The organism is Alloalcanivorax gelatiniphagus (assembly GCF_005938655.1).
GTDB classification, from domain to species: domain Bacteria; phylum Pseudomonadota; class Gammaproteobacteria; order Pseudomonadales; family Alcanivoracaceae; genus Alloalcanivorax; species Alloalcanivorax gelatiniphagus.
On record NZ_VCQT01000045.1, the window covers coordinates 1 to 55959 of the forward strand.

The window sequence follows — 55959 nt, forward strand, 5'->3', positions numbered from 1 at the left end:
AAGGGTTGTTCAACGGCCTGCTGGGCGGGCAAAAGATTGGCACAGGCCGCCGCCGGCGTCACCCCGGCGGCGTGACCGGTGCGTCGCGCCTTCAGTGGCCGGAAGGGCCGGTGAGCTTGAGCGGGTCGAGCAGCTTTTTCAGCTCGTCCCGGTCCAGATCGGTGTGCTCGGCGGCCACGTCGATCACCGCCCGCCCGCTGGCGAAGGCTTCCTTGGCGATGGCGGCCGCTTTTTCGTAGCCGATCACCGGGTTCAGGGCGGTGACCAGAATCGGGTTGCGGCCCACCCCTTCGGCCAGATGCTGCTCGTTCCAGGTCATGCCCTGGATCGCCTGGTCGGCCAGATTGCGGCAGCTGTTGGCCAGCCATTCGGTCATGTCGAGCAGATTGGTGGCCAGCAGCGGCAGCATCACGTTGAGTTGGAAATTGCCGCTCTGGGCGGCCACGGTGTTGGCCTGATCCAGACCGATAACCTGGGCCGCCACCATGGTGGCGGATTCGCAGATCACCGGATTGACCTTGCCGGGCATGATCGACGACCCCGGCTGGGTGGCCGGCAACTGCAATTCCCCCAGGCCGTGGATCGGGCCTGAGTTCATCCAGCGCAGATCGTTGCTGATTTTCATCAGCACCACCGCCAGGCCACGCAGGGCCGCGGACAGATGCAGCGGCGCGTCCACCGCGCTCTGCGCCAGCGCCGGATGTGGCAGCGCGGTGAACGGCCGGCCGGTATCGTCGGCCAGGGCCTCGGCGAAGCGCTCGCCAAAGTCGGGGTCCGCATTGATGCCGGTGCCCACGGCGGTGCCGCCCTGCGGCAAGGCGTACAGATCATCACGGGCCCTGGCCAGGCGCTCGCTGGCGCCCTGCAATTGAAGTACCCAGGTGCGCAGCTCCTGCTCCACGGTCACCGGCATGGCGTCCATCAAGTGGGTGCGACCGGTCTTCACCAGGGTTTTGCCTTCGCTGGCGCGCAGGCCCAGGGTGGCGATCAGATGTTCCAGCCCGGGCATCAATTGCTCGGTGACCGCCAGCACCGACGACAGATGCAGAGCGGAAGGGATGGTGTCGTTGCTGCTCTGGCCCAGATTAACGTCGTCATTGGGGTGAATCTCGGTGCCGGCTTCGCGGCACAGGTGGGCGATCACCTCGTTCACGTTCATGTTGGTGCTGGTGCCGGAACCGGTCTGGAACACGTCCACGGGGAACTGGTCCAGGTAATGACCGGCCAGCAGTTCATTGCAGGCGCCGACGATGGCGGCGCGCTTGTGTTCGTCGAGCAGTTCCAGGTCCGCGTTGGTCTGGGCGGCGCACCGTTTGATCCGCACCACCGCCTGAATGAAGCGGTCCGGCAGGCGCCGTCCGCTGATCGGAAAGTTGTCGACCGCGCGCTGGGTCTGGGCGCCCCAACGGGCCTCCACCGGCACCTCGATCTCGCCCAGGGAGTCTTTTTCCACCCGTGTCTCGCTCATTGCCGTTCTCCTGCGCCGCGAAGGGAAGCGCTCCAAGTATCGGCAAGGTCCGGGTGGGCGTCCAGGGAAGTACCGCCGGATCGGCGGCGGGCGGTGCAAAATAACGAAAAAGAGCGCCGTTCAGCCTTCCGAGATAACCCGGTTACGGCCCTGCTGTTTGGCGATGTACAGACGCCGGTCGGCGGCTTCAACCAGGTCGTCCATACTCTGGCCATCCACGCCCCATTCCGCCACGCCGATGCTGCACGACAGGGGCACGCTCAGGCGACCGGTCCGATAGGGCTGGCTGGCGATCAACTCACGGAGGTTTTCCGCCACCCACACCGCCTCGTCACGGTTGGTGTCCGGCAGCAGCATGGTGAACTCCTCCCCGCCCACCCGACAAGGCAGGTCCGTGGCGCGCAGACGTTGACGCAATTGCTTCGCCACGTGGATCAGAACCAGATCACCGATGCGATGGCCATAGCTGTCATTGACCGCCTTGAACAGATCCAGATCCAGAACCAGCACACTCAGTGGCGTAGCCAGGCGCTCCGCGCGGCTGCGTTCATGAATAAAGGCTTCACGAAAACGATACAGGTTGGGCAGGCGGGTAAGAGGATCGGTGGAGGCCATCACCACCAGGTCCGAGCGGGAACGATCGCTGCCGCGCTCATAGATATAGGCGAAGGCCAGGGTCACCCCCAGCGACAGGGTGATGTTGGCGATCTCCGCGAAGCCGCTGCGGAACAGATAATCCGGGTATTTGTGAAGAAACAAACCCAGCGCCACCAGAATGTAGAACACCGACACCGCCAGGCCCAGCCGCGGCCCCAGTAACAGGTGGCAAAGCACCGGGACGATGTAGATCCACAGGAACACCGTGGGTGATGCGCCGGGCAAATACAGCGCCATCATCATGATGTTGAGAAACGGGATCAGATAGATCAGTGTCCAGAGTCGCAGCCGTGGCGTGCGACGCACCACTACGTACAGCAACACCGAGGCGATGGCGGCGCCCAGTTCTATATACGCCAGGACCACCACCCCACGTCGGATGTTGATCACGTAGAACAGCGCGCCACAAAACGCGGTCAGAATCAGCAGCGCTTTCAGCAAAGCGCGGCGCTGGGACTGGCCGCTGTGGTCACCGACCTGTGGTTCCATATCCATTACGTATACACCGGATCGTTTTTAGTTTACTGATTTCCGGGAAGGTGCTAGCAAAGTGCTAGCAGGCACCATACCCGATTTCAGACGATTTACCGATACGTAGCGATGAAAAAGCCTGAGCGATGCTCTCCATGCTTGGATTGTGCCACCCGATAATAGCGCCGCCGGCGCGGCGATAACGATGGCGGCGCTGACCGGGGCGGCCGATCCCGCTACCACCCCAGATGCTGGTTGATGACTTCAAACGACATCGGCAGCCCCGGTGACCAGAACTGATGGCGCTGACTGTTACGCCCTTTGCGATGGCACTCCCGGTCAAAACAGTGACCACGGTCCAGCTCCTCATAGAGCGATTCGAAGTCGGTGACCACCCGGCCGGCCTCGGGCAGGTCCCGGCTGTAGTCATAGGTCCTGCGGCAAGCCTCGGCGTACCAGTGCTCATCGAAGCGATAGAAGAGAACCGGCACATCGAACAGCAGGCCATCGATATACAGGGACGAATAATCCGTGATCATCAGTGCCAGATCCGGCAGCAGATCATAGATATCTTCCCGGCTGCTGATGTCGACGATAAACGGGTACTTGGCCAGATCCCTGGCCATATCCCTTTCATTGGGGTGCAGGCGCACCAACAGTACGCTGTCGGTCTCCGACAGCCAGTCGGACAGACGCTCCCAGTCGATGGCATTCAGATAAGGGTTCTCCTCGGCACCGTCCCGCCAGGACGGCGCATAGAGAAAAGGCCGCCGCGCTACTCGGCATCAGCGCCTCCACCATCTACCGCAAGCGCCAGGGCTGGGAAGACGGTGACCCGGCGTAACCCGGCGTTTATGTACCGATACGGAATAACGAGAAAATCCGCCCGGGGTCCGACCACAAACAGCGGCGGTCAGGCCGGGCGCTTGAGAATCAGGTTCATGCCCTTGAAGCTGGCCACCACCTGGCCGTCCTGATTGACGCTTTCCATTAGCGCGAAGATCACGCCCCGGTCCGCCTTCGACCGGGACGGCCGCGCCTCCAGCACGGTGGCGCGCAGGGTCAGCCGGTCGCCGGGCCGTACCGGCCGCAGCCAGCGCACCTCATCGACCCCCGGCGAGGCCAGCCCGGCCACCTCGGACACATAGTGGTCCACCATCAGACGCATCATCAGGCTCAGGGTGTGCCAGCCGCTGGCGATCAACCCGCCGAACGGCCCCGCCGCCGCCGCCTCGGGATCGATGTGCATGGGCTGGGGATCGAAGCGCCGCGCGAACGACAGCAGTTCCTCTTCGTCCACCTCGATGGGGCCGAACTCATAGACCGCCCCCTCCGGATAATCCTCGAAGTAGCGGTCGCTTTGCGGCACCGCGAAGGTCGTCACCGCCATGGTCTCTCTCCGATCAGGTGAAAAGCCCGATGATAACGCCCTCCTCCATGGAATAACGAGAGCGGCCGGACTGCGCTATGCTGAACCCGGCGAGAACAAAGGAGCTGGCCCGAATGTTTTCAAAATGGCAGTGGTGGTTGATGCAGTTTTCCCGGGTCCTGTGGGTGCGCGCCACCGGCTTTGCGATTCTGGCCGTGGGCACTTCGCTGCTGGCCATCGTCGGCCAGCGCTGGCTGCCCGCCGATCTGCCGGTCACCGTGGGTGCCGACGCGGTGGACACCATTCTCAATGTGCTGGCCTCCAGCATGCTGGCGGTGACCACCTTCTCGCTGAGCGTGATGGTCAGTGCCTACGGCGCCGCCACCAGCAACGTGACGCCCCGGGCCACCAGGCTGTTGATGCAGGACAGCACCGCGCACAACGCCCTGGCCACCTTTATCGGCTCGTTTCTGTTCAGCCTGGTGGGGCTGGTGGCCCTCAGCACCGGCGCCTATGGCGAGGGCGGCCGGGTGATTCTGTTCCTGGCCACACTGCTGGTGATCGTACTGATCGTGGTCACCATTCTGCGCTGGATCGATCACCTCTCGCGGCTGGGCCGGGTGGGCGAAACCACCGACCGGGTGGAACAGGCCACCCGCGCCGCCCTGCGGCAGCGCGCCGCCCACCCCAACCTGGGCGGCCACCCCCGGGACCCGCGCCAACCGCCGCCGGCGGACGCCCGGCCGGTGTACCCGGATCGCATCGGCTATGTGCAGCACCTGGACGGCGACGCGCTGTCGGAATGGGCGGAGCGCCATGACGCCGATCTTTATCTGGCGGCGTTGCCCGGGCATTTCACCCATCCGCGCCAGCCCCTGGCCTGGGTGGTCGGCGGCGGCGCCGACATTGAGGCGCCGGTCCGCAAAGGCTTTACCGTGGACGACGAGCGCACCTTCGACGAGGACCCGCGCTTCGGCCTGGTGGTGCTCTCGGAAATCGCCTCCCGGGCCCTGTCTCCGGCGGTGAACGACCCGGGCACCGCCATCGACGTGATCGGCCGGTCGGTGCGCATCCTGGCCGAGTGGCGGCGGGTCGGCGAGCAGGCCGCCGCCGAGCGCGGCGGCGAGGCGGTGCGCCACCCGCGCCTGTGGGTCCCGCCGCTCAACGAGGCGGAGTTCTTCGACGACCTGTTCAACCCGATTGCCCGGGACGGAGCCTCGTTGGTGGAAGTACAGATCCGTCTGCAGAAGGCCCTGGCCGCCTTGGCGGAGCTGGGCTTTCCGGAGCCCGCCCGACGTCACGGCCGGCTGGCCCTGGCCCGGGCGGAAGCGGCGCTGGTGGCGGAGGAAGACAAGGCCAACCTGCGCCAACGGGCGGATTGGCTGGACTCTTAGCGGCGCGGGTCGGCGGCGCTATTTACCGATGCAGAAAGAAGAAAAAATGCGGCCGAGCAGATCGTCGGCGGTGAAGGCCCCGGTGATTTCCTCCAGGGCCTGCTGGGCGGCGCGCAGGTCCTCGGCCAGCAGTTCGCCGGCGGCATGCTGGTGGAGCTGGTCGCGGCCTTTGGCCAGGGCGGCCAGGGCCTGCTCCAGGGCGGTGATATGGCGGCGCCGGGCGGAGAACCGGCTCTGGCCGGTGCCCTGGTAGCCGGCCACGGCTTTCAGGTGCTCCCGCAGCGCCTCCAGGCCCTCGCCGGTGGCGGCGGACAGGGCGAAGGTATCCGCCGGCGCCGGCTGGGCGCCCGGCTCCAGGCCGCTCAGGTCGGCCTTGTTGAGCACCCGGGTCACCGGCAGGTCCAGGTGATCCAGCTCCTGCTGGCTGCGCGGCAACAGCGCCGCCAGATCGGTGAGGTCCACCTCCGGCTCCAGGGAATCCACCACCACCAGCAAACGGTCCGCCTTGCGGATTTCATCGTAGGCCCGGCGGATGCCTTCCTGCTCCACCCGGTCCGGGCTGTCGCGCAGGCCGGCGGTGTCGATCAGGTTCAGGGGCATGCCGTCCAGCTGGATCGCTTCGCGCAGTACATCCCGGGTGGTGCCCGCCACCTCGGTGACGATGGCCGCCTCGTGGCCGGCCAGGGCGTTCATCAGTGACGACTTGCCGGCGTTGGGTTTGCCGGCGATCACCAGCGTCAGGCCCTCGCGTATCAGGCGGCCCTGGCGGGCACTGGCCAGCACCGCGCCGGCCTGGTCGATCACCCCGGCCAGGTCATCCGCCACCCCACCCTCGGAGAGGAAGTCGATCTCCTCTTCCGGGAAGTCGATGGCCGCTTCCACGTAGATGCGCAACTGGATCAGTTGCTCCACCAGGTTGTTCACTTCCCGGGAGAAGGCCCCCTGCAGGGAGTTGAGCGCGGCGCGGGCGGATTCCCGGGTGCCGGCGTCGATCAGGTCGGCGATGGCCTCCGCCTGGGTCAGGTCCATCTTGTCGTTGAGGAAGGCGCGCTGGGAAAACTCCCCGGCCAGCGCCGGGCGGGCGCCGTGGTGCACACAGGCGGCCACCAGGGTATCCAGGATCACCGGCCCGCCGTGGCCCTGCAGCTCCACCACATCCTCACCGGTGAACGAGCCGGGCGCCGGGAACCACAGCACCAGGCCTTCGTCGATAACGGCCCCCTGGGGGTCACGGAAGCGGGCGAAATGGGCGGTGCGCGGGGTCAGGGGCCGGTCGCCCATCAGGGCGCCGGCGATGCGGCGGGCATCCGGCCCGGACAGACGCACCACGCCGACACCGCCCCGGCCGGGGGCGGTGGCGACGGCGACGATGGTATCCGGAGCGGTTAAAGGCATGCTGGAAGTATACGCCGTAGGAGCGGCTTTAGCCGCGATAAGCAAGGCACGCCTTCATGACCTGCTTAGCTGATCGCGGCTAAAGCCGCTCCTACGGTATCGGTCAGCTTTCGCTCTCGATCTTGCGGGTGATCACATACTGCTGGCCGATGGACAGCAGGTTGTTGGTCAGCCAGTACAGCACCAGACCGGCCGGGAACCACAACATAAACACCGAGAACACCAGCGGCATCCACTTCATCACCTGGGCCTGGGTGGCGTCCGCCGGGGTCGGGTTGAGGCGGGTCTGCAGGAACATGGACGCGCCCATCAGGATCGGCAGCACGAAGTACGGGTCCATCACCGACAGGTCATTGATCCACAGGAAGAACGGCGCCTGGCGCAGCTCCACGGATTCCAGCAGCACGTAGTACAGGGAGATGAACACCGGCATCTGCACGATCATCGGCAGACAGCCCCCCAGCGGATTGATCTTCTCGCGCTGGAACAGCTTCATGGTTTCCTGCTGCTGCTTCTGGCGGTCGCTCTTGTACTCTTCCTTGATGCGCTGCATCTCCGGGGCCACCTTGCGCATCTTGGCCATGGAGCGGTAGCTGGTGGCGCTCAGCTTGAAGAACAGCATCTTGATGATGAAGGTCAGCAGGATGATGGCCACGCCCCAGTTGCCGACGCCCATGCCCAGATCCATATCCAGACCGAACAGGTCCAGCTCACCGCTCTGCAGGAACACCAGCACGTGGAAGATTGGCTGGGCGATGAACCACAGCCAGCCGTAGTCCACGGTCATGTTCAGGCCGGGGCTGATGGCGCCCAGGTTGTCCTGGATTTTCGGGCCGGTGTAGAACTCGGCGTAGAACACTTTCTCTTCGCCGGGGGCCACTTCCTGGTTGGCGCCCACGAACCGCAGCAGATACTCATTGCGGTTCTGGCGGTACAGGGTGGAATAGGTATAGCGCCCCTGGGCATCCGGCACCCAGGCGGACACGAAGTAATGCTGCAGCATGGCGATCCAGCCGCCATCCTGGGTCAGCTTCAGCGGCTCTTCCTGAATATCGTCGAAGGGCAGCTTGTTGTAGGGCTTGTCGGCGCTCCAGTAGGCGGCCCCCAGGTAGGTCGGCATGGGGATGATGCCCTGGCTGCTCTTGCCCGGGTCGTCGCTGCCATCGCGCTTGATCTGACCGTACAGGGCACCCTGCCAGGTCTCACCGCTGTTGTTGCGGACAATGTGGCTGACCCGTACCAGGTAGCTGCCGCGCTCGAAGGTGTAGCGCTTGATGATCTGCACGCCGCCGGCCTGGCTCAGCGTCAGATCAACGTTCAGTTCCTTGTCGCCGTCACCGAGCTGATAGCTGGATTGGGACGCCTGCCAGGTGGGGCGACCGTCCTTGGTGTCGGTGCCGTTGCGACCCACCAGGCCGCTTTGCGCCACGTAGGTCCGCGCCTGGTCGTTCTCCAGCAGCACGAAGGGCTGATCCGGGGTGTCGGCATGGCGAGGGTACTTCGGCAGGGCCACCCGCACGATATCGCCGCCCACCGGATTGATCTCCAGATTGAAGACGTCGGTGTTGACCTGGATACGCTGACCCGGGTTGGCCCGGGTGTCGGCGTTGGCCGGGGCCTGGGGCTGCTCCCCATCGGTGTCTGGGACGCCGCCGTCGTTATTGGCGATGTCCGGCTCGGGGAGAGGATGCTGTGAATCCTCGTCGCCGGTGGACCCGGCATTCGCCGGGGCCTGCTGCTGGGCAACCGGCGTCGTCGGTGCCATATAGTCCTGTTGCCAGGCCTGGATCAGCAGGTAGGAGACAACGGCAATGCCGGTGATCACTAACGCGCGAGGGATATCCATAGTCAGATTTAATTCTGGCGAGAAAAAGCGGACGGCAGTTTCTCAGTCTTATTGGCGCTTGGCAAGCAGCTTGTCCAGCAGCGAAGCCAGCAATGGCGTGGCGGAACGGCCGCCGTCCGGGGGACAGGGGGCACGTAACAGCACAATCAGGTCGAGGCCGGCCAGTTCATGTTGGCGCAATCGGAATTGCTCCCGGGCACGGCGCTTGATGGCACCACGATCCACGGCCCGGCGTGCGCGACGACGGCCAATCACCAGGCCGAGACGGGCCTGAGGCTGATCGTTGTGGCGGGCGAGAATCAGGATGTGGCGATCGGAGACCCGGTAATCCGGCGCATCGAACACGGCGCGGAATTGATCACCGCCGAGCAGGCGTTGATCACGGGTAAAGGAAAAGGGAGCGGAATCTGAAAGCGCTGACCGGTGCACCATGGAAGACAGGCAGTGACAGAACGGTCAGCGCGAACGGCTGACTCAGACGGTCAGCCGCTTGCGACCCTTGGCGCGACGGGCGGCCAGAATTTTACGGCCGTTTTTGGTGGCCATGCGGGCACGGAAACCGTGGTTGCGCTTGCGCTTCAGATTGCTCGGTTGGAATGTCCGTTTCATGGCGTCATCCCCAAAGGTGGATTCAGGTGTCGTAAGAGGGCGCGGATGATAGCCCTGGCCGTCGGCGCTGTCAACCAGGGCGTGGCACGGCCCCTGTAGCCGGTTATTAATAGAATTAAGAATTTAAATTTCTTTTTAGAAGCAGTGGTAGTAATAGGGGAAGGCCATTTCTGTGGAAAACCTGAGAAAGCCGATATGAATCAACAGCTTGTCATGTTGGTAACTGCCGTATAACTGTGTGTAACCCCTGGTGACGACACGCGGACAGCCTGTCAGTGATTGTGGAACAGATCGGTGCACCGGTTTATCCCCAGGGTTTGCGCCCCGGTGGCGCACAGGGTTGTGAGCCTAGTTATCCACAGGGGGAACAAAAAGAAAAACACCGGCCAAGCTGTGGATAATTGGCCGCCCGGGGGTATAGAATGCAACGTCTTATTTCATGTATTCAGGCAAAGGCGGGGACGTGTCCGAGGAGCTTTGGCATCGCTGTTTGACTCGGCTGGAGGACGAATTGCCTTCGCAGCAATTCAACATGTGGATCCGGCCGTTGCAGGTGGCGGCGTCCGCGGATGGGGGAGAAATGACCCTGTTCGCGCCCAATCGCTTCGTGGTCGACTGGGTTCGCGACAAATACCTGGAGCGCATTGGCGAGGTGTTGGGTGAGCTGCAGAGCGGTCCCCTGCCCCAGGTGCGCCTGGAAGTAGGCAGTTCCCGCTCCCGGCCGGCGTCACCGCCGCAGCCCGCCACCACCGCCGTGGCCGAGCGCCGTCCGGCGCCGGTGGTGGAATCCCGCCCCCGGGCGGTGTCTCCGGAACTGGGCGGCGCCGCCAAACACCGCAGCAACCTCAATTCCAGCTTCACCTTCGTCACCTTCGTGGAAGGCAAGTCCAACCGCATGGCCAGCGCGGCGGCCCAGCAGGTGGCCGAGAACCCGGCCAGCCATGGCTACAACCCCCTTCTACTATATGGCGGTGTGGGGCTCGGTAAGACCCACCTGATGCACGCGGTGGGCAATGAGCTGCAGCGACGCAACCCCAACGCCAAGGTGGTGTACCTGCACAGCGAGCGCTTCGTGGCGGATATGATTTCAGCGCTGCGCAACAAGACCATCAACGAGTTCAAGCGCTTCTACCGGTCGGTGGACGCGTTGTTGATTGATGATATACAGTTTTTTGCAGGTAAGGAGCAGTCCCAGGAGGAGTTCTTCCACACCTTCAATGCGCTGCTGGAGAACGGTCAGCAGATCATTCTCACCTGCGACAAGTTTCCCAAGGAAGTGGATGGCCTGGAAGAGCGGCTGAAAAGCCGGTTCGGCTGGGGCCTGTCCCAGCCCCTGGAGCCGCCGGAGCTGGAAACCCGGGTGGCGATCCTCAAGAAAAAGGCCGAGGAAGCGCGGGTGGAACTGCCCAACGACGCGGCCTTTTTTATTGCCCAGCGCATCCGCTCCAACGTGCGTGAGCTGGAGGGCGCCCTGCGCCGGGTGATCGCCCATGTGCGCTTCACCGGCGCGCAGATCGATATCGGTCTGATCAAGGAGGCGCTCAAAGACCTGATCGCCTTGCAGGCCCGGCAGATCAGTATCGACAATATCCAGCGGACCGTGGCGGAATACTACAAGATCAAGGTGCCGGACCTGCACTCACCGCGGCGCACCCGCTCGGTGGCGCGGCCGCGCCAGGTGGCCATGGCGCTTTCCAAGGAGCTGACCAGCCACAGCCTGCCGGAGATCGGCGACAGTTTCGGCGGCCGTGACCACACCACGGTGTTGCACGCCTGTCGCAAGGTGGCGGAATTGCGGGAATCCAATCCGGAAATAGAAGAAGATTACCAGAACCTCCTGAGGACCCTGACGTCCTGAGAGATCAACTGATAACGGGAAAGCGACACATGAAATTCTCCATCAACCGTGAACAACTGCTCAAGCCCCTGCAGCAGGTGGCCGCGGTGGTCGAAAAACGCCAAACCTTGCCGGTGCTGTCCAATGTGCTGATGGAAGTGGGCGACGGCCAGCTTTCCCTCACCGGGACGGATCTGGAGCTTGAGCTGGTGGCGCGGCTGCCTTTGGAGGGTGAGCACCAGGCCGGGGAAACCACGGTGCCGGCGCGCAAGCTGGTGGACATCGCCAAGAGCCTGCCGGCGGAGGCGGACATCCGCTTCGAGATGGACGGCGAGCGCATGCTGGTGCGCTCCGGCCGCAGCCGTTTTTCCCTGACCACCCTGCCGGCGTCGGAATTCCCCAATCAGGATGAGGACAACGCCGGTTCGGTGCTGGAGATCGCCCCGTCCTCCCTGCGCGACCTGATCGACCATACCGCCTTCTCCATGGCTCAGCAGGACGTACGCTACTACCTGAATGGCATGCTGTTCGAGCTGCGTCCGGGCATGCTGCGGGCGGTGTCCACCGACGGCCACCGGCTGGCACTGTGTGACGCCACTATGGAAGGCCAGAGCGAAGAGGCCTCGGTGATCCTGCCGCGCAAGGGCGTCATGGAGCTGGCGCGGATTCTTTCCGACGCCGGCGAGAGCGTGCGCCTGACCCTGGGCCGCAACCACGTTCGTATCATAGCGGGTTCCATTACCTTTACCTCCAAGCTGGTGGACGGCAAGTTCCCGGAATACGAGCGGGTGATTCCCAAGGACGGCTCCCGGGTAATCCTGGCCGACCGGGAAACCCTGCGCCAGGCCCTGGCCCGGGTGGCGATTCTTTCCAATGAGAAGTATCGCGGTGTGCGCGTTCAGCTTTCCGAAGGCAGCTTGCGCATCGTCGCCAACAACCCGGAGCAGGAAGAAGCGGAAGAGGAAGTGTCCGTGGATTTCGACGGCAGCCCCCTGGAAATCGGCTTCAACGTGAGCTACCTGCTGGACGTGCTCAACACCATGGACGGCACCCAGGCCCGTCTGGAGCTGGGTGACAGCAACAGCAGCGCCCTGGTCACCGATCCGGAGCATGAGGCGGCGCTGTATGTGGTCATGCCCATGCGTCTTTGATCTTTCCCTGATCATCCGGCCCGGCGGCTCCGCCGGGCCTCCCCTCCCCGCCCTCCCCCTCCCTATGCCGATATGCTGACCGACCTCAGACTTACCGATTTCCGCAATTACCGGGAAGCGGAACTGGCGCCCTCCCCCGGGCTGAATCTGATTTTCGGCGATAACGGCAGCGGTAAGACCAGCCTGCTGGAAGCGATCTATTTTATTGGCAGCGGCGGGCGGTCCTTTCGCGGCGGACGGTTGTCCCGGCTGGTGCGGGATGGCGCCGACGCCGCCACCCTGTTCGCCCGGGTGGCACAGGGGGACTACGAGCACCGGCTGGGGGTACGGCGGTCGCCGTCGGGGATTGATTCGCTGAAGCTGAACGGCGCCACCCCCGGGGCGCTCAGCGACGTGGCCGCCCTGCTCCCGGTGCTGGCACTTCACCCCCAGTCCGTGGAGCTGGTTTTCGGGGCCTCCTCGTTGCGGCGCCGATTCATGGACTGGGGAATGTTCCACGTGGAACATTCTTTCCTCCCCACCTGGAAGGAAGCCAGCACCGCGCTGAAGCATCGGAACGCCCTGCTCCGCAGCCGGCGGGTCACGCCCCGGGAGCTCACTTACTGGGACCAGAAACTGGCGGCGACTTCTGGTAGTATTGAAGGGTTAAGAAGCGGCTATTTGCAGCGCCTGAAAGCCGAGTGGAAAGGCGTGCTCGGCCTGCTGGCGCCGGAATTGAAGGGTGACCTGACGCTGCAGACCGGCCTTCGGGAGGGGGAATCCTACCTGGAGGCCCTGGCCCGCACCCGCGATGACGATCTGCGTCGTGGGTTCACTCAAACCGGGTTTCATCGCTCGGAGCTGAAAATCACCGTTGGCGGAACGCTGGCCAGGGACCGGGTGTCCAGGGGCCAGGCCAAGATTCTGGCCTACGGTCTGGTGTTGGCCCAGCTGCCCCTGATTTCGGAGGCGGGCAAGGTCTGCACCCTGCTGGTGGACGACCTGGGTTCGGAATTGGACCAGGACCACCGGGCGACCCTGCTGAGTTTTCTGGCGCGGGGCTCGCACCAAACATTGATTACGGCGGTGGACCGGGAGCAGCTGGGTCCCGCAATGGTAGAAACGGGCGAAGCGGCCAGAATGTTCCACGTGGAACATGGTCGCGTTCGGCGGATATCGGACGATCCATAGGATAGAGACATGGCGGAGAAAAACTACGATTCATCCAGCATCAAAGTGCTTAAAGGGCTGGATGCGGTTCGTAAGCGCCCCGGTATGTACATCGGTGACACCGACGATGGCACCGGCTTGCACCACATGGTTTTCGAGATCGTGGACAACTCCATCGATGAGGCCCTGGCTGGCCACTGCTCGGAAATCAAGGTCATCATTCATCCGGATGAGTCCGTGTCCGTGGCGGACAACGGCCGGGGTATTCCCGTGGACATGCACCCAGAGGAAGGCGTCAGCGCCGCCCAGGTGATCATGACCGTGCTGCACGCCGGGGGTAAATTCGACGATAACTCCTACAAGGTATCCGGCGGTCTGCACGGCGTGGGGGTTTCCGTGGTGAACGCCCTCTCCGAGCACCTGAAGCTGACTATCCGCCGCCATGGCAACGTCTACGAGCAGACCTACCATCACGGCGTGCCGCAGAAGGACCTGGATGTGGTGGGCAGCACCGACAGCACCGGCACCGCCGTGCATTTCCGCCCGTCCCCGGAGACCTTCACCAACATCAAGTTCCACTACGATATCCTGGCCAAACGCCTGCGGGAGCTGAGTTTCCTGAATTCCGGCGTGCGCATTCATCTGATGGACGAGCGCAGCGGCGATGAGGACGTATTCCAGTACGACGGCGGCCTGAGCGCTTTTGTCAGCTACCTGAACCAGAGCAAAAGCGCCCTCAATGAGGTGTTCCACTTCCAGATCGACCGGGAAGACGGTATTGGCGTGGAAGTGGCCATGCAGTGGAATGATTCCTACCAGGAAAACATCTTCTGCTTCACCAACAACATTCCCCAGCGGGATGGGGGCACCCACCTGGCGGGCTTCCGCGCCGCCCTCACCCGCAGCCTGAACAACTACATGGACAAGGAAGGCTTCCTCAAGAAGGAGAAAGCCAACCCCTCCGGTGACGACGCCCGGGAAGGGCTCACCGCGGTGATCTCCGTGAAGGTGCCGGACCCCAAATTCTCCAGCCAGACCAAGGACAAGCTGGTGTCCTCCGAGGTGAAGACCGCGGTGGAGCAGACCATGTCCGAGCGGTTCCAGGACTACCTGCTGGAACACCCCGGCGAGGCCAAGATGATCGTGCAGAAGATTATCGACGCCGCCCGCGCCCGGGACGCCGCCCGTAAGGCCCGGGAGATGACCCGTCGCAAGGGCGCCCTGGATATCGCCGGCCTGCCCGGCAAGCTGGCGGACTGCCAGGAAAAAGACCCGGCCCTTTCCGAACTGTACATCGTGGAGGGTGACTCCGCCGGCGGCTCCGCCAAACAGGGCCGTGACCGTAAATACCAGGCGATCCTGCCGCTGAAAGGCAAGATCCTGAACGTGGAGAAAGCCCGCTTCGACAAGATGCTGTCGTCCCAGGAGGTAGCCACTTTGATTACCGCCCTGGGCTGCGGCATCGGCCGCGATGAATACAACGCGGATAAGCTGCGCTACCACCGCATCATCATCATGACTGACGCGGACGTGGACGGCTCCCACATCCGCACCCTGCTGCTGACCTTCTTCTTCCGCCAGATGCCGGAGATGATCGAGCGCGGGCATATCTATATCGCCCAGCCGCCGCTGTACAAGGTGAAAAAGGGCAAACAGGAAACCTACATCAAGGACGACCCGGCGCTGGAGGATTACCTGACCACCCTGGCCCTGGATAAGGCGGCGCTTTACCCCGGCGACGGCGCTCCGCCGGTGAGCGGCGAGCCGCTGGCCAAGCTGATCGCGGAATACCGCCTGGTGATGCGCATCGTCGAGCGTCAGTCCCGGGTATTCCCGGCGGTGGTGCTGGAACAGATGATCTATATGCCCTCCCTGGACGCTGAGCGGCTCTCTGACCGCGCCGCCATGGAGGAATGGTGTCAGAGCCTCGGCGCCCGTGTGGACGCCCTTACGGACGCCACCCAGAGCTTCACGGTGAGCGCCGAGGAAGACAAGGAGCGCGGCCTGTTCCTGCCCCGGGTACAGGTGATCGCCCACGGCCTGCCCCGGGAATACCGGGTTTCCCTGGAGTTTCTCCAGTCGCCGGATTACGAGCGCATCAAACACCTGGGGGAAACCCTGGAAGGTCTGCTGGCCGAGGACGCGGCGGTGGAACGGGGGGAAACCCGCCGGCCGATTCGCCACTTCGCCGATGCCCTGAGCTGGCTGATGCAGCAGGCCCGTCGCGGTACCAGTGTGCAGCGCTATAAAGGGCTGGGTGAGATGAACGCGGACCAGCTGTGGGAAACCACCATGGACCCGGAATCCCGGCGCATGCTGCAGGTGACGGTGGAGGATGCCATCGCCGCCGACCAGATCTTCACCACCCTGATGGGCGATGACGTGGACCCGCGTCGCAAGTTCATTGAATCCAACGCCTTGCAGGTTTCCAATCTGGATATCTGATTAACCGGAGGCCCGGTTCGGTGGGAATGGAGAATCGGAGGGGTTAAACAAGGAGTGCGCGACCGGCGGGGCCGGTCGCGCTGGCGCCGGGCCGTTTCAGACTTCGTAATCTTCCAGCTTGGCGCCCTGTTCCACGGCTTCACGCAGCCACACCGGACGTTTGCCACGACCGGTCCAGGTCTGGGAGCTGTCGTTCGGATTGCGGTATTTGATTTTCGCCGGTTTGCGCACGCCCGCTTTCTTCTTGCGGGTGGTGGTTTTGCGCGCGGTGGTCTTCTTCTTGCGACCCTTGTTCTCTTCCAGCAGATCGTCCACGGACACGCCAAGATCCTTGGCAATCTTATTGATCTCCGCCTGCGCGTTCTTCACGGCCTCCATGCGCTTTTTCTCAAGCTTACGCTCCGCCTGGCGGATCAGCTTTTCCAGCTCGGCGACGGAGTAATCGTCCAAATTAATGGTCATTTCGGGCGTTCCTTAACGGTAGCGACTAATGTTGTTTATCAAACGGCTGACGCGGCCGACTGTAAGTATTATCCCGGCAAAACGCAATTAGGGCGTTGTATTTTTGTTTGACCGTCCCGGATAGTGATAAATAATCCACTCTTCTGCTTCCTGAGTCACGGTTTTTGCGTCCTTGCCATGGGTATTAATGGGCGGGCTGATACGCAGGGTGATCTCGCCGGGAAAGCGTAACCAGGAACGGGCCGGCCAATGGTCGCCACTGTTGTGGGACATGGCCACCACCGGTGCCCCGGCGCGGCAGGCCAGCAAAGCGCCACCGTGATTAAAACGGCCCAGGGTGCCCGGGGCCTGGCGGGAGCCTTCCGGATAAATCACCACCGGAATACCATCGTGCAAACGCTCGGTACCCTGTTTGATCAGTGCTTTCAGCGCCGCGCGGCCCTTGCCCCGGTCGATGCGGATGGGCCTCAGCAATGCCAGGCCCCAGCCGAAAAACGGCAGCCATAACAGCTCGCGCTTCAATACCGTGGCCTGGGGGGAAATCAGCAGCTGTAAAAAGAACGTCTCCCAACTGCTCTGGTGATTGGCGAGCACCACGAACCCGCCATCAGGTAAATACTCCTGACCTTCCACCCGAACCTTCACGCCATTCAGGTAGCGAAGCAGGGTAATGGAGAATGCGGTCCACAAGTTCACAAAACGGTAACGTTTTTCAAACGGTAAAAATGGACCGATCAGGACACAAAAGAAACTGTGGATGACGCCGGCCAGATTATAAAGGATAAAAAACAGCACACTGCGAATGGCGATGCCCGGAGTGGCGCGCCGGGCGCCGGCGGGTGACTTCATGAAGGGTCCTTGAGAAACTGATCGACAAAACGGGCCAGGGAGTCGTAAACCGTCACCGGGCCCAGGTCCGGGGGGAAACCCTTGTCCAGGGTACGGCGGCCCTTGCCGGTGAGCACCAGCACCGGGCGACAGCCCCGGGCCACACCGGCCTGCAGGTCCCTGAGACTATCACCAACCAGGGGTACCCCGGTGACCTCGCCATAATCGGCAACAATTTGGTCGATCAGCCCGGCCGCTGGCTTGCGGCAATCGCAGCCGTCGTCGGGACCGTGGGGACAAACATAGATGCCGTCCAGGTGGGCGCCGGCGCTGTCCAGATGGGCCGCCATGCGCCGGTGAATGGCCTCCAGGGTGGGGCCGTCGAAGTAGCCCCGCGCCAGCCCGGACTGGTTGGTGGCCACCACCACCCGGTAGCCGGCGTGGTTGAGCCGGGCGATGGCCGCGGCGCTGCCGGGCAGCGGCCGCCATTCCTCCGGGCTCTTGATATAGTCATCGGAGTCCTCGTTAATCACTCCGTCGCGGTCGAGAATAATCAGCTTATTGGTCATGGCCGCGAGTATATCAGGCCCTTCTCGCCCGGTGCGTCACCGTTGCCGGTCAGGCCATGGTGTCGACGATGCCGCCTTCCACGCGCAGGGCGGCGCCGGTGGTGGCGGAGGCCTGCGGCGATGCCAGGTAGACCACCATGTTGGCCACCTCCTCCACATCGGCGACCCGCTGAATAATGGAGCTGGGCCGGTTTTCCTGTACGAAGCGCTTTTCCATTTCCTGCTCGGAAATCCCCTTTTCCTCGGCCATCTCTTGCAGCATTTTGCCGACGCCCTCGGAGCGGGTGGGGCCGGGGAGCACCGCGTTGACGGTTACCCTGGTGCCGCTGAGCACCTTGGCCAGACCCCGGGAAATGGACTGCACGGCGGTTTTGGTCATGCCGTAATGGACCATCTCGGTGGGGATATTCAGGGCCGACTCACTGGACAGGAACAATACCCTGCCCCAGTCGCGTTTTTTCATGCCCTGGGCATAGTGGCGGGATAGCCGCACCGCGCTCATCACGTTGACCTGGAAAAACTGTTCCCAGTCGTCATCGGTAATATCGAAAAACGGCGTGGGCTGGAAAATACCCACATTATTAACCAGGATATCTGCTTCCGGGTGGGCGTCGATCAGTGCCTGGCAGCCCTCGGCGGTGCCCAGGTCCGCCGCCACGCCGCTGGCCTGAACGTCGGGAAAATCCTTCTTGAGATGCTCCAGGGCCTGGTCCACCCGCTGGCGGGTGCGGCCGGTGATCACCACCTCGGCGCCGGCCGCCGCCAGCCCCCGGGCGATGCCGAAGCCAATGCCGGCGGTGGAGCCGGAAACGATGGCGGTCTTGCCGGACAAGTCGATACGCATAATGACACTCCCTTGCTGCCTTCGATGCACCGGTTTGTGCCGGTGCTTCCCCGTCTAGTGGCGACGGCGGCGGCGAATCTCAAGAGCGGTCGGTCAGGCCGAGCATGTCCGCCAGGCTCTGGTCGGTGTCTTCCTCGATCAGTTGAATGTGCGCTTCCAGTTCGCGCAGGTGGCGGTCGTTCTCCTGTTGGGCGCCGGCCACGTCGCCGGCTTCCAGGCAGGCCACCACCCGCTCATGTTCGTGGTGCTCACAGGTGGCGTTGCCCGGCGGTTGAAACAGGGCCACCACCAGGCAGCAACGTGAAATGATTTCCGACAGATAGCGATGCAGCATGGGGTTGCGCGACAACTCCCCCAGCCGCAGGTGGAAGGCGCTGGCCAGGCCCGCCCACTCAGTCTGGGCGTAGCGGTGCATGGCGTCGCGCTCCTGGCGCAGTTGCCGGCGCAGGGAGGCGTAATTGGCGCGGGTGGCGTGCTCGGCGACCAGTGGCAGCACCGCCGCCTCCAGGGCCCGGCGGGCCTCGAACAGCTTGCCCACCTCCTCGCGGCTGGGCATGGCGACGATGGCGCTGCGGTTGGGGCGCAGCTCCACGATGTGGTCATGGGCGAGCCGCTGCAGCACCTTCTGCACCAGGGTGCGGCCGACGCCGAACAGCTCGCACAGCGCCGCTTCCGGCAGGCGGGTGCCCGGTTTCAGGCGTTGCTCCATCACCCGGTCGACGATGGCGGTGTAAATGCGCTGCTCTTTCTCGGCGGGTTTTTCCCGGCCCGCCGGCGCCTGGCCGGCAAGGGCCTGGGGGCGGACTTTGGGCCGGCCGCGGCCCGGCGTGGCGGTGGATGTCATGAGAACAAACTGTCCATGTGGTCGCAGATGGCGCCGGGGGTGGTGAGCCATAACCGCTCCCGGTGCCCGGCGATGTGTTGCAGGGCCCGGCGCAGGTGCCGCAGCCGGTAAGGCTGCCCCATCAAATAAGGATGCAGGGCGATGCCCATCACCAGCGGCTGCCGTTGCGACTGCGCCAGCATTTCGTCGAACTGATCAATGATCATATCGGCGAAGGCCCGGGCGTCCAGCTTGCGGGCGATGATCATCGGGATGTCGTTCACTTCCTGGGGATAGGGAATCGCCCACAGGCCCCGGCCGTCGCGGGTGCGCATGCGCACCGGCTGATCGTCGTGGCACCAGTTCAGGGTGTAGCGGTAGCCGGTTTCGGCGAGCAGATCCGGGGTGTGCACGGATTCGCCGATCCACGGCGACAGCCAGCCGCTGGGCGTGGCGCCGGAGGCCGCCGCCATGCGCTCCCGGCAATGGACCAGCAAGGCCCGCTCCTGCTCCTCTTCCAGGGTGCCCTGGTAGGTGGCGTTGCTGTGGCCGTGGGCGATCAGTTCATCGCCACGGGCGCCGCAGGCGGCCAGTAATTCCGGGCAATGATCATAAAGGGCGGTATTGGCAATGGTGCCGGCGGGCAGTTCCAGGGCATCGAACAGTTCCAGGCAGCGCCAGGCGCCCACCCGGTTGCCGTATTCCCGCCAGGCGTAATTGAGCACGTCCGGCTCGGCGAACACCGCCCCCAGCTTGGCGCCCATCCCCTCCCCGAAGGCGAAATGCTCCAGATTAAAACCCAGGTACACCGCCAGCCGTTTGCCGCCGGGCCAATGGTAGTCCGGTCGCTGGTGAATGCCCTGGTAGTCGAAGCGGCCGTGGTCGGCCAGCGCCGCGAAGGGCGAGGTTTCGTTCATGACGGTCGGGTGTCCTGGGCCAGTCCGGCGCGGATCAGCAGCCATTCGGCGCTGTCGTTCCACACATCCATTTCCGTGATCAGTCCGTCGCGCACCACGTAACGGTCCACGTAGCGGTTCCCTTCAAAAGGCGTGCCGTCCGGCCATTCCCCGTAGAGGGTGCCGATGTTGTAGACCACCGCCTGTTCCAGGGTGCCGCCGGCCACCACCTCGGTGGCTTGGAATCGCTTCTTCACCCAGCCGTAGCGGTCCCGGTTGAACGCGGTGCATTGGCGGGGATCGTCCATCTGGCGGTTACCGGTGAAACGGATCACCAGGTCCGGCGCTACGAAACGGCGGGCGGTATCCGGGTCCGGTTTCATCAGAATGGTCAGGTAGGTATCGATCAGGGCGGCGGGGTCACGAATCGGCGTGTCGCTGTTCCACTCTGGTGCGTTATCCATGGTCGGGTCTCCTTCTTGCCCCTTGCCTGTGCGCCCGGCACCACGGATCGGTGGTGCCTGGGGCGCGGTTCCGGGCGGCGGTCGGCGGAATGGGATTCGCCGCAATCCGGGGATTTCTTGTCGACAATTAAAGGTTTAAGTGACGCCAGAAATTAAAGCAATTTACGTGCCCGATAGCTGAAATCCGCAACATGGCACGGGCCTTGCGTTGTCAGCAGCGAGGGTCGGCAGCGTCAGCCGCCGCCCGCTCCATCCCAACACCTGAAGGGGGAATCCCATGTTGCGTATCTCTCGCGTTTTAGTGGCCGCCGCGTTCACCGCGCTGCTGGCCATGCTGCCGTGGCGTGCCGCCGTGGCGGCGGAACCGGTGAAGATCGGTCTGATCACCGCCCTGTCCGGGCAGTCGGCGCTGGCCGGCCAGGCCATCTCCCGGGGCGTGCAGCTGGCCATTGACGAAATCAACGCCAACGGCGGCGTGCTCGGCGGCCGTGAACTGGTGCTGGTGCGCCGGGACGACGAATCCAACCCGGCCAAGGGTGTGGTGGCGGCCCGCGAACTGATCCACAAGGAGAAGGTGGCGGTGCTGTTCGGTGGTCTGGATACGCCGGTGGCCCTGGCCATCGTGCCGCTGGCCAATCAGGCCAAGATGCCGTTCATGGACCCGTGGGCGGCGGGCACGCCGATCACCAAGAACGGTGCCGATCCCAACTTCGTGTTCCGGGTGTCCGCCATGGATGAACTGGTGGACGTGGCCATGGTCGAGTACGCCCAGAAGAATTTCGGCTCCGAGAAATTCGGCCTGCTGATGATCAACAACCCCTGGGGTGAATCCAACCACAAGGGCCTGGTCGCGGCGCTGGACGCCAAGGGCATGAAGCCCGCCGGCAGCGAGAAATTCGACGGCGATGCCATCGACGTGGTGCCGCAACTGACCCGTCTGCGTGATGCCGGCGCCGACACCATTGCCCTGGTCGGCAATGTGGGCCCCTCCGCCCAGGTGGTGAAATCCCTGCGCCGCATGGGCTGGGATGTGCCGATCGTGTCCCATTGGGGCCCCGCCGGTGGCCGCTTCACCGAGCTGGCCGGTCCCGGTGCCGAGAAAGTGCACTTCGTACAGACCTACAGCTTCTTCGGCGACCAGTCGCCGGTGGGCAAGAAAGTGATCGCCGCCCTCACCGACAAGTACGACGACATCAACGGCCCGGCGGACATCACCCCGGCGGTGGGCGTGGCCAACGCCTATGACGCCATGCACCTGACCGCTCTGGCCATCGACAACGCCGGCTCCACCGACGGCGAGGCGATCCGCGAGGGTTATTTCGAGATCGACACCTACCCGGGCCTGATCAAAACCTACAAGGACCCGTTCTCCAAGGAGCAGCACGACGCCCTGGGCCCGCAGGATTATGTGTGGGCGCAATTCATCGACAACCGCATCGTGCCGGTTGGTCTGCAGGACTGATGGAATAACCCTCCATGGATACTCAGCTGGTATCGGCGCTGATCAGTGGCCTGGGCATGGGCAGCATGTACGGTCTCATGGCCCTGGGCTTCTACATCACCTTCGCGGTCTCGGGCACGGTGAACTTCGCCCAGGGCAGTTCAATGATGCTGGGCGCGGTGCTGTGCTACACCTTCGCCCAGACCCTGGGCTGGCCGATATGGCTGGCGGTGCCGGTGGCCCTGGCGCTGTGCGCGCTGTACGGGGTGCTGGTGGAACGCCTGGCGGTGCGACCGTTCGTGCGCCGGGGCTCCGATGCCTGGCTGATGTCCACGGTGGCGTTGGGTATCGTGCTGGATAACGTGGTGATGCACACCTTCGGCAAGGAACCGCGCAGCCTGCCCTCTTCCCTGGCGGTGTCGCCGGTGGAAGTGGGTGGTCTGGGCCTGGGGGTGTATCCGCTGCAACTGATTATTCCGCTGGTGGGCCTGGCGCTGGCCGCCGCCTTGCACCTGGTGGCGCGCCGCACCCGCTGGGGCAGCGCCCTGCTGGCCACCAGCCAGAACCGGGACGCCGCGCGCTTGATGGGCATTCCCATCAGCCGCGCGGTGGCCGGGGCCTTCGCTCTGTCCACGGTGCTGGCCGGGGTGGCGGGCATGTTGATCGCGCCGCTGGCCAATGTGAACTCCGATATGGGCACCCTGTTTGGCCTGAAAGCCTTCTCGGTGGCGATCCTGGGCGGCATCACCAGCGCCTGGGGGGTGATGATCGCCGGCCTGCTGTTCGGCCTGGCCGAGAGCCTGATCATCATGTCGCTGGGCTCCGGCTACACCCACATCATCACCTTCGGGCTGGTGATCGTGGCGCTGGCCCTGCGGCCCAACGGCCTGTTTGGCCGCGCGGAGGTGAAGAAGGTATGAAGCGCCTGTCGATTCCGGCCGGCCTGGCGGTGCTGGTCGCCGCCCTGGTGATGGTCTTCTTTCTCAACAGCTATTACGTCTATGTGCTCGCCACCGTGGCGCTGGTCGCCACCGTCGGCGTGGGCCTCAACGTTCTGCTCGGGCTCACCGGCCAGATCTCCTTCGGCCATGTGGGCTTCTATGCCATCGGTGCCTATACCGTGGCGATTCTGACCAGCCAGGCCGGCTGGTCGTTCTGGCCGGCCTGGCTGGCCGGTGCCCTGGTGGCCACCGCCGCCGGCCTGGTGCTGGCGCTGCCGGCGCTGCGGGTAAAGGGCCCCTATCTGGCCATGATCACCATCGCGTTCAGCTTTATCGTGCAGCACGCGATCATCGAAATGGACGGCCTCACCGGTGGTCAGAACGGCATCATGGGCATCGCCGCGCCGGTGCTGGGCGCGGACTGGAGCATCGAACAAACCGTGGCGGTGCTGGCGCTGCTGACCCTGGCGGTGTCGCTGCTGGCCTACGCCCTGTTGTCCCGGGGCACCTGGGGCGCCGCCATGCGCGCGGTGAAGGACAGCGAAACCGCCGCCGAGTCGGTGGGGCTGGGGCCGCTGGTGATCAAGACCGTGGCGTTCATGGTGTCCGCCGGGCTGGCGGGGCTGGCCGGTGGCCTGTTCGCGCCGCTGGCCGGCTTCGTCACCCCGGACACTTTCAGCTTCATGCAGTCGATTCTGTTTGTACTGGTGGTGATCGTGGGCGGCGCCGGTTCGGTGATCGGGCCGGTGATCGGCGCGGTGATCCTGGGGGTGTTGCCGGAACTGCTGGCCACTCTGGAAGCCTACCGGCTGCTGTTCTTCGGCGGCCTGTTGCTGGTGGTGCTGCTGGTGGCCCCCAACGGACTGATCGGTCTGGCCAAGGACCTGCTGGCCATGGTCCGGCGTGGCGACCGGCCGGTCCGCGGCGCGGCGCCGGCCACCGCCGGGGCGCCGTCGTTCTCCAACCGGCCGCGCCGGGGGCTGAGCCTGTCCGGGCTGAGCATGACCTTCGGCGGGGTGCGCGCGGTCAGCGACCTGAGCATGACGGTACCGCCGGCGGCGGTGACCAGCCTGATCGGCCCCAACGGCGCGGGCAAAACCACGGTGCTGAATATGGTGAGCGGCTTTTACCCGCCCACCGGCGGGCATTTCTCCCTGGGTGACCGGCGCCTGAGTGCTGGCCGGGCCTTCCGCATTGCCCGCCACGGGGTGGCCCGCACCTACCAGACCTCGCAACTGTTCGACACCCTGTCGGTGGCCGACAACGTGGCCCTGGCCGGTTGCCGGGGCCGGCTTGGCAACCTGCTGGGGGCGCGCCGTTTTCTGTCCACGGCGGTGCGGCAACGGGCCGAGGCGCTGCTGGCGTTCTGTGGTTATCAGGGCGACCTGGACGTTCCCGCCTCCCAGCTGCCCCATGTGGACCGGCGTTTGGTGGAGATCGCCCGGGCCCTGGCCACCGACCCGGACGCCCTGCTGCTGGATGAGCCGGCGGCGGGCCTGTCCCGGGAAGACACCGACCGGCTGGCCGGCTTGTTGCGCGCCATCGCCGACGCCGGCGTGGCGGTGATGGTGGTGGAGCATGACATGGAGCTGGTGATGAAGGTGTCCGATCAGGTGGTGGTGCTGGACACCGGCCGCCTGCTGGCCGCCGGCAAACCGGAACAGGTGCGCGCGGACCCGGCGGTGCGCCGTGCCTATCTGGGCGAGGACCTGGACCAGGCCCGGCCGGTGGCCGAGCGGCCGCCGCGCACCGGCCCGGAATGGCTGGGCGTCAACAATCTGGTGGCCGGCTACGGCGCCGAGCCGGTGCTGCACGGCATCAGCCTCAAGGTGCGCCAGGGGGAGATGGTGGCGTTGCTGGGCGCCAACGGCGCCGGCAAATCCACTCTGATGCGCACCCTTGCCGGGCTGCACCCGGCCCAGGCCGGCGGCGTGCATCTGGATGGCCAGGCCCTGGACAAGATGCCCGCCGAGGCCATCGTGCGCCAGGGTCTGGTGCTGGTGCCCGAGGGGCGCCAGGTGTTTCCGGAACTGTCGGTGCAGGACAACATCCGGCTGGGCGCTTTTCTGTGTCCCGGTGACCGGGAGGCACGGCTGGAGGAAATGTTCGAGCGCTTCCCGCGCCTGCGCGAGCGGCGCCATCAGCGCGCCGGGCTGTTGTCCGGCGGCGAGCAGCAGATGCTGGCGGTGGCCCGGGGGCTGATGAGCAAGCCCCGGGTGTTGCTGCTGGACGAGCCGTCCCTGGGGCTGGCGCCGAAGATCATCGACGAGCTGTTCGCGGCGCTGGATCAGCTGCGCCGGGAAAACATGACCATTGTGCTGGTGGACCAGATGGCGGCGCTGGCCCTGTCCCTGGCGGACCGCGCCTATGTGATCGAAGGGGGGCGGGTGATGGCGGAAGGCAGCGCCCGGGACATCGCCGCCAGCCCGGAACTGGCGGACGCCTACCTGGGCGCCGGTTGATAACCCGGCGCCTTCCGGATAAATGTAGGAGCGCTACTCCTGCAGCAGACTGATGTCCGCCACGTTCAGGAACAGATCCCGCAGGAAGCTCAGCAGGGCCAGGCGGTTGCCGCGCACCGCCGGGTCTTCCGCCATCACCATCACGGTGTCGAAGAAGGCGTCCACCGGCTCACGCAGTTCGGCCAGCAGCGCCAACACCGCCCCGTAGTTGCCTTCCTCCAGCAGCGGTTCGCTGCGTTCGTAGGCGTTGACCACCAGATCGGTAAGGGTCTGCTCCGCTTCGTCTTCCAGCAGGGCGCCGTCGATTTCCTCCGGCGGTGCCTGCTCCAGCTTGGCCAGAATGTTGGACACCCGCTTGTTGGCGGCGGCCAGGGCGGCGGCTTCCTCGCGCTGCTGGAAGGCGGCCACGGCTTTCACCCGGCGGTCGAAATCCAGCGGCCGGCGGCAGGCCTCGTCGATGGCCAGCACCGACTGGATCACCGGGGTGGCGATGCCCTGCTCCTGGTACATGGCCCGGTAGCGGCCCTTCACGAACTCGAAGGCTTCGAGGACGCCATCGGAGTCGATCCGGCCGCTTAGTTGATTTCCGGCCTCCCACAACAATTCTCGGATATCCAGCGGCAGCTCTTGCTCGATGATGATACGGAGAATGCCCAGGGTGGCCCGGCGCAAGGCGTAGGGGTCCTTGGTGCCGCTGGGGGTCTGGCCAATGCCGAAGATGCCCACCAGGGTGTCGATCTTGTCCGCCAGAGACACCGCCTGGCCGGTTTTGGTCCTAGGCAGGCTGTCGCCGGCGAAGCGCGGCAGGTACTGCTCGTGCAGGGCCTCGGCCAGCTCTTCGGGCAGCCCTTCGTTGCGGGCCAGGTAATAACCCATGATGCCCTGCATGGTGTCGAACTCGTAGACCATCTCGCTGTTCAGGTCGGCCTTGCAGAGCGCGCCGGCGCGGCGCGCCAGTTGTTCATCGCCGCCGATCTGGTTGGCGATCACGCCGGCCAGGGCGCCGATGCGCTCGCACTTGTCCGCCAGGGTGCCCAGCTGCTGCTGGAACACCACCTGGGCCAGGCCCTGGGCGTGTTGCTCCAGCGGCTTGCGGCAGTCGTTGTCATAAAAGAAGGCGGCGTCCGCCAGACGCGGGCGGATCACCTTCTCGTTGCCGGCGATCACCTGCTGGGGATCACGGGACTCGATGTTGCTGATGGTGATGAAGGTGGGGGTCAGCTTGCCGTTGGCGTCCAGCACCGAGAAGTACTTCTGGTGCTCTTCCATGGCACTGATCAGCGCTTCCTGGGGCACCCGCAGGAAATCCTCGTCGAAGCGGCCGGCCAGGGCCACTGGCCATTCCACCAGGGCGGTGACTTCGTCCAGCAGGTCCTCGTCGATGCGGGCTTCACCGCCGGCGTCGCGGCCGGCCTTCTCCGCCTGCTGGCGGATCAGTTCCCGGCGGCGGGCGAAGTCGGCGATCACCTTGCCGTCCTGTTCCAGGCGGGTGGCGTAGTCGCCGGCCTCGGCCAGTTCGATGGCGTCCGGGGCATGGAAGCGGTGGCCGAAGGTGGCGCGGCCGGCGTGCTGGTCGAGCAATTCAAAATCCACCACCTGGTCGCCGAACAGGGCCACCAGCCAGTGCGCCGGGCGCACGAACTGTACCTTGCGACGGCCCCAGCGCATGCGCTTGGGAATCGGCAGCTTGTTGACCGCCTGGGTGACGAACTCCGGCACCAGCTCGGTGGCGGCGCGGCCGGTTTCCTCCAGGCGCGCGAACAGGCGCTCGCCCTTATCGGTTTGCTGGCGCTCCAGCTGATCCACGGTCAGGCCCACGGAGGCGGCGAAGCCCTGGGCGGCCTTGGTGGGCTGGCCGTCCTTGTCGAAGGCGGCCTGCACCGCCGGGCCGAGACGCTCCACCTGGCGGTCCGGCTGGCGGGCGTCCAGGTCGCGTACCAGCACCGCCAGGCGGCGCGGCGCGGCGAAACTCTCCACGGCGCCATGGCCCAGGCCGGCGTCGTCGAGCTGGCGCACCAGTTCCCCGGTGAAGGCGGCGCTGAGCGCCGGCAAAGCCTTCGGTGGCAGTTCCTCGGTGCCCAGTTCGATCAACAGATCCCGTTGCTGGCTCATTATTTGCCCCCCTTCTGTTTCTTCGCCGCCTTCTGGTCCTGCTGCAGGAGTTGAGCTTCCACTTCCTCGCGGATGTCCGCGTCGGCCATCGGGAAGCCCAGCTTGCGGCGGGTGTCGAAGTAGGCCTGGGCCACCGCCCGGGCCAGGGTGCGTACCCGCAGGATGAAGCGCTGGCGCTCGGTGACCGAGATCGCCTTGCGGGCGTCCAGCAGATTGAAGGTGTGGGAGGCCTTCAGAACATATTCATAGGCGGGCAGCGGCAGCCCCGCCTCGATCAGCTTGGTGGACTCCGCCTCGAACAGATCGAACTGCCCGAACAGGGCATCCACATTGGCGTATTCGAAGTTGAAGGTGGACATCTCCACCTCGTTTTGCAGGAACACGTCGCCGTAGGTGACGGTGCCGGAAGGGCCCTTGGACCAGACCAGGTCATAGACCGAGTCCACGCCCTGGATGTACATGGCCAGGCGCTCCAGGCCATAGGTGATCTCGCCGGTGACCGGATAGCAGTCGATGCCGCCCACTTGCTGGAAGTAGGTGAACTGGGTCACCTCCATGCCATTGAGCCACACTTCCCAGCCCAGGCCCCAGGCGCCCAGGGTGGGCGATTCCCAGTTGTCCTCGACGAAGCGGATATCGTGGGTGAGCGGGTCGAAGCCGAGCTGGCGCAGGGAGTCCAGGTACAGCTCCTGAATATTGTCCGGAGACGGTTTCAGCACCACCTGGAACTGGTAATAATGCTGCAGCCGGTTGGGGTTCTCGCCGTAGCGGCCGTCGGTGGGCCGTCGGGAGGGCTGCACATAGGCGCTGTTCCAGTTTTCCGGGCCGATGGCGCGCAGGAAGGTGCTGGGGTGAAAGGTCCCCGCGCCCACTTCCATGTCCAGGGGCTGCACGACCACGCAGCCTTGCCGGGCCCAGTATTGTTGCAGGGCCAGAATCAGGCCCTGGAAGGTGCTTACGTCCGCTTGCGGTTGGTCCGCCATGGTGATTCCCGTTGTTCGTTCCGATCGCCGAGCATTGAAAATGAGGGGGGCAAGTATAGCGTCCCCCAGGGGCCGGTGATACCGTGCTCCGGTTCTTCCGAGGAGGGTTTCACCCATGGAACGCTGTCCCTGGTGCGGCACCGACCCACTGTATGTGGCCTACCATGATGAGGAGTGGGGTGTGCCCGAGCACGACCCGCGCCGGTTGTTCGAGCTGCTGATTCTGGAAGGGGCCCAAGCCGGCCTGAGCTGGATCACGGTGCTGCGCAAGCGCGACAATTACCGCCGCGCCATGGACGACTTCGACGTGCAGAAGATCGCCCGCTATGACGACGCCAAGGTGGCGGCCCTGCTGGGGGACGCCGGCCTGATTCGCAACCGGCTGAAAATGCGCGCCCTGGTGGACAATGCCCGCGCCTGGCTGGACCTGCAAGAGGCGGGCATCGACCCGGCTGCCCTGATCTGGGGCTTCGTGGACGGTGAACCCCGGGTGAATCACTTCCAGCGCCTGGCCGAGGTGCCGGCGGTGACCCCCACCGCCGAGGCCATGAGCAAGGACCTCAAGAAGCGCGGCTTCCGGTTTGTCGGCCCCACCATCCTTTACGCCTTCATGCAGGCCGCCGGCCTGGTCAACGACCATTTGGTGAGCTGCCCCCGGCACCGGGATTTGGCCTGAATCACACACCTGCAAATTGATAACCAGCTTTTACAGGGTATTCACCGAAGCTGGTACGCCCCTTGCTGGGGAACCTCCTGAACGGAGGCACCCATGAAACCTGTACTGATACTGAAAACCGGCTCCACCTACCCCACCCTGCGCCAGCATTATGGCGATTTTGAAAACTGGATCGGCACGGGGCTGGGGGAGACGATCCCGGTGCGCGTGGTGGACGCCCTGGATGGCGACACCCTGCCCCACCCCAGTGAAGCCGCCGGCGTGATCATCACCGGCTCCCACGCCATGCTCACCGACGAAGCGCCCTGGATGCGCCGGCTGATGCGCTGGGTGGACAACACCCTGGCCCTGTCCGAGGCCCCGCCGATGCTGGGCATCTGCTTCGGGCACCAGCTGCTGGCCCGTACCCTGGGCGGCGAGGTGGCGGACCATCCCCTGGGCATGGAGGTCGGCACCGTGGCGCTGCGTCTGACCGCGCCGGCCCGCACCGACCCCCTGTTCGCCACGCTTTGGGACCAGCCCTGGGCGCAAATGATGCACCGCCAGTCGGTGCGGGTGGCGCCGCCGGGCGTGGAAGTGCTGGCCGGCAACGGCCACGACAGTTGCCAGGCGTTCCGCTACGGACACCAGGCCTGGGGCTGCCAGTTCCATCCGGAATTCAGCGCCGATGTGACCCGCGCCTATCTGCAGGCGCAGCGCGGGCGAACCCTGTCCCACCAGCAGGTGGATGACGCCCTGCCCAAGGTGCGCGAATGCCATCAGGCCTCGTCGATTCTGGGGTTGTTCGCCGAGCGGGTGGTGCCCGCCGCCGCCTGAGCCGGGGATTGGTGTAGCATGCGGGGTCCGCCCACGACCCCGTATGCCCATGGACGATCCCTACCGCGAACAACACCAGCAACGTCTGGCCTACATGCCCTGGCTGTACCCGCGCCTCAAGCCCCGCCACCGAGCCTGGGCGGAACCCTGGCAGCGGGCGCTGCAGGAGGAGTGGTCCAGATTGGAGACGGTGCACTTCGGCGCGCACTGTTTTGTGGCACCCCAGGCGCGGCTGTTCGCCGAACCGGGGCGTGACATCCTGATCGGTGACCACACCCAGATCGCCGCCGACTGCGTTCTGCACGGTCCCCTGACCCTGGGCGCCCACGTCAGCATCAACCATCACGCCACCCTGGAAGGGGGCGCCGCCGGCATCGTCATCGGTGACCATACCCGCATCGCCGCCTACGCCACCCTGTACGCCTTCGATCACGGCCTGCGCGCCGATGCGCTGGTGCGCCAGCAACCGGTTACTTCCCGGGGCCTCGTCATTGGCCGCGACGTCTGGCTGGGCGCCCGGGCCGGCGTGGTGGACGGCGTCACCATCGGCGACCATGCGGTGGTCGGCATGGGCGCGGTGGTCACCCGTGACGTGCCCCCCTGGACCATCGTCGCCGGCAACCCGGCCCGTCCCATCGGCCGCCGGCCCGGGGCGCCGGAGGCCTAGGGCTTCACATTTCCGGCAACCGGTTCGCCGTCCCTCTTGAACAGTGTTCACCAATCATCGTTATAATGGCCACCTTCAATTCTCCAACCGATTGATGGAAGCCGGCGATGGCACGACGTAACCAGCACAGCAAACCGGAACTGCGGGCCCTGGCCATCGGCACGGTGCGCACCCTGGTCACCGAGCAGGGCCTGGATAAACTCAGTGTCCGCGAAGTGGCGCGGCGGTTGGGCTACGCCCCGGCCATGCTCTACCACCTGTTCGAGAACCTGGACGACCTGATCCTGCATGTGAACGCGGACACCCTGGATACCCTGCTGGATCGCATGGACGGAGCCTCCGGCATGGAAAATCCCCAGGCGGCGCTCAACGCCATGGCCCACCACTACCTGGCGCTGTCCCGCGACCGCACGCCGCTGTGGCAGCTGGTGTTCGAACACCGCATGAACCAGGGGTCGCCGGTGCCGGACTGGTACGCGCGCCGCACCCGCAGCCTGTTTCTGATGGTGGAGCAGCAATTGCAGCGGCTGGCGCCCTGGGCCACCGAGCGGGAGCGGATGCTGGGCGCGCGCACCCTGTGGGGCAGCCTGCACGGTATCTGCGTGCTGTATCTGGGCAATAAACTGGACGTGGCCGGCGACGTGGACCCGGGGGAAATCGTGGATTCCCTGCTGCGCCATTATCTGGCGGACTGGTCCGCCACCACCAATGTGGCGCCGGATGGCGGCGACCGGGGGACAAACCGATGAAGGAAGGCACCTTTTCGCTGCTTGGCAAACGGCGCTTCGGCCCGTTCTTTTTCACCCAGTTTCTGGGCGCCTTCAACGACAACGTATTCCGCCAGGCGCTGATTCTGCTGATCGCCAGCGGCGTGGTCGCCGGCACCGAGGTGAACACCCTCAACAACGTGGCCCTGGCGTTGTTCATCCTGCCGTTCTTTCTGTTCTCGGCCCTGGCCGGCCAGGTGGCGGACAAGTTCGACCGGGCCATGCTGGTGCGGCGCATCAAACTGGCGGAGGTGCTGATCATGGGGTGCGCCGCCGCCGGCTTCTTCTTCAGCAATGTGTACTTTCTGCTGGCGGTACTGTTTTTGATGGGGCTGCAGTCCACCTTCTTCGGCCCGATCAAGTACGCCATCATTCCCCAGCATCTCGGCCCCCGGGAACTGGTCACCGGCAACGCCCTGGTGGAAATGGGCACCTTTCTGGCGATTCTGCTGGGCTCCATTTCCGGGGTGCTGTTGAAGATGGACGCGGCCAGCCCGGCCATCGTGTCCACCGCCGTGGTGGGCCTGGCGCTGCTGGGCTATCTGGCGGCGCGGGGCATTCCCTCGGCGCCGGCGGCGGACCCGGCCAGCCGGCTGGACTGGAATCTGTGGAAGGAGACCTGGCGCATCGTCGGCTATGCCCGCGAGGTGAAATCGGTGTGGATGTGCGTGCTGGGGATTTCCTGGTTCTGGTTCCTGGGCGCCGCCTATACCACCCAGCTCAAGGTCTATGTGGACGACTACCTGCTCGGCACCGACGGCCTCTATGCGCTGCTGCTGGGCACCTTCTCGGTGGGCATCGGCCTGGGTTCCTGGTTGTGCGAGAAGCTGTCCGCCCGCCGGGTGGAACTGGGCCTGGTGCCGCTGGGCTCCATTGGCCTGAGCCTGTTCGGCGTGGATCTGTTCTTTTCCTACGCCGGCCTTCCCAAGGGCGTGGAACTGGGCCTCGGCGCCTTTCTGGCGGAGCCCGCCGGCTGGCGGGTGCTGGTGGATCTGCTCGGCATCGGGGTGTTCGGCGGCTTCTATATCGTGCCCCTGTTCGCCTTTATCCAGCAGCGCTCCGACCCGCGCCATCTGGCGCGCATCATCGCCGCCAACAATATTCTCAATGCGCTGCTGATGGTGCTGTCCGCCGCCGCCGGCATCGTGCTGGTGGGCATGCTGGACCTCACCGTGCCGCAGTTCTTCCTGGTACTGGCGCTGCTCAACGTGGTGGTGGCCATCTACATCTACACGGTGGTGCCCGAGTTCCTGATCCGGCTGCTGGTGTGGATGCTTACCAACGTGCTGTACCGGATCAAAGGGAAGGGGCTGGACAATATTCCGGATGAAGGGCCCTGCCTGCTGGTGTGCAACCACGTCAGCTATGTGGACGCCTTGCTGCTCGGCGGCGCGGTACGGCGGCCGGCGCGCTTCGTCATGTTCAAGCCGATCTACGATCTGCCGCTGATGAACCTGATCTTCCGGGGCGGCAAGGCAATCCCCATCGACGGCAAGGAACGTAACCCGCAAGTGTACGAAGAGGCGTTCCGCCGAATCCGTGAGGAACTGGCGGACGGGCAGGTGGTGTGCCTGTTCCCGGAAGGCCAGCTGACCCCGGACGGCGAGGTGGGTGAATTTCGGGCCGGGCTGGAAAAAATTGTAAAGGAAACGCCCGTGCCGGTGATTCCTATGGCACTTTCCGGTCTATGGGGTAGCTTCTTCAGCCATAAGGGCGGGCGAGCCCTGACCGGCCTGCCGCGCCGATTCTGGTCGCGGGTGGTGCTCAGCGCCGGTGAACCGGTACCCCCGGAAGCGGTCGAAGCCGAGGACATGCGACGCCGCGTGCAGGCCCTGCGGGAACAACCCTGACAATCAATGAGGATTATTATGCGACGGATTTTTATCGTGATCGGCCTGCTTCTGGGCGCTTCCATCAGCCAGGCGAACACCGAGATTCAGAACGTGTTCGGCTGGGTGGAAAACGCCACCCTGGAACCCATGGGCGCCAAGGTCAAAGCCAAGCTCGATACCGGCGCACTGACATCGTCCATGCACGCGGTGGACGTGGAACGCTTTGAGAAAGACGGCGAGGAATGGGTACGCTTCAAGGTCAAGGTGGAAGACCAGAATGAAAAGGAAATGGTCAGCGAAACCTTCGAGCGGCCGATCTACCGTGACCTGACCGTGCGCGGCGCCGGTGGCAAGGATGACCGTCCGGTGGTGCTGATGAAAATCTGTTTCGGCAACACCATCTATGAAGAGCAGTTCGGTCTGGATAACCGCAGCGACATGCTCTACCCGGTACTGATCGGCCGCCGCACCATCCAGCACCTGGGCGTGGTGGACGTGACCAACACCTTCATGCACGAACCCAAGTGCGATGAAAACAGCCCGGTCCAGGCGTTCGACAAGAACAACACCGACGCCGACATCGGCAGCTAGGAACCCCGTGGGAGCGGCTTCAGCCGCGATGGTTCAGTCGCCATCGCGGCTGAAGCCGCTCCTACATTGGGCGTCAGTCAGGCTTGAACGCGCCCGAAAACCTGCAGAATATTACCGAGCCGCGCGGTGAAGGTGTCGCCGCCCTGCAGCGGGCCGACGCCGGCGGGGGTGCCGGTAAATACCAGATCGCCGGGTTCGAGACTGAACACCTGATTGATGTCGGCGATCAGATTGAAGGTGGGGAACAGCATCTGGCCGGTGTGGCCGTGCTGGCGCATCTCGCCATTGATCTCCAGCGATACCTCCAGATTCTGCCGCACGGAAATGCCCCGGGCGTCCACGAAACCGGACACCGGCGCGGCGCCGTCGAAGGCCTTGGCCCGTTCCCAGGGCTGGCCCTTTTCCTTCAGCCTGGTCTGCACGTCGCGCAGGGTCAGATCCAGACCGATGCCGTAGGCGGCGATGGAATAGCGGATTTTATCCAGATCGGTTTCCCGGCTCAGCGGCTTGCCGATCATCACCACCATTTCCACTTCATGGTGCACCTCGCCCTGCCCTTCGGGCAGCGCCAGGGGTTCGTGCAGCGTGCACAGGGCATTGGCGCCCTTCATGAACAGCAGCGGTGAGTCCGGTACTTCATTGCCCAGCTCGCGGGCGTGTTCCGCGTAGTTGCGGCCGACGCAGACGATCTTGCCCACCGGAAGATCCATCTCCGAGCCGTCGATCCAGCGATGTACGTAACGCTCAGACATCGAACAGTTTCCCGGGATTCATGATGTTGTTGGGGTCGAACACCGTTTTGATCGCCTTCATGGCGTCGATGTCCTCTTCGCTGCGCGAATAGCCCAGGTAGGGTTTCTTGGTCATGCCCACGCCGTGCTCCGCGGAGATCGAGCCGTTGTAGCGGGCCACGATCTCGAACACCCACTTGGACACCTCTCCGCAGCGCTTGAAGAATTCTTCCTTGGCCAGATCCGCCGGCTTGAGAATATTGAGGTGCATGTTGCCGTCGCCGATATGGCCGAACCAGACGATCTCGAAATCCGGGTAGGCGTCCTGCACCACCTTGTCCACATCCTCGACGAAATCCGGCACCTTGGAGATGGTCACCGAAATATCGTTCTTGTACGGGGTGTGCGGGGCGATGGATTCGGAGATCCGTTCGCGCAGTTGCCACAGCTGCCGCAGCTGCCCCAGGGACTGGCTCATCACCCCGTCCAGCACCCAGCCCTGCTCCACGCAGTGCTCGAAGATCTCCATGGCGCGCTCGCCCACCTGCTCGGAGAGCTGTTCGAATTCCAGCAGGCAGTAGAACGGGCACTCGGTGTCGAACGGCCGCGCCACACCGTGCTCCAGCACATGGGCCATGGCCTTGTCGGAGAAGAACTCGAAGGCGGTCAGGTCGATGTCCTTCTGGAAGGCGTGCAGCACCTTCATGACCTCGCGGAAACCGGGGGCGCCCAGCACCAGGGCGGTCAGGTCCCGGGGCGCCCGGGTCAGGCGCACGGTGGCCTCCACCACGAAGCCCAGGGTGCCCTCCGAGCCAATGAACAGGTGGCGCAGATCGTAGCCGGTGGCGTTCTTGATCAGGCCCTTGTTCAGGTCCAGCAAGTCGCCGCGCCCGGTCACCACCTTGAGGCCGGAGATCCAGTCCCGGGTCATGCCGTAGCGGATCACCTTGATGCCGCCGGCGTTGGTGTTGATATTGCCGCCGATCTGGCTGGAGCCGGCGGAGGCGAAATCCACCGGGTAGAACAGGCCCTGCTGCTCGGCGAATTCCTGCAGCTGCTGGGTGACCAGCCCGGGCTGCACGGTGACGGCCCGGTCGTACTCGTTGAAGTCGAGAATCTTGTTCATGCGGTCGAACGCCACCACCAGCTCGCCGTCGGCGGCCACCGCCGCCGCCGACAGGCCGGTGCGCCCGCCGGAGGGCACCAGCGGCAGGCCGTGCTCATTGGCGATCTCGACGATCTGCTGAACCTCCTCGGCGGTTTCCGGCAGCACCACGGCGCAGGGCGCCGGCGCCCACACCTTGGTCCAGTCCACCCCGTAGCGCGCCGCGCTCTCCGCATCGGTCAGGCAGCGGCTGCCGAGCAGCTCGGTCAATTGGTCCAGCGCGGCGTGGGCCAGGGCGGTCATAGGCAACTCCAGGCTTGTTCAAGTCGACTTGAAGACAACGATAAGCGGGATGGGTCTCATCCGGGGCCGGCTATGATACCATACGCGCCCATTTAACCCGCTACCGAGAGCACCCATGGCCAATACCTCTCTTGAGAAGGACAAGATCCGTATTCTCCTGCTCGAGGGCGTCCACCAGAACGCGGTGGATAATCTGAACGCCAACGGCTATTCCAACGTGGAGCTGCTGCCCACCGCGTTGACCGGCGACGACCTCAAGGAGGCCGTGAAGGACGCCCATGTGATCGGCATCCGTTCGCGCACCCAGCTCACCGAGGACGTGTTCGCCGCCGCCGAGAAGCTGATGGCCGTGGGTTGTTTCTGTATCGGCACCAACCAGGTGGATCTGAACGCCGCCCTCAAGCGCGGTATCCCGGTGTTCAACGCCCCCTACTCCAATACCCGCTCGGTGGCGGAACTGGTGATCGCCCACACCATCAACCTGATGCGCGGCATCCCCGAGAAGAACGCGGTGGCCCACCGGGGTGGCTGGCTCAAGTCCGCCAAGGACAGCTACGAGATCCGGGGCAAGAAGCTGGGCATCGTCGGCTACGGCAACATCGGCGCCCAGGTGTCGGTGCTGGCGGAATCCATGGGCATGAGGGTGTACTTCTACGACGTGGTGCCCAAGCTGCCGCTGGGTAACGCCACCCAGGTGGCCAGCCTCAACGACCTGTTGAGCCTGTCCGACGTGGTCAGCCTGCACGTGCCGGACACCGCCGGCACCCGCTGGATGATCCAGGAAGAACAGATCCGCGCCATGAAGCCCAAGAGCTACCTGATCAACTATGCCCGCGGCAAGGTGGTCGACATCGACGCCCTGGCGGCGGCGATTCAGGACGGCCACCTGCTGGGCGCGGCCATCGACGTGTTCCCGGAAGAGCCGAAGGGCAACAACGACGAATTCGTCAGCCCCCTGCGCGAATTCGACAATGTGATCCTGACCCCGCACATCGGCGGCTCCACCCACGAGGCCCAGGAGAACATCGGCACCGAGGTATCGGAGAAACTGATCCGTTACTCCGACAACGGGTCCACCCTGAGCGCGGTGAATTTCCCGGAGGTGGCGCTGCCGTCGCACCCGGACCTGCACCGGTTGCTGCACATTCACAAGAACATCCCCGGCATTCTCAGCCAGATCAACGCGATCTTCTCCGAGAACGACATCAACATCTGCGGCCAATACCTGCAAACCAATCAGGACATCGGCTACGTGGTGATTGACGTCAACAAGGGCTACAGCCAGCTGGCCCTGGACAAGCTCCGTACCATCGAGGGCACCATCCGCACCCGGGTGCTGTTCTAGCACCCCACCGGCGCGCCGGTGCCTCGACAAGAAACCGGAGTCGGGCTAACTTGCCCACTCCGGTTTTTTATGTCCGATCCCTGGGGAATAAGGATGCCTCGCCCTTGATCTGGTGCTTCACCCGCAATGCGCTGCTCTGCCTGCTGGGCATGGCCCTGTTGTCCGGCTGCGCCACCCGCTCGCTGTTCCAGCCCTATCCGGACCAGGCCCGTGACTGGAAGAACGGCCTGGGCGCCGGTGCCGCGCCGGTGGCGCTGCTCACCAAGGGCGCGGACGGCGCCGACGGCGTGCTCTACCTGCAGGAGCTGGGCCGGGTGGAGCAGCTGGACGGCGACACCGACGCCAGCCAGCAGGCCTTCCGGCGGGCCATCGATGATTACCGCGACACCGACGAACAGGCGCGCCTGCGGGCCAGCGGGCTGGCCGCCAATGCCGGCGCCCTGCTGGTCAACGACAACGCCCGGCCCTATGTGGCGCCGGAGTACGAGCGCATCTACAGCCACGCCTACCAGGCGCTCAACTACTGGCACCAGGGCGACGTGACCGGCACCGCCGTGGAACTGCGCGCCGCTTCCAACGAACAGCAGGTGGCGGCCAACCGGCGCGACCGGGAAATCGCCGAGGCCAAGGAGGAGGCCGACCGCCAGGACCTGGATACCGACCAGTTCGACGGCTACTTCGCCGGCCTGGACGCCGCCGTCGGCGATGTTAAGGCCAGCTTCCAGAACGCCTGGACCTTTTACCTCTCGGCCCTGTTCTGGGAGGCCCACGGCGAGTACAACGACGCCCTGGTGGACTATAAAAAGGCGCTGGAAATCCACCCGACCTCGGACCTGCTCAAGCAAGACGTGACCCGGGTATCCCGGGCCCAGGACGGCCGCCGGCCGCGCGGGCAGGGCCTGGTGGCGGTGCTTTACGAACAGGGCTATGTGCCGCCGCGCCGTGAGTTGAGCCTGCCGATTCCCACCATCCACGGGCTGTTCGCGGTGGCCTTCCCCACCTACTCCGCCGCCGACAAGCCGCGCCCGGCGCCGCTGACCGTGACCACCGGCGACCTCTCCGCCCGCACCGAGGTGCTCACCGACGTGGGCGGCCTGGCCGCCAAACACCTCAAGGAACAATTGCCGGGTATGCTGCTGCGTCAAACCCTGCGCGCCACCGGCAAGTATAATCTGCAGAAAAAGGCCAACGACGATTTCGGGCCGGTGGGCGCGCTGCTTACCCAGCTGTTCAATGTGGTCAGCGAGCGCGCCGATCTGCGTAGCTGGCTGAGCCTGCCCGCCTACGGCCAGGCCACCCGTTTGTTATTGCCCCCCGGCGAGCACCGGCTCCAGTTGAGCACGCCCGGGGGCGGTGCTAGTTTGACCGTGCCCGTGGTGGAAGGCGGGCTCACCGTGATCCACGTGGTATCGCTGCCCGATGGGCTGATCACCCGCGTGTTACCCGTTCAGGAGGGACCGCTATGAAATCCGTTCTTGCGCCGCTTGGCGCGCTGCTGCTGGTGGTGATGCTGGCCGCCTGTTCCAACTCCAACATGGCCCGGCCCGGCGACAACGGCGAGGTGGAACTGCACACCAACAATAGCCTGCTGGGCAACCGCCTGTCGGTGGAAAGGCTGCGGGAAAAAACCGTGGGCGACCTGATGTATGTGCAGGCGACCCTGGAAAACGGCTGGAAGGCTGAACTGGATTTCCAATACAAGATCAAATGGTTCGATAAGGACGGCTTCGAGGTGGCGCCGGAGTCCCAGCCCTGGCGGCAGCTGGTAATGGCCGGGCGCAGCCAGAACAATGTGCAGGCGGTGGCCCCCAACCCCAGCGCCGTGCGTTACGAAATCTGGGTCCGCGAATAATCGCGCCCGGGGTCCATGAAAAAGGAGAAGAGAATGGTTCGCGTACTGTCCCTGGCGGTGCTGTCCCTGGCGTTGCTGTTTACCGGCTGCGCTTCCAAGGTCGATTACGGCGATGCCCAGGCGCGGGAAACCGTGACCACGGATTTCGGCTCCACCGACCTGCAGATGATCGCCGCCAAAATGGTGGACGACATGATGGTGTTTCCGCCGATCGTGGAAATGACCCGCGACCGTCGGCCGGTGATGTTCGTCGACCGGGTCAAGAACAAGACCAGTGAGCATATCGACACCGAATCGATCACCGACACCATCCAGAGCAAGCTGATCAACTCCGGCAAGTTCCGGTTCGTGGACATGTCGGTGGTGGAACGGGTCCGTGAGCAGCTGGAATACCAGCAGGACTCCGGCATGGTGGACCAGTCCACCGCCGCCCAGATGGGCCGCCAGATCGGTGCCGAGTTCATGCTCTATGGCAACCTGTCGTCCATCGTCAAGCGCGACAACAGCACCAAGGACGTGTACTACAAGTTCACCCTGAAGCTGCTCAATATCCAGAGTGGCATCATCGAGTGGTCCGGCGAGAAGGAAATTCGCAAGACCCGTAAACGCAGTCTGTTCGGTCTGTAATCCAGGCCGGCCGGCGCCAGGGAGGTACCCATGTTCAAGCGTTTCTCGTTGTACCGGTTCTGCACGCTGATCGTATTTCTGGCGTTGGCCCTGGCCAGCCCCCTGCAAGCCGCCGCCGACACCGAAACGGTGAAGGCGCGGGGCTACGGGCAGGACCCGGAACAGGCGGTGGTGAATGCCCTGGTGGCGGCGGTGCGCCAGGCCGGCGGGGTCACCCTGGCGGTGGACCCGGCGTTCCGGCGCCAGGTCAGCCAATGGGTGGTCCAGCGCCAGGGTGACGTGACCACCTGGACCGGCACCCGCACCTCGGTGGCGGAGCCGCAGCTGCCCACCCTGGGCAGCCTGAGCAGCTACCGGGTGCTGGACGTGGCCCGGGAAGGCGACGCCCTGTGGCGGGCCAGCGTGGAAGCGGAGATTCTGGTTCACCGGGCCCCGGGTCCGGACCGCTCCCACCTGCCGGCCATCGTGGTGGCGCCGTTCACCACCTCGGACAGCCGTTACAGCCTGGGCCAGACCACCCTGCCCGCCGCCGAGGTACGGTCGCGGCTGCAGGCCGACCTGGTGGAAGCCTTTGCCCAGTCCGGCCGCTTCCGGGTGCTGGACCGGGCCCACCTGGCCGCCCGCGAGGCGGAGCAGGCGATTGTGCGCAACGGCAGCGCCGAGCCCGCCGAATTGGTGCGGCTGGGCAAGGCCAAGGGCGCCGACCTGCTGCTGGTGGGTCAGATCGAAGCCTTCGACATCGGCGACCAGGCGCGCACCTTCTATGGCGCCAGCTTCCAGGGCTATGAACCCTACGTGCGGGTGCGCTACCGGCTGATCGACGCCGCCGGCGGTGAGATTCTGGCGGCGGGCCTGTTCGACTGGCAGCAATCGGAAAGCAGCGTGCGTGATCTGGCCCGGCGCCAGAACCTGGATGACCGTCGCCACCCGGAACGGCTGGCGGATCAGGTCTACCCGCGCATCGCCCGGGCGCTGGCCGGGGTCGCCACCGATACCCTCTATCCGGTGATCGTGCTCAAGGCCGACGGCGACCGGGTTTACCTGAGCCAGGGCCAGGGCCGGCTGGAGAAAGACGAGATCCTGAGTGCCTACCGCCCGGCGGAGACCCTCAAGGACCCGCAAACCGGTATGCCGATCCGCCTGCAAAGCGAGGCCCTGGCCACCCTGCGGGTGGTGGAGGTGCGTCCGGACTACGCGGTGGCACGCCTTACCGACGGTAGCCAGGGGCTTCAGGCCGGTGATCAGGTACGGCCGCCGGCGTCGGAGGAAGGCGCCCTGGCCCAGCCCGCTGGCCAGCCGGACACCCCCGGGTCTTCCGAAAAGCCGCTTTCCTGGGACTGATATCGGTGACCGGCTACTTCAGTCAGGCGCTGGTTCTGCTGGCGGCGGCGGTGCTGCTGCTGCCGCTGTTCCAGCGCCTGGGGCTGGGCAGCATTCTTGGTTATCTGGCCGCCGGCATCCTGATCGGACCGCTGGGCCTGGGGCTGATTCCCGACGCGGAAGCGGTACTGCACTTCGCCGAGCTGGGCGTGGTGCTGATGCTGTTCCTGGTGGGGCTGGAACTGGCGCCGGACCAGCTGTGGGCCCAGCGCAAACGGCTGCTGGGGCTGGGCCTCAGCCAGATGCTGTTCAGTTCCGCCCTGCTGATCGCCTTCTTCATGGTGTGGGGCCAGAACGGGCCGGCCGCCATCGCCATCGGCGCCACCCTGGCGCTGTCGTCCACCGCCTTCGCCGTGCAGATGCTGGTGGAAACCAGCCAGTTGGGCACGCCCCAGGGCCGTAACGCCTTCTCCATTCTGTTGTTCCAGGACCTGGCGGTGATTCCCCTGCTGCTGTTGCTGCCGGTGCTGGCCGGCGGCGACGGTGGCGGCGAGCAGCCGCAACTGCTGATCGGTCTGGGCGCGCTGGTGCTGATGTGGCTGGCCGGCCGCTACCTGCTCAACCCCTGGCTGGCGTGGCTGGCCCGGCTGCACAACCGGGAGTTGATGACCGCCACCGCCTTGCTGCTGGTGCTGGGCGCCGCCGAGTTGATGGACACCCTGCATCTGTCCATGGGCCTGGGGGCGTTCGTGGCCGGCATGCTGCTGGCCAACTCGCCGTTCCGGGAGCAACTGGACACCGACATTCAGCCGTTCAAGGGGCTGTTGCTGGGGCTGTTCTTTATCGCCATCGGCATGACCATGGACCTGCGGCTGCTGGTCAGCGCGCCGCTGCGCATTCTGGCCATGGGCGTGGCGCTGCTGGTGGTCAAGACCCTGGTGCTGATGGTCATCGCCCGGGTCATGAAAGTGGGCTGGCGGGACGCGCTGCGCTTCGGCTTGCTGCTCAGCCAGGGCGGTGAATTCGCTTTCGTGCTGTTTACCCAGGCCGGCGCCCTGGGCCTGTTGGACGAGAGCATGATTGCCCGCCTCAACCTGGTGGTGGCCCTGTCCATGGCGGCCACGCCGCTGCTGCTGAAACTGGTGGCGCGGCTGTGGCCGGCGCCGGCGCGCACCAGCCGGGGGGTGGACGATGAACCGGCGCCCCACGGTCAGCCGCCGGTGATCGTCGCCGGCTTCGGCCGGTTCGGGCAGATCATCGGCCGGATTCTGGTCAACCGGCGGATTCCGTTCACCGCCCTGGATTCCAATCCGGAGCACATTGACACCGTGCGCCGGTTCGGCAACGAGGTGTATTTCGGCGACGTGACGCGGCTGGACCTGCTGCGCACCGCCGGGCTCGACCACGCCCGGGTGATGGTGCTGGCCATCGACGACGTGCAGGCATCCCTGCGCGCGGCGGTGATCATCCGTGAGCACTTCCCGCACATCACCCTGATCGCCCGGGCCCGAGACCGCTACCACGCCTATTCGCTGATGGCCGAGGGCGTCGAGCACGTGATCCGCGAGACCCTGGATTCCAGCCTGCGCGCCGCCCAGACCACCCTGGTGCAGCTGGGCGTGCCGGAAAGCACCTCCATTGAAGTGGTGCGCACCTTCCGGGAAGTGGACGAGCGGTTGCTGCGCGAGCAGTTCCAGCACCGCGACCAGCTCGACAAGCTGATCGAGATCTCCGCCCGGGGCCGGGAGGAACTGGAATCCCTGCTGGCGGCCAGCGCCGACGGCAAGGATCAGCAGTGATCGCGGCTGAAGCCGCTCCCAAGGCGCTATCGACACGATTGTAGGAGCGGCTTCAGCCGCGATCAGATCAAAGCCGCAGTTTGTTCAGCCCCCGCCGGATGCTGCTCTCCAGCGCGGTCTTCACCAGCGGCCCCACCAGCGGCAGCTTGCCGCGAAAGACAATGGTGTATTGCAGCCGTGAGCCGCCGTCGCCGTGGCTGGAAAACACCATCTCGCCCTTGTGATCACGCAGCGGGCTGCCCCGGGTGATGCGGTAGCCGATGCGCTGGTCCGGTTCGAAGTCGGTGACCGTCTCCTCGAACGGCGGCGCCATCGGCAACGGCAGCGCCATGCGGCGCACCGAGCCCACCCCGTTGGGGTCGTCGATGCCGGTTTTCACCCGCCGTACCCGAATCGGACTGAACAGCTCGGACAGGTTTTCGTGCTGGCTGAGATGGTGGAACAGACGATCCACCGGAAACGGAAAGGTCTTGTCGATCTCGATGCGCTGAAGGCCCATGGGCTCCCCCGTTGACGAAACAAACCCGGAGTCTGCCCGCTCACCGGCGCCGCGCCCAGGTTCCAACGGGCCAGACGCCGGTGACGGATGGTCGGCTCAGTGGGCGGCGGCGGCCTGCTTGGCGGGCTGCGCCCCGGCGTTGGCGCGGACTTCGGCGCTGCCGATGGCGCGGGGGTCGGCGGCGGCGGTCACCTGGTCCTTGTCCCGGTCCCAGAGAATCGCCTGCATATTGCCGTAGGTCCGCTCCACCGATACCACGTCGTGGCCGCGCAGGCGCAGGCCCTTGGCCTCCGGGGTGTCCATAAAGGCCGGTTCCGCCTGCACCCGGTCCGGCAGGAACTGGTGGTGGAAGCGTACCCGGGTGACCCAGTCCTCCACCGGCTTGCCGGCGGCGGCCTCCATCACGCCCAGCATCACCATGGTGATGATGCGGCTGCCACCGGGGGTGCCCAGGATCGCCACCCGGTCATCGAACTCCACGAAGGTGGGGGTCATGGACGACAGCGGCCGCTTGCCCGGGGCGATGGCGTTGGCGCGGCTGCCCACCAGGCCATAGGCGTTGGGGCTGCCGGGCTTGGAGGAGAAGTCGTCCATTTCGTTGTTGAGGATCACGCCGGTGCCCGGCGGCATGAAACCGGAGCCGAACGGCAGGTTGATGCTGAGGGTGGCGGCCACCCGGTTGCCGTCCCCGTCGAGCACGGACAGGTGGGTGGTATGGAAGCCTTCCTCGGTGGTCACCGGCTCGCCCAGCTCGCTGCTGGGGGTGGCCCGGTCCAGCTCGATGGAGGCGGCGCGCTCCTTGGCGTAGGAATTGCTCAACAGGTTATCCACAGGCATGTCGACGAAATCCGGATCGCCCAGATAGCGCCCGCGATCCTGGTAGGCGCGCCGCCAGGCTTCCACGGTCAGGTGAGGAAGTAAGTCCTCACTAATCTCGCCCCCATTGAATTGGCTGAGGATGTTCAGGGCTTCCATCATTACGATGCCGCCGGCGGAGGGCGGCGGCGCGCTGATCACCCGGCCGCCGCGGAAGTGCCCGACGATGGGTTGGCGCTCTTTGACCTGATAGTTTTCCAAGTCCTTTTTGGTCCAGATGCCGCCGGCCTGGCGGACACCCTGAACCAGCTTGTCGGCCACCGGGCCCTTATAGAAACCATCACGGCCGTCCTCGGCGATGGCTTCCAGCACCTGGGCCAGATCCGGTTGCTGGATCAGGGTGCCGGTGGCCGGAATGCGGCCGCCATCCAGGAACACGCCGGCGGCCACCGGGTAGCGGTTGAGCACGTCATGGCGGTAGCCCGCCAGGGTGCGATAGTGCTGCTCCACCGGGAAGCCCTCCCGGGCCAGCCGGATCGCCGGCGCCAGGGTCACGGCCAGGGGCAGCTTGCCGTAGTGCCGGGCCAGGTGTTCGAAGGCGGCGGCCTGGCCGGGAATGCCGGCGGCCAGGGGGCCGTTGATCGCGCGGTCGCGCACCACCTCGCCGTTGTCATCCTGGTACATGTCCTCGGTGGCCGCCGCCGGGGCGGTCTCGCGGGCGTCCACCATGGTCTGGAAGCCGTCGCTCTGCCGGTGCAGCAGCCAGAAACCGCCGCCGCCCATGCCCGCCGAGTAGGGCTCCACCACCGCCAGGGCGGCGGCCACCGCCACCGCCGCGTCGAAGGCGTTACCGCCCTGCTCGAGAATCTCGAAGCCGGCCTCGGTGGCCAGCGGATGGGCGCTGGCGATGGCCGCCTTGCCCGGGCCGGCGGCCTGGGCGGTGGCGGTGAACAGCAGGACAAGCAGGATCAACCCGCGCATTCCGATCTCTCCATGATGGGGTTAGCCGATGTGGGTCGCGGTGTTAGCCGCCCCGTTGCTGCTTCTTCAGTTCCAGCGCCTCGACCACATGGGGCGGCACGAAGTTGCGCACATCGCCGTCCAGCAGGGCGATCTCACGGACCAGGGAGCTGGAAATGAACGACAGATGCTCCGCCGGGGTCAGGAACACGGTTTCCAGCTCCGGCGCCAGTTGCCGGTTCATGTTGGCGAGCTGGAATTCGTACTCGAAGTCACTGACCGCGCGCAGGCCGCGCAGCAGGATATTGGCGTTCTGTTCCCGGCAAAAATGCGCCAGCAGGCGGGAGAAACCCACCACTTCCACGTTGTCCAGGTGGCCGATGCTGTCTTCCACCAGCTTGACCCGCTCGTTGACCGTGAACAGGGGGCCCTTTTTCTCGCTGGCGGCGATCGCCACCACCACCTCGTCGAACATCTTCGAGGCGCGTTCGATCAGGTCCTTGTGGCCATTGGTGATGGGGTCGAAGGTACCCGGGTAGATCACACGATTGGTCATGTCCGGCTCGCTTTGTCCAAACGGAGGGCGCAAGCATAACGCAAGCGCCGCCCGAGTGCAGGGGGGCCGGAACGGCGGGTGGGTGCGGGCCGGGACGGCCGCTGCTCAGGCCGGTTTCAGGCGGTCCGCCAGGGCCTGGGCGTTGCGCGCGGTCAGGCCATAAATGGAGAGCTGCGGGTTCACCCCCAGGCTGGTGGGGAACACGGAGCCGTCGAACACGTACAGGTTGTCCAGATGCCGGTAGCGGCCCTGGCTGTCCACCAGCCCGTGTTGCTCGTCGCCCATGGCGCAGCCGCCCATCACATGGGCGCTGCCCAGGGCCACTTCCAGGGGCGCATAGGGCAGGTTCGCCATCGCCTCGCGGGCCTGTTTCCAGTTGTCGTAGTAAGGGGCGCGGATGTGGCCGGGCCGCACCGCCCGGGCGCCGGCGGCGAACTGCATTTCCACCTGGCTGAGCAGGCTGCGGCGGGCGCCGTCCAGCACATAGTCGCTGAGCGGATATTCGAGCTGGGGCTCGCCGTTGTCGCGCAGGCTCACGGTGCCGCCGGGGCTGTCCTCGTGGAAGCCGTCACGCAGCAGGGCGATGGACCCCGCCAGCCGGGGCAGTTCGGTGATCTGCTCGCGGGCCAGGTCGCCGAAGCCGCCCAGCAGGGCGGCGGTGAGGCCCGGGTGCAGCGGCATCATTTCCAGCTTGTAGCCGATGGCGCCGTCCACCCCGTCGGCGAAGGTGAACTGGTCGGAGTGCAGGGACTGGGGGGCGCCGTAGTACGGCGCCACTTCGTCCTGATAGTGGCCGAAGGCGAAACTGGTGACGTGCAGGAAGGTGCGCTTGCCGACCCGCTCCGCCGGGTCCGGGGCCTCGGAGCGCAGCAGCAGCGCCGGGGTCTGAATGCCGCCGCCGGCGGCGATCACGGTGGGCGCGCGCACCGTGAGCAGGCCGCCGGTGGGCTGTTTGCGGTGATCCAGGGGGCGCACTTCCACGGCGGTGACCCGCCGGCCGTCGTGGATCAGGCGCTCGGCGCGGGCGCTGTGGATCAGGGTGGCGCCGGCGTCCATGGCCGCCGGCAGGGTGGTGACCAGCATCGACTGTTTGGCGTTGGTGGGGCAGCCCATGCCGCAGTAGCCGATGTTCCAGCAGCCGCGCACGTTGCGGGGAATCACCGACCAGTCCCAGCCGAGCTTTTCGCAGCCGCGCTTGATCACATCGTTGTTGGCGTTGGGCGGCATCGCCCAGGGTTCCACGCCGAGCCGCTGCTCCATGCGCTGGAAGTACGGGTCCAGATCGGCGCGGCTGGTGCCGGTGACGCCGAACCGTTGGCGCCAGTGATCCAGGGTTTCCTTGGGGGTGCGGAAGCTGGAGGTCCAGTTGACCACCGTGGTGCCGCCCACGGTGCGCCCCTGCAGGATGGTGATGGCGCCGTCCTTGGTGGCGCGCAGGGTGCCCTCCTGATACAGCTGCCGGTAGGCGTCGCCCTCGTTCAGGGTGAAGTCCCGGGAGCCGCGCAGCCGCCCGGCCTCGATCAGGATCACCTTGAGGCCCCGCTGGGCCAGGATCTCGGCGCTGACCCCGCCGCCGGCGCCGGTGCCGATGATCACCACATCGGCTTCCAGGGTGCGCTCGCCGGTCTCGGTGGCGCCGTCGATCACCGACCACTTGTCGCCGGCGTCGGCCCAGGGGTCGGAGATGTTATCAATCTTCAGTGAGGACAGGTCCTGCATGGCAAGGGCTCCGCTGACAGCGAAAAAGGGGAGTAAAAACAGCCGCTAAGGGACGATTCAGGCGGTTTTTGCCGCCAGATTGCGCGGCGGGCCCGGGTATCCGGTGGTCCGACCCGCCTCCGGGGTGACGTACCAGGCCATCATCAGCGGCTGGGTAAGGCCCTTGAAGGCGAGGCGGGCGAAGCCGCCGTCGTTGTCGGCCCAGGCGGTCAGGGTGGCGCGCAGCTGTTCCGGGTCCTGGTCGGCGAAGTGCGCCCAGGTACCGGTGAGCCACCAGCGGGCGGCGCCCAGTTGCAGCAGATCAAGCAGTTGGAACAGTTGGCCACGGGCGCCGTCGGAGCCGCCGGCCAGCAGCCGGTCGAAGGCGGCCAGGGCCTGGTCCGGGCCGGCGCCGGGCACCGCTTCCAGGCCGCCGGCCAGCAGCGGCGCCATCAGCGGCCGCAGCAGCTCCAGGTCTTTCTGGCGCAGGTATTCGAAGCCGGAGGCCGGGCCCGGGTCACCGCTGCAGCCGGTGAGCAGCCCGGCGCCGCCGGCGCCCAGGGTCAGGGCGGCACCGCCCCAGAACCCCAGTTTCAGGAAGCCACGGCGGCTGACGCCGCCGGAGAGAGAGGCCTGTGTCATGGCATCACCCTTGTTCTTGTTGTTGTCGCGCGGTCGCGGGCGGCCGCTTACTTGAGCATGAATTTATAGACTAGCTTGTGCATGCCCCGGCCATAGGGCGGCAGGATGTGCTTGGTGGCGTTCATCTTGCCCTTCTTGTAGACGCCCTTGGCCTTGGAGAAGGTCAGGAAACCCTCCGGCCCGTGGTAATGGCCCATGCCCGACGGGCCGATGCCGCCGAACGGAATGTCGTCCACGCCCACCTGGGTGATGGTGTCGTTGAGGCAGACACCGCCGGCGTGGGTGTTGCGCAGCACGTGGTCGCCGTTGTCGCTGTTCCAGTCGAAGTAGTACAGCGCCAGCGGCCGGGGCCGGTCGTTGACGTAGTCCAGGGCGTCGTCGAGGGTCTTGTAGGGCACCACCAGCATCAGCGGGCCGAAGATCTCGTCGCTGGCGATCTTCATGTCGTCGTTGACGTCCAGCACCAGGGTATGGGGAATCTTGCGGCTGCCGGTGAGGTCCTCGTTGGCCGGGTTGATCTCGACGATGCGCGCGCCCTTTTCACGGGCGTCGTCCAGATAGCCGCGCAGGCGCTGGTACTGGCGCTCGTTGATGATGCTGGTGTAATCCGGGTTGTCGCGCAGGGTCGGATAGAGCTGGTTGATCTGCGCGGTCCAGGCGTCCACGAATTCGTCCACCCGTTGTTCCGGGCAGAGAATGTAGTCCGGCGCCACGCAGGTCTGGCCGCTGTTCAGGCACTTGCCGAAGGCGATGCGCTCGGCGGCGTCCTTCATGGGAAAGTCCTGGCCGATGATGCAGGGGCTCTTGCCGCCCAGTTCCAGGGTTACCGGGGTCAGGTTCTCGGCGGCGGCGCGCATGATGTGCCGGCCCACCGAGGTGGAGCCGGTGAACAGCAGATGGTCGAACGCCAGGGTGGAGAAGGCCGCGCCCACGTCCACCTCGCCGTTGATCACCGCCACCTGGTCCTCGTCGAAGGTCTGGCCAATCAGCTCCTCCAGCAGGGCGCCGGTGCGTGGCGTGGACTCGCTCATCTTGATCATCACCCGGTTGCCGGCGGCCAGCGCCGACAGCAACGGGCCGATGGCCAGATAGAGCGGGTAGTTCCAGGGCACGATGATGCCCACCACGCCCAGGGGCTGGTATTCCACCCACACCTTGCCGGGCCATTGGGCGGCGCCCACCTTGCGCTTGGACGGCTTCATCCATTTACGCAGGTGTTTGGCGTTGTACTTGATGCCTTCCACGCTGGTGAGCAGTTCCGCCAGCTTGGTTTCGTCGGCGGAGCGGTTGCCGAAGTCGGCGTTGAGCGCCGCGATCCAGGCGTCCATGTTGTCCAGCAACATGGGCTTGAGGCGCTGGATATGCTCGGCGCGCTGCTCCGCGGAGGGAAAGGGATGTTGTCGACAGGCACTCTTCTGCGCATCGAAAATCCGCTTCATGCGTTCGATGTGAGCCTGGCCGGTTTGGAATTCTTTTATCTCGGCGACCATAATGCGCCTCCCTGGACGATGATGAGACTGCTCCCGATCTTTAGAGTAATTACTCTAGGGGTCAATACGCGATGCGTTAAAGCGGTTGTCTCCGCCCTGTTTATCCGCCAAATTGGCCCGTTATGACCGATACCAAGACGCGCATCCTGGATACCGCCCTGCGCCTGTTCAACCGGCAGGGGGAACGCAACGTCACCACCAATCACATCGCCGGGGAGCTGGGCATCAGCCCGGGCAACCTCTATTACCACTACCGCAACAAGACCGCCATCGTGGCGGCCCTGTTCGACCGCTATCAGGCCCATCTGCGTACCCTGCTCACGGTGCCGGCGGGGCCGCTGCAGTGGGAAGACAAGATGCGCTACTTCGAGGGCATCCTGGAGTCCATGTGGGAGGGCCGTTTTCTGCATCGTGATCTGGCCCATTTTCTCCATCAGGACCCGGCCCTGCGTGAGCGCTACAAGGTGTTCGTGGAAGACAGTCTGGCCCGGGGCCTGGAAATCTACCGGCGCCTGCGCGACAGCGGCCTGATCGAGGCCAGCGACGAGGAGCTGCGGGCGCTGCTGGTCAACACCTGGGTGCTGGCGGCCTCCTGGTCCGGCTTTACCCATGGCCTGAACCCGGACATCGCCGGCGACGAGACCCTGGACCGGCGCCTGCTGCGCCAGGGCATCTATCAGATCATCTGCCTTGAGGCCCCGTTCCTGCGCGGCGAGGCGCTGCGCCACCTGGACACCATCAAGAGTGAGTATCGGATCGACGAGACCGCGCTGGACCGCCTGTTCGGCGCCGCCGGTCGGGTACGCCCGGAGTGAGCGGCGCCGACAGGAAAAGCCCGGCGTGGGTGCTGCGCTCGCTGTTCGCCTGGTTGGCGCTGGTGGCCGCGGTGTTGTTGCCGCTGCCCGGCGCCGGCCCGGTGGCGGCGCTGGCGGTGACCGTCGCCATGCTGCTGGGCTGGCGGGATCTGCGGCCGGTGGCGCGCATGCTGCTGTTGCTGATGCTGGCGGCGGGTCTGGCCGCCGCGGTGCTGGAACCCCAGGCCCTGCGCGAGGGCGTGCGCAACATGGCGGTGCTGATCGGGCTGATTATTTCGGTGATCCTGCTGTCGGCGGTGCTGAGCCGTTCCCGGGATCTGGCGCGGCTTTCCTCAAGCCTGTTCGGCGGCCGCCCGCTGACCCGCTACTACAGCCTGACCTTTGGCACCGCCTTTCTGTCGATCCCGCTCAACTTCGGTGCCGTGGGCGTGGTCGCCGCCCTGGTCGCCGACCGCATCAACAGCCGGGGCCATTCCGAGCGCACCCGCAATGCGGCCCGCGCCACCCTGCGCGGCTTCGCCGCCGCGCCCCTGTGTTCGCCGCTGTCGATCTCGGTGGCGGTGGTGCTGACCTTCCTGCCCGGCCTGCAAGGCTGGCAATTGATCGGCATGGGGTTGCCGGTGGCGGTGCTGTTCCTGCTCGCCGGCGCCCTGTTCCGCGAGCCGGAGCCGGCGGCCATCGGCGACGAAGCGGAGACCCACAGCGCGGGTGCCGGCCCCTGGCTGCGCTTCACCGGGCTGATCGGCGTGATCTGCGCCGGCACCCTGACGCTCAGCGCCGGCGCCGGCCTCAGCTATCCCCGGGCGGTCACGTTGAGCTGTCTGGCGGTGGTGGTGGCCGGCCTGGCGTGGGCCTGGTGGCGCGGTGAACGCACCGCCCCGCCGTCGCTGGCGCCGGCTTCCAATGAGCTGGTGATCGTGGGTGCCTCCGCCTTTCTCGGCGCGCTGGTCAGCGCCCTGGCGGAACACCACCTCAGCGCCGGCCTGGCCTTGCCCGGCTGGGGCTACCCGCTGGCGGCGCTGCTGGTGCCCTGGGTGTTCTATGCCGCCGGCATGGCGGGCTTCAACCCGATTCTCACCGGCACCCTGGTGGGCGCCCTGCTGGGGCCGATCTGGCCGCCGTCGGCGATCCAGGCGCTGGGCCTGTCGATGGTGTGCGGCTGGGCGATGACCGGGGTGAGCACTCCCTATGCGGCCAACGTGCTGCTGCTGGAACGCTTCACCGGTTACCCGGCCTGGCGCACCGCGGTGCTTTGGAACCGGGCCCTGGCGATCACCGTGATGCTGGGCGGCGGCGTGCTCGCCGCCCTGCTCACCCTGCTGCTGGTGTAGCGCCGGTGGTGACCCGGCCGCCGGTGAGCCCGGCGGCGAACGCGGTCAGACGCCGCTCCAGCCAGTAGTCCGGATGGCGGGGGCTGCCGGTGATGAACCCCACATGGCCGCCCTGGGGGCTCAGCTCCAGGGTCACGCCGGGGCCCAGATCCTCCCGGGCGGGCAGCACCGCCGTGGTCATGAACGGATCGTCCTCGGCCTGGATCATCAGGGTCGGTGTGCGGATCGCCGCCAGCCGGGAACCGGCGGAGCACTCGGCGTAGTAATGGGCGGCGTCGCGGAAGCCGTACAGCGGCGCGATCACCTGATCATCGAACTGCCAGAATGAGCGGATGCCTTTCAGGTTCAGGGCCGCCAGCCGCCGGGCCTGATCCGGCGCCACCTTTTGCAGATGGCGGTGCTGACGTTGCAGGTTGTCGAGCAGCGCCTTGATCAGGTGGCGCCGGTACAGCCGCGACAGGCCCCGGTCCATGCGATCCGCGCACACCGCCAGGTTCAGCGGCGTGCAGACACTCACCGCCGCGCTCAGGGTGCCGCTGTCACGGCGCGCCAGCCAGTTGAGCAGACGGCTGCCGCCCAGGGACACGCCGATGGCCAGCAGCGGGCCGTGCCGGTCCTCGGCGCGCAGGTGGCGGAACACCGCGTCCAGGTCGTCGGTCTCGCCGGCGTGGTAGCTCAGGGCGGTGTCGTTGGGGGCGGCGGCGCCCCGGGAATTGATCGCCACCGAGGCGATGCCCGCCGCCGCCAGCCGCGCCTGGGTGCCCCGGATATAGTGGGAATCGCTGCAACCGGACAGGCCGTGCAGCAGCACCACGCGCAGGTCACCGGCTTGCGGTTCCGGGCCGGCCCGGTCCAGCAGCAGGTGGTCGCCGTCGTCCAGCGTCAGCGTCTCGCGGCGCCGGGACAGATGGTCGGCGCGCCGCACCAGCGGCCCCCACAGGGTCTGCAGATGCGGCGAGCGCAACCAGGGCGGCGCGCGAAACGGCGCCTCGACGATTTCGGCCATCGACGGTGTTCCTTATCCCGGCAAGATTGGGGGGCGGTTATGGTAGCCTTTAGCGCCGGCCGCGTCCGCTTTGCCCACAGATCCTATCAGCCCCCGGGGGGAATCCATGAGCCGCCGTTTTTTCGATGATCAGCCGTTCACCGCCCAGCAGGCCGTGGCCCTGGGCGCCGGTCCCAGCCATCACATCGGCAAGGTGCTGCGCATGGCCCCGGGCGAGGCGGTGACCCTGTTCAACGGCGAGGGCGGCGAATGGTCGGCGGTGCTGGAGGAGGTGGGCAAGAAGGCGGTGGTCGCCCGCCCCCTGGAATTCACCGACATCGACCGGGCCGGCCCCTTGCCGGTGACCCTTGGGCTGCCGCTGATCAAGGGCGACCGCATGGACTACGCCCTGCAGAAAGCCACCGAACTGGGGGTGGCGGCGATCCGGGTGCTGGACACCGAGCGCACCGAGGTGCGGCTCAAGGGCGAGCGGGCGGCGAAAAAGGCGGAGCACTGGCGGCAGGTGGTGATCAGCGCCTGCGAGCAGTGCGGGCTGAACCGGCCGCCGCCGGTGGATGGCCCGCTGCCGCTGGAGACGTTTCTGGCCGAGGCCCGGGGGCTGGCGCTGATCGCCCACCCCGGCGAGGCGCCGCTGGCGGCAAGCGCACTGCGCGACGCCGAGGCGGTGACCCTGTTGACCGGCCCTGAAGGGGGCTTTTCCGACCCGGAACTGGAGGCCGCCCGGGACGCCGGATTCCTGCCATTTGCACTGGGTGAACGGGTACTGCGGGCGGAAACCGCGCCTGTGGCCTTGTTGGCGTCCCTGTGGGCGGTACGGGCCCTGGCCTGAGTGCCTAGTGCTGGTGCGCGCCGGGAGCGGTGCGCGCCAATTGGGGGACGCGGCACCTACCCGTGGGTAGGTTATTTTTTTGGCGCTTTTGTTTAACCCCTTGTCCCGCCAGGGCTTTGCCGCCGTGGCACGCTTTTTGATCCCTTCTCCAGCGCGCGCATCTGGTCGCGTATTTCCATGCTGGAGAAATTCCAATGTTGAATACCAAAGTTTGGCTTGTCCCGGCTTTGCTGGGGGGGATGCTGGCGGGCTGTGGGGGCTCCGACAGCGATCATCACGGCGGCGACCCGGCGGCCGAGGCCGAGTCCTTTCACTATGTGGAAGGCACCATTGCCCAGGCCCGCGCGGCGCTGGGGGCCGGTGAACTGACCTGTGAGGAACTGGTTCAGGGTTATCTGGACCGGATCCAGGCCTACGACCGCCAGGGCCCCAGTCTGCAGAGCGTGATCGCGGTGAACCCCTACGCCCTGGATCAGGCCCGGGATCTGGACGAACGCTACGCGATGGACGGCTTCCAGGGCCCGCTGCACTGCGTCACGGTGCTGCTCAAGGACAACTTCGATACCTTCGACATGCCCACCACCGCCGGTGGCCTGGCGCTGGAAACCAGCCAGCCGCCGGATGATGCCTTCAGCGTGGCCCGGCTGCGCGATGCCGGCGCCATCATTATCGGCAAGGCCAATCTGGACGAATACGCCTTCGGCTTCCGGGGCAGCAGCTCCGTGGGTGGCCAGGTGCGCAACGCCTACGATCCCAGCAAGGGCCCGGGTGGTTCTTCCTCGGGCACCGGTTCCTCCATCGCCGCCAGCTTCGCCATGGTCGGCACCGGCTCCGACACCGGCGGCTCGATCCGCGTGCCGTCCAGCCTGCACGGCCTGGTGGGCATCCGCCCGAGTCTGCGGCTGATCAGCCAGGACGGCATCGTGCCCCTGGCCCACTGGCAGGATACCGGCGGCCCCATGTGCCGCACCGTGGAAGACTGCGCCCTGACCCTGGGCGCCATGGTCGGCTACGACCCGGGGACTTCTTCCGGCCAGCGTTTCCGCTTCGATCACGACGCGGACCTGATGGCCAGCCCGTTCGAATACCAGCTCGCCACCCTGGCGCCGTCCAGCTACACCAAGTACCTGGACAGTGCCGCCCTGAAGGGCGCGCGCATCGGTGTGGTTCGGGATCTGTTCGGTGACGGCCAGGGCGAGAACGCCGAGGTGCAGCGCGTGATCGAAGTAGCCCTGGATCGGATGCGCGCCGCCGGCGCCACCGTGGAGGACGTGACCATCCCGGATCTGAGCACCGTTCTCAGCGACTATCGCAGCGTGTCCCGCTATGAGTTCAAAACCAACCTGACCGAGTATCTGGCGTCCTGGCCGTCCACCACCGACGGGCACCCGCGCTCCTTTGACGAGGTCTATCAGAGCGGTGGCTATGAGGAACGCAATGCCGGCACCTTCGCGTTCTATGACAGCGCCGGCACGGATCTGGAAAACAACGCGGACTACCTGAAAAACATCAACGAGCGTCCGGACTATGTGCGCCAGCGTTTTCTGGCCGCCCTGGAAAACATCGACGCCAGTGGCCGGTCCGCCGGGGAACCCTACGACGTGCTGCTCTACCCCTCGGTGCTGAGCCTGGCCCCGGACGTGGGCGGCTCCCCCAGCGCCGGCAGCAACAACCGGCTCAGCCCGTTCTCAGGCTTCCCGGCGCTGTCCATGCCGGCGGGCATGGCGGACACCGACCCGGCACTGCCGGTGGGCATGGAAATGCTGGCCCGGGAGTTCGACGAGGGCACTCTGATCAAACTGGCCTACGCCTATCAAGAGCTGGCCAAGCCCCGTCAGGCGCCCACCTTTACGCCGGAGTTGGAAGAACAGCCGGTATCGGCGGTGACGTCGCTGATCCACTGATCCATCGCGGTTAGCCGTGTCGGGCGGCGCCGGTGCTCAGCCGGCGCTGCCCTGCTTTTCCATCATGTCGGCCTGCAGAATTTCGATCCAGTAGCCGTCCGGGTCCTTGATAAAGGCCAGGCCCTTCATGCGGCCGTCGTCCGGCTTCTTAACGAACTCCACCCGCAGTTTTTCGAACCGTTCCGCGGCGGCGTAAACATCCGGCACCGTGATGCCGATATGGCCGAAGCCCTGGGGTTCATCGTTGCCATTGTGATAGCGGAAATCCCCATCCTCCTCGGTGCCCCAGTTATGGGTCAGCTCCAGCATCGCCTCGCGGCTGAAGGTGTAGGTGAGACGCTTGGCGTCGTCCTCGGGCACCTCGGT

The 55959-nt window shown here is 65.6% G+C and carries 50 protein-coding genes and 2 pseudogenes (1 of these 52 only partly in view); 25 read left to right on the forward strand and 27 right to left on the reverse strand.

Features of this window, described 5'->3' with window-relative positions:
* Positions 1–91 precede the first annotated feature (91 nt).
* From FGS76_RS15715 to FGS76_RS15725, 3 genes and pseudogenes are all read right to left on the reverse strand, one after another.
* Positions 92–1468 (reverse strand): class II fumarate hydratase, encoded by a 1377-nt coding sequence (locus tag FGS76_RS15715; RefSeq protein WP_138773598.1) that lies wholly within the window; start codon positions 1466–1468, stop codon positions 92–94.
* A 120-nt stretch (positions 1469–1588) separates the two neighbouring features.
* Positions 1589–2620, reverse strand: a complete 1032-nt coding sequence (locus FGS76_RS15720) for a GGDEF domain-containing protein (protein ID WP_138773599.1) — start codon at positions 2618–2620, stop codon at positions 1589–1591.
* Between the two features lie 212 nt (positions 2621–2832).
* Positions 2833–3348 (reverse strand): annotated as a pseudogene (locus tag FGS76_RS15725) (CDP-glycerol glycerophosphotransferase family protein); the annotation flags it as partial.
* Positions 3349–3350: 2 nt separating this feature from the next.
* Here FGS76_RS15725 and FGS76_RS19910 point away from each other — a divergent pair.
* Positions 3351–3440, forward strand: a pseudogene (locus FGS76_RS19910) (helix-turn-helix domain-containing protein); the annotation flags it as partial.
* A 69-nt stretch (positions 3441–3509) separates the two neighbouring features.
* Here FGS76_RS19910 and FGS76_RS15735 read toward each other — a convergent pair.
* Positions 3510–3986: a MaoC family dehydratase gene (locus tag FGS76_RS15735; protein WP_138773601.1), complete on the reverse strand. Its 477-nt coding sequence runs from the start codon at positions 3984–3986 to the stop codon at positions 3510–3512.
* A 113-nt stretch (positions 3987–4099) separates the two neighbouring features.
* Between FGS76_RS15735 and FGS76_RS15740 the strand changes: the two genes are divergently transcribed.
* A complete protein-coding gene (locus FGS76_RS15740; RefSeq protein WP_138773602.1) occupies positions 4100–5359 on the forward strand; it encodes a DUF2254 domain-containing protein in 1260 nt (419 codons plus the stop codon).
* Positions 5360–5377: 18 nt separating this feature from the next.
* Here FGS76_RS15740 and mnmE read toward each other — a convergent pair whose 3' ends face one another.
* From mnmE to rpmH, 4 genes are all read right to left on the reverse strand, one after another.
* Entirely contained in the window at positions 5378–6754 is a 1377-nt protein-coding gene (gene mnmE / locus FGS76_RS15745) for a tRNA uridine-5-carboxymethylaminomethyl(34) synthesis GTPase MnmE (RefSeq protein WP_138773603.1), read from the reverse strand.
* Positions 6755–6857: 103 nt separating this feature from the next.
* Positions 6858–8600 (reverse strand): membrane protein insertase YidC, encoded by a 1743-nt coding sequence (gene yidC, locus FGS76_RS15750; protein WP_138773604.1) that lies wholly within the window; start codon positions 8598–8600, stop codon positions 6858–6860.
* A gap of 48 nt (positions 8601–8648) precedes the next feature.
* Positions 8649–9032: a ribonuclease P protein component gene (gene rnpA / locus FGS76_RS15755; protein ID WP_138773605.1), complete on the reverse strand. Its 384-nt coding sequence runs from the start codon at positions 9030–9032 to the stop codon at positions 8649–8651.
* Positions 9033–9074: 42 nt separating this feature from the next.
* Entirely contained in the window at positions 9075–9209 is a 135-nt protein-coding gene (rpmH, locus tag FGS76_RS15760) for a 50S ribosomal protein L34 (RefSeq protein ID WP_138773606.1), read from the reverse strand.
* 463 nt (positions 9210–9672) lie between these two features.
* Here rpmH and dnaA point away from each other — a divergent pair, with 463 nt between their 5' ends.
* The 4 genes from dnaA to gyrB all read left to right on the forward strand — a co-directional run bounded on the left by dnaA (position 9673) and on the right by gyrB (position 15791).
* A complete protein-coding gene (dnaA, locus tag FGS76_RS15765) occupies positions 9673–11067 on the forward strand; it encodes a chromosomal replication initiator protein DnaA (protein WP_138773607.1) in 1395 nt (464 codons plus the stop codon).
* Between the two features lie 29 nt (positions 11068–11096).
* Positions 11097–12197: a DNA polymerase III subunit beta gene (gene dnaN, locus FGS76_RS15770; RefSeq protein WP_138773608.1), complete on the forward strand. Its 1101-nt coding sequence runs from the start codon at positions 11097–11099 to the stop codon at positions 12195–12197.
* 72 nt (positions 12198–12269) lie between these two features.
* A complete protein-coding gene (gene recF, locus FGS76_RS15775) occupies positions 12270–13367 on the forward strand; it encodes a DNA replication/repair protein RecF (RefSeq protein ID WP_138773609.1) in 1098 nt (365 codons plus the stop codon).
* Positions 13368–13376: 9 nt separating this feature from the next.
* Positions 13377–15791 (forward strand): DNA topoisomerase (ATP-hydrolyzing) subunit B, encoded by a 2415-nt coding sequence (gene gyrB / locus FGS76_RS15780; RefSeq protein WP_138773610.1) that lies wholly within the window; start codon positions 13377–13379, stop codon positions 15789–15791.
* Positions 15792–15887: 96 nt separating this feature from the next.
* Here the strand turns inward: gyrB and FGS76_RS15785 are convergent, their stop codons facing one another.
* The 7 genes from FGS76_RS15785 to FGS76_RS15815 form a co-directional block, all read right to left on the reverse strand.
* Entirely contained in the window at positions 15888–16253 is a 366-nt protein-coding gene (locus FGS76_RS15785) for an H-NS histone family protein (RefSeq protein WP_138773611.1), read from the reverse strand.
* A gap of 87 nt (positions 16254–16340) precedes the next feature.
* Positions 16341–17102 carry a lysophospholipid acyltransferase family protein gene (locus FGS76_RS15790; protein WP_138773612.1) on the reverse strand — a complete coding sequence of 254 codons (762 nt, stop codon included), beginning with the start codon at positions 17100–17102 and terminating at the stop codon, positions 16341–16343.
* Complete coding sequence (gene gmhB, locus FGS76_RS15795; protein WP_138773613.1) at positions 17099–17650, reverse strand: D-glycero-beta-D-manno-heptose 1,7-bisphosphate 7-phosphatase; 552 nt, start codon at positions 17648–17650, stop codon at positions 17099–17101. Before gmhB ends, FGS76_RS15790 begins: the two co-directional genes overlap by 4 nt.
* A gap of 49 nt (positions 17651–17699) precedes the next feature.
* Positions 17700–18494 (reverse strand): SDR family NAD(P)-dependent oxidoreductase, encoded by a 795-nt coding sequence (locus FGS76_RS15800; protein ID WP_138773614.1) that lies wholly within the window; start codon positions 18492–18494, stop codon positions 17700–17702.
* Positions 18495–18573: 79 nt separating this feature from the next.
* Positions 18574–19338: a GntR family transcriptional regulator gene (locus tag FGS76_RS15805; RefSeq protein WP_138773615.1), complete on the reverse strand. Its 765-nt coding sequence runs from the start codon at positions 19336–19338 to the stop codon at positions 18574–18576.
* A complete protein-coding gene (locus FGS76_RS15810) occupies positions 19335–20234 on the reverse strand; it encodes a polysaccharide deacetylase family protein (protein ID WP_138773616.1) in 900 nt (299 codons plus the stop codon). Before FGS76_RS15810 ends, FGS76_RS15805 begins: the two co-directional genes overlap by 4 nt.
* Positions 20231–20677 (reverse strand): nuclear transport factor 2 family protein, encoded by a 447-nt coding sequence (locus tag FGS76_RS15815; protein WP_138773617.1) that lies wholly within the window; start codon positions 20675–20677, stop codon positions 20231–20233. Before FGS76_RS15815 ends, FGS76_RS15810 begins: the two co-directional genes overlap by 4 nt.
* Before the next feature lie 277 nt (positions 20678–20954).
* Between FGS76_RS15815 and FGS76_RS15820 the strand changes: the two genes are divergently transcribed.
* From FGS76_RS15820 to FGS76_RS19915, 3 genes are read left to right on the forward strand one after another with little or no spacing between them, the layout of a single operon-like run.
* A complete protein-coding gene (locus FGS76_RS15820) occupies positions 20955–22139 on the forward strand; it encodes an ABC transporter substrate-binding protein (RefSeq protein WP_138773618.1) in 1185 nt (394 codons plus the stop codon).
* A 14-nt stretch (positions 22140–22153) separates the two neighbouring features.
* Entirely contained in the window at positions 22154–23038 is an 885-nt protein-coding gene (locus FGS76_RS15825) for a branched-chain amino acid ABC transporter permease (protein WP_138773619.1), read from the forward strand.
* Positions 23035–25521 carry a branched-chain amino acid ABC transporter ATP-binding protein/permease gene (locus tag FGS76_RS19915; RefSeq protein WP_138773620.1) on the forward strand — a complete coding sequence of 829 codons (2487 nt, stop codon included), beginning with the start codon at positions 23035–23037 and terminating at the stop codon, positions 25519–25521. Before FGS76_RS15825 ends, FGS76_RS19915 begins: the two co-directional genes overlap by 4 nt.
* A gap of 33 nt (positions 25522–25554) precedes the next feature.
* Here the strand turns inward: FGS76_RS19915 and glyS are convergent, their stop codons facing one another.
* Both glyS and glyQ read right to left on the reverse strand, forming a co-directional pair.
* Positions 25555–27633 (reverse strand): glycine--tRNA ligase subunit beta, encoded by a 2079-nt coding sequence (gene glyS / locus FGS76_RS15835; RefSeq protein ID WP_138773621.1) that lies wholly within the window; start codon positions 27631–27633, stop codon positions 25555–25557.
* Positions 27633–28616, reverse strand: coding sequence for a glycine--tRNA ligase subunit alpha (gene glyQ / locus FGS76_RS15840; RefSeq protein WP_138773622.1), 984 nt, complete (start codon positions 28614–28616; stop codon positions 27633–27635). Before glyQ ends, glyS begins: the two co-directional genes overlap by 1 nt.
* Positions 28617–28731: 115 nt before the next feature.
* Between glyQ and FGS76_RS15845 the strand changes: the two genes are divergently transcribed.
* The 6 genes from FGS76_RS15845 (at position 28732) to rloA3 (ending at position 33965) form a co-directional block, all read left to right on the forward strand.
* The gene (locus tag FGS76_RS15845) at positions 28732–29292 is read left to right on the forward strand and encodes a DNA-3-methyladenine glycosylase I (protein WP_138773623.1); all 561 of its coding nucleotides are present in this window, start codon (positions 28732–28734) and stop codon (positions 29290–29292) included.
* Positions 29293–29385: 93 nt separating this feature from the next.
* Positions 29386–30108, forward strand: coding sequence for a glutamine amidotransferase (locus tag FGS76_RS15850; protein WP_138773624.1), 723 nt, complete (start codon positions 29386–29388; stop codon positions 30106–30108).
* 43 nt (positions 30109–30151) lie between these two features.
* Positions 30152–30775 carry an acyltransferase gene (locus tag FGS76_RS15855; protein ID WP_138773625.1) on the forward strand — a complete coding sequence of 208 codons (624 nt, stop codon included), beginning with the start codon at positions 30152–30154 and terminating at the stop codon, positions 30773–30775.
* A gap of 107 nt (positions 30776–30882) precedes the next feature.
* Positions 30883–31524 carry a TetR/AcrR family transcriptional regulator gene (locus FGS76_RS15860; protein ID WP_138773626.1) on the forward strand — a complete coding sequence of 214 codons (642 nt, stop codon included), beginning with the start codon at positions 30883–30885 and terminating at the stop codon, positions 31522–31524.
* The gene (locus FGS76_RS15865; RefSeq protein WP_138773627.1) at positions 31521–33392 is read left to right on the forward strand and encodes an MFS transporter; all 1872 of its coding nucleotides are present in this window, start codon (positions 31521–31523) and stop codon (positions 33390–33392) included. The genes FGS76_RS15860 and FGS76_RS15865 overlap by 4 nt, the downstream gene beginning before the upstream one ends.
* Before the next feature lie 18 nt (positions 33393–33410).
* Positions 33411–33965 carry a retropepsin-like aspartic peptidase RloA3 gene (gene rloA3, locus FGS76_RS15870; RefSeq protein WP_240692572.1) on the forward strand — a complete coding sequence of 185 codons (555 nt, stop codon included), beginning with the start codon at positions 33411–33413 and terminating at the stop codon, positions 33963–33965.
* A gap of 77 nt (positions 33966–34042) precedes the next feature.
* Here the strand turns inward: rloA3 and FGS76_RS15875 are convergent, their stop codons facing one another.
* Positions 34043–34717, reverse strand: a complete 675-nt coding sequence (locus FGS76_RS15875; protein WP_138773629.1) for a fumarylacetoacetate hydrolase family protein — start codon at positions 34715–34717, stop codon at positions 34043–34045.
* Complete coding sequence (locus FGS76_RS15880) at positions 34710–36104, reverse strand: FAD-binding oxidoreductase (protein WP_138773630.1); 1395 nt, start codon at positions 36102–36104, stop codon at positions 34710–34712. The genes FGS76_RS15875 and FGS76_RS15880 overlap by 8 nt, the downstream gene beginning before the upstream one ends.
* Positions 36105–36219: 115 nt before the next feature.
* Between FGS76_RS15880 and serA the strand changes: the two genes are divergently transcribed.
* The 6 genes from serA (at position 36220) to FGS76_RS15910 (ending at position 43047) form a co-directional block, all read left to right on the forward strand.
* A complete protein-coding gene (gene serA, locus FGS76_RS15885; RefSeq protein ID WP_138773631.1) occupies positions 36220–37449 on the forward strand; it encodes a phosphoglycerate dehydrogenase in 1230 nt (409 codons plus the stop codon).
* Positions 37450–37553: 104 nt separating this feature from the next.
* Positions 37554–38915 (forward strand): COG3014 family protein, encoded by a 1362-nt coding sequence (locus FGS76_RS15890; protein WP_240692573.1) that lies wholly within the window; start codon positions 37554–37556, stop codon positions 38913–38915.
* Entirely contained in the window at positions 38912–39301 is a 390-nt protein-coding gene (locus tag FGS76_RS15895) for a YcfL family putative periplasmic lipoprotein (RefSeq protein ID WP_138773632.1), read from the forward strand. Before FGS76_RS15890 ends, FGS76_RS15895 begins: the two co-directional genes overlap by 4 nt.
* A gap of 33 nt (positions 39302–39334) precedes the next feature.
* Positions 39335–39928 carry a penicillin-binding protein activator LpoB gene (gene lpoB / locus FGS76_RS15900; protein WP_138773633.1) on the forward strand — a complete coding sequence of 198 codons (594 nt, stop codon included), beginning with the start codon at positions 39335–39337 and terminating at the stop codon, positions 39926–39928.
* Positions 39929–39958: 30 nt separating this feature from the next.
* A complete protein-coding gene (locus FGS76_RS15905; RefSeq protein WP_138773634.1) occupies positions 39959–41269 on the forward strand; it encodes a CsgG/HfaB family protein in 1311 nt (436 codons plus the stop codon).
* A gap of 5 nt (positions 41270–41274) precedes the next feature.
* On the forward strand, positions 41275–43047 hold the full coding sequence (locus FGS76_RS15910; RefSeq protein WP_138773635.1) for a monovalent cation:proton antiporter-2 (CPA2) family protein: 1773 nt from the start codon (positions 41275–41277) through the stop codon (positions 43045–43047).
* 67 nt (positions 43048–43114) lie between these two features.
* Here the strand turns inward: FGS76_RS15910 and FGS76_RS15915 are convergent, their stop codons facing one another.
* The 6 genes from FGS76_RS15915 to FGS76_RS15940 all read right to left on the reverse strand — a co-directional run bounded on the left by FGS76_RS15915 (position 43115) and on the right by FGS76_RS15940 (position 49708).
* Positions 43115–43546, reverse strand: coding sequence for an SRPBCC family protein (locus FGS76_RS15915; RefSeq protein WP_138773636.1), 432 nt, complete (start codon positions 43544–43546; stop codon positions 43115–43117).
* 96 nt (positions 43547–43642) lie between these two features.
* The gene (ggt, locus tag FGS76_RS15920; RefSeq protein WP_138773637.1) at positions 43643–45343 is read right to left on the reverse strand and encodes a gamma-glutamyltransferase; all 1701 of its coding nucleotides are present in this window, start codon (positions 45341–45343) and stop codon (positions 43643–43645) included.
* A 43-nt stretch (positions 45344–45386) separates the two neighbouring features.
* Positions 45387–45878 carry a pantetheine-phosphate adenylyltransferase gene (gene coaD / locus FGS76_RS15925; protein ID WP_138773638.1) on the reverse strand — a complete coding sequence of 164 codons (492 nt, stop codon included), beginning with the start codon at positions 45876–45878 and terminating at the stop codon, positions 45387–45389.
* Positions 45879–45983: 105 nt separating this feature from the next.
* Positions 45984–47597 carry a GMC family oxidoreductase gene (locus tag FGS76_RS15930; RefSeq protein WP_138773639.1) on the reverse strand — a complete coding sequence of 538 codons (1614 nt, stop codon included), beginning with the start codon at positions 47595–47597 and terminating at the stop codon, positions 45984–45986.
* 57 nt (positions 47598–47654) lie between these two features.
* Positions 47655–48218 carry a Tat pathway signal protein gene (locus tag FGS76_RS15935; protein ID WP_138773640.1) on the reverse strand — a complete coding sequence of 188 codons (564 nt, stop codon included), beginning with the start codon at positions 48216–48218 and terminating at the stop codon, positions 47655–47657.
* Positions 48219–48265: 47 nt separating this feature from the next.
* Complete coding sequence (locus FGS76_RS15940; protein WP_138773641.1) at positions 48266–49708, reverse strand: coniferyl aldehyde dehydrogenase; 1443 nt, start codon at positions 49706–49708, stop codon at positions 48266–48268.
* Between the two features lie 122 nt (positions 49709–49830).
* On the opposite strand from FGS76_RS15940, the gene FGS76_RS15945 reads away from it, so the two are divergent.
* Positions 49831–50523: a TetR/AcrR family transcriptional regulator gene (locus FGS76_RS15945; RefSeq protein ID WP_138773642.1), complete on the forward strand. Its 693-nt coding sequence runs from the start codon at positions 49831–49833 to the stop codon at positions 50521–50523.
* 29 nt (positions 50524–50552) lie between these two features.
* Complete coding sequence (locus FGS76_RS15950; protein WP_138773643.1) at positions 50553–51854, forward strand: hypothetical protein; 1302 nt, start codon at positions 50553–50555, stop codon at positions 51852–51854.
* On the opposite strand, the gene FGS76_RS15955 is transcribed toward FGS76_RS15950, so the two are convergent.
* Positions 51835–52860 (reverse strand): YheT family hydrolase, encoded by a 1026-nt coding sequence (locus tag FGS76_RS15955; RefSeq protein ID WP_138773644.1) that lies wholly within the window; start codon positions 52858–52860, stop codon positions 51835–51837. The two genes, FGS76_RS15950 and FGS76_RS15955, sit on opposite strands and share 20 nt — an antisense overlap.
* A gap of 106 nt (positions 52861–52966) precedes the next feature.
* Between FGS76_RS15955 and FGS76_RS15960 the strand changes: the two genes are divergently transcribed.
* Both FGS76_RS15960 and FGS76_RS15965 read left to right on the forward strand, forming a co-directional pair.
* A complete protein-coding gene (locus tag FGS76_RS15960; RefSeq protein ID WP_138773645.1) occupies positions 52967–53689 on the forward strand; it encodes a 16S rRNA (uracil(1498)-N(3))-methyltransferase in 723 nt (240 codons plus the stop codon).
* 194 nt (positions 53690–53883) lie between these two features.
* The gene (locus tag FGS76_RS15965; protein WP_138773646.1) at positions 53884–55593 is read left to right on the forward strand and encodes an amidase; all 1710 of its coding nucleotides are present in this window, start codon (positions 53884–53886) and stop codon (positions 55591–55593) included.
* Positions 55594–55629: 36 nt separating this feature from the next.
* On the opposite strand, the gene gloA is transcribed toward FGS76_RS15965, so the two are convergent.
* On the reverse strand, positions 55630–55959 hold the 3' portion of the coding sequence (gloA, locus tag FGS76_RS15970; RefSeq protein WP_138773647.1) for a lactoylglutathione lyase. It continues 219 nt past the right edge of the window; only the last 330 of its 549 coding nucleotides appear in the window; the start codon falls outside the window, past its right edge; the stop codon is at positions 55630–55632.

What these genes read in the sequence shown, in the direction of transcription:
- FGS76_RS15715 (WP_138773598.1), bottom strand. Translation starts at nt 1,468, where the DNA reads ATGAGCGAGACACGGGTGGAAAAAGACTCCCTGGGCGAGATCGAGGTG.
- FGS76_RS15720 (WP_138773599.1), bottom strand. Translation starts at nt 2,620, where the DNA reads ATGGATATGGAACCACAGGTCGGTGACCACAGCGGCCAGTCCCAGCGC.
- FGS76_RS15735 (WP_138773601.1), bottom strand. Translation starts at nt 3,986, where the DNA reads ATGGCGGTGACGACCTTCGCGGTGCCGCAAAGCGACCGCTACTTCGAG.
- FGS76_RS15740 (WP_138773602.1), top strand. Translation starts at nt 4,100, where the DNA reads ATGTTTTCAAAATGGCAGTGGTGGTTGATGCAGTTTTCCCGGGTCCTG.
- mnmE (WP_138773603.1), bottom strand. Translation starts at nt 6,754, where the DNA reads ATGCCTTTAACCGCTCCGGATACCATCGTCGCCGTCGCCACCGCCCCC.
- yidC (WP_138773604.1), bottom strand. Translation starts at nt 8,600, where the DNA reads ATGGATATCCCTCGCGCGTTAGTGATCACCGGCATTGCCGTTGTCTCC.
- rnpA (WP_138773605.1), bottom strand. Translation starts at nt 9,032, where the DNA reads ATGGTGCACCGGTCAGCGCTTTCAGATTCCGCTCCCTTTTCCTTTACC.
- rpmH (WP_138773606.1), bottom strand. Translation starts at nt 9,209, where the DNA reads ATGAAACGGACATTCCAACCGAGCAATCTGAAGCGCAAGCGCAACCAC.
- dnaN (WP_138773608.1), top strand. Translation starts at nt 11,097, where the DNA reads ATGAAATTCTCCATCAACCGTGAACAACTGCTCAAGCCCCTGCAGCAG.
- recF (WP_138773609.1), top strand. Translation starts at nt 12,270, where the DNA reads ATGCTGACCGACCTCAGACTTACCGATTTCCGCAATTACCGGGAAGCG.
- gyrB (WP_138773610.1), top strand. Translation starts at nt 13,377, where the DNA reads ATGGCGGAGAAAAACTACGATTCATCCAGCATCAAAGTGCTTAAAGGG.
- FGS76_RS15785 (WP_138773611.1), bottom strand. Translation starts at nt 16,253, where the DNA reads ATGACCATTAATTTGGACGATTACTCCGTCGCCGAGCTGGAAAAGCTG.
- FGS76_RS15790 (WP_138773612.1), bottom strand. Translation starts at nt 17,102, where the DNA reads ATGAAGTCACCCGCCGGCGCCCGGCGCGCCACTCCGGGCATCGCCATT.
- gmhB (WP_138773613.1), bottom strand. Translation starts at nt 17,650, where the DNA reads ATGACCAATAAGCTGATTATTCTCGACCGCGACGGAGTGATTAACGAG.
- FGS76_RS15800 (WP_138773614.1), bottom strand. Translation starts at nt 18,494, where the DNA reads ATGCGTATCGACTTGTCCGGCAAGACCGCCATCGTTTCCGGCTCCACC.
- FGS76_RS15805 (WP_138773615.1), bottom strand. Translation starts at nt 19,338, where the DNA reads ATGACATCCACCGCCACGCCGGGCCGCGGCCGGCCCAAAGTCCGCCCC.
- FGS76_RS15810 (WP_138773616.1), bottom strand. Translation starts at nt 20,234, where the DNA reads ATGAACGAAACCTCGCCCTTCGCGGCGCTGGCCGACCACGGCCGCTTC.
- FGS76_RS15815 (WP_138773617.1), bottom strand. Translation starts at nt 20,677, where the DNA reads ATGGATAACGCACCAGAGTGGAACAGCGACACGCCGATTCGTGACCCC.
- FGS76_RS15820 (WP_138773618.1), top strand. Translation starts at nt 20,955, where the DNA reads ATGTTGCGTATCTCTCGCGTTTTAGTGGCCGCCGCGTTCACCGCGCTG.
- FGS76_RS15825 (WP_138773619.1), top strand. Translation starts at nt 22,154, where the DNA reads ATGGATACTCAGCTGGTATCGGCGCTGATCAGTGGCCTGGGCATGGGC.
- FGS76_RS19915 (WP_138773620.1), top strand. Translation starts at nt 23,035, where the DNA reads ATGAAGCGCCTGTCGATTCCGGCCGGCCTGGCGGTGCTGGTCGCCGCC.
- glyS (WP_138773621.1), bottom strand. Translation starts at nt 27,633, where the DNA reads ATGAGCCAGCAACGGGATCTGTTGATCGAACTGGGCACCGAGGAACTG.
- glyQ (WP_138773622.1), bottom strand. Translation starts at nt 28,616, where the DNA reads ATGGCGGACCAACCGCAAGCGGACGTAAGCACCTTCCAGGGCCTGATT.
- FGS76_RS15845 (WP_138773623.1), top strand. Translation starts at nt 28,732, where the DNA reads ATGGAACGCTGTCCCTGGTGCGGCACCGACCCACTGTATGTGGCCTAC.
- FGS76_RS15850 (WP_138773624.1), top strand. Translation starts at nt 29,386, where the DNA reads ATGAAACCTGTACTGATACTGAAAACCGGCTCCACCTACCCCACCCTG.
- FGS76_RS15855 (WP_138773625.1), top strand. Translation starts at nt 30,152, where the DNA reads ATGCCCATGGACGATCCCTACCGCGAACAACACCAGCAACGTCTGGCC.
- FGS76_RS15860 (WP_138773626.1), top strand. Translation starts at nt 30,883, where the DNA reads ATGGCACGACGTAACCAGCACAGCAAACCGGAACTGCGGGCCCTGGCC.
- FGS76_RS15865 (WP_138773627.1), top strand. Translation starts at nt 31,521, where the DNA reads ATGAAGGAAGGCACCTTTTCGCTGCTTGGCAAACGGCGCTTCGGCCCG.
- rloA3 (WP_240692572.1), top strand. Translation starts at nt 33,411, where the DNA reads ATGCGACGGATTTTTATCGTGATCGGCCTGCTTCTGGGCGCTTCCATC.
- FGS76_RS15875 (WP_138773629.1), bottom strand. Translation starts at nt 34,717, where the DNA reads ATGTCTGAGCGTTACGTACATCGCTGGATCGACGGCTCGGAGATGGAT.
- FGS76_RS15880 (WP_138773630.1), bottom strand. Translation starts at nt 36,104, where the DNA reads ATGACCGCCCTGGCCCACGCCGCGCTGGACCAATTGACCGAGCTGCTC.
- serA (WP_138773631.1), top strand. Translation starts at nt 36,220, where the DNA reads ATGGCCAATACCTCTCTTGAGAAGGACAAGATCCGTATTCTCCTGCTC.
- FGS76_RS15895 (WP_138773632.1), top strand. Translation starts at nt 38,912, where the DNA reads ATGAAATCCGTTCTTGCGCCGCTTGGCGCGCTGCTGCTGGTGGTGATG.
- lpoB (WP_138773633.1), top strand. Translation starts at nt 39,335, where the DNA reads ATGGTTCGCGTACTGTCCCTGGCGGTGCTGTCCCTGGCGTTGCTGTTT.
- FGS76_RS15905 (WP_138773634.1), top strand. Translation starts at nt 39,959, where the DNA reads ATGTTCAAGCGTTTCTCGTTGTACCGGTTCTGCACGCTGATCGTATTT.
- FGS76_RS15915 (WP_138773636.1), bottom strand. Translation starts at nt 43,546, where the DNA reads ATGGGCCTTCAGCGCATCGAGATCGACAAGACCTTTCCGTTTCCGGTG.
- ggt (WP_138773637.1), bottom strand. Translation starts at nt 45,343, where the DNA reads ATGCGCGGGTTGATCCTGCTTGTCCTGCTGTTCACCGCCACCGCCCAG.
- coaD (WP_138773638.1), bottom strand. Translation starts at nt 45,878, where the DNA reads ATGACCAATCGTGTGATCTACCCGGGTACCTTCGACCCCATCACCAAT.
- FGS76_RS15930 (WP_138773639.1), bottom strand. Translation starts at nt 47,597, where the DNA reads ATGCAGGACCTGTCCTCACTGAAGATTGATAACATCTCCGACCCCTGG.
- FGS76_RS15935 (WP_138773640.1), bottom strand. Translation starts at nt 48,218, where the DNA reads ATGACACAGGCCTCTCTCTCCGGCGGCGTCAGCCGCCGTGGCTTCCTG.
- FGS76_RS15940 (WP_138773641.1), bottom strand. Translation starts at nt 49,708, where the DNA reads ATGGTCGCCGAGATAAAAGAATTCCAAACCGGCCAGGCTCACATCGAA.
- FGS76_RS15945 (WP_138773642.1), top strand. Translation starts at nt 49,831, where the DNA reads ATGACCGATACCAAGACGCGCATCCTGGATACCGCCCTGCGCCTGTTC.
- FGS76_RS15955 (WP_138773644.1), bottom strand. Translation starts at nt 52,860, where the DNA reads ATGGCCGAAATCGTCGAGGCGCCGTTTCGCGCGCCGCCCTGGTTGCGC.
- FGS76_RS15960 (WP_138773645.1), top strand. Translation starts at nt 52,967, where the DNA reads ATGAGCCGCCGTTTTTTCGATGATCAGCCGTTCACCGCCCAGCAGGCC.
- FGS76_RS15965 (WP_138773646.1), top strand. Translation starts at nt 53,884, where the DNA reads ATGTTGAATACCAAAGTTTGGCTTGTCCCGGCTTTGCTGGGGGGGATG.